Source organism: Bacillus sp. DB-2, assembly GCF_003315125.1.
GTDB classification, from domain to species: domain Bacteria; phylum Bacillota; class Bacilli; order Bacillales; family Bacillaceae_G; genus Bacillus_A; species Bacillus_A mycoides.
The window spans coordinates 1-54223 of sequence record NZ_QNRN01000001.1 but is presented as its reverse complement, the minus strand read 5'-3'; the positions used below and the strand labels follow the sequence as shown (position 1 = coordinate 54223).

75 protein-coding genes (1 of these 75 cut by a window edge) are annotated in these 54223 nt (G+C 35.8%); 54 read left to right on the top strand and 21 right to left on the bottom strand.

What is annotated here, in order from left to right; translation table 11 throughout:
* From comGD to DET63_RS00345, 7 genes are all read left to right on the top strand, one after another.
* Positions 1-206, top strand: partial view of a competence type IV pilus minor pilin ComGD gene (gene comGD / locus DET63_RS00375; protein ID WP_002165074.1) — the 3' end only. It extends 250 nt beyond the left edge of the window; only the last 206 of its 456 coding nucleotides appear in the window; its start codon lies off the left edge, out of view; its stop codon occupies positions 204-206.
* On the top strand, positions 199-495 hold the full coding sequence (locus DET63_RS00370; protein ID WP_113935580.1) for a type II secretion system protein: 297 nt from the start codon (positions 199-201) through the stop codon (positions 493-495). Before comGD ends, DET63_RS00370 begins: the two co-directional genes overlap by 8 nt.
* On the top strand, positions 479-940 hold the full coding sequence (gene comGF / locus DET63_RS00365; RefSeq protein ID WP_002190666.1) for a competence type IV pilus minor pilin ComGF: 462 nt from the start codon (positions 479-481) through the stop codon (positions 938-940). Before DET63_RS00370 ends, comGF begins: the two co-directional genes overlap by 17 nt.
* On the top strand, positions 937-1308 hold the full coding sequence (gene comGG / locus DET63_RS00360; RefSeq protein WP_113935579.1) for a competence type IV pilus minor pilin ComGG: 372 nt from the start codon (positions 937-939) through the stop codon (positions 1306-1308). Before comGF ends, comGG begins: the two co-directional genes overlap by 4 nt.
* A gap of 173 nt (positions 1309-1481) precedes the next feature.
* A complete protein-coding gene (locus DET63_RS00355; protein WP_113935578.1) occupies positions 1482-2132 on the top strand; it encodes a 2OG-Fe(II) oxygenase in 651 nt (216 codons plus the stop codon).
* 121 nt (positions 2133-2253) lie between these two features.
* Positions 2254-2751, top strand: coding sequence for a shikimate kinase (locus DET63_RS00350; protein WP_113935577.1), 498 nt, complete (start codon positions 2254-2256; stop codon positions 2749-2751).
* Between the two features lie 38 nt (positions 2752-2789).
* Positions 2790-2990 (top strand): YqzE family protein, encoded by a 201-nt coding sequence (locus DET63_RS00345; RefSeq protein ID WP_002015009.1) that lies wholly within the window; start codon positions 2790-2792, stop codon positions 2988-2990.
* A 66-nt stretch (positions 2991-3056) separates the two neighbouring features.
* Here the strand turns inward: DET63_RS00345 and DET63_RS00340 are convergent, their stop codons facing one another.
* Both DET63_RS00340 and DET63_RS00335 read right to left on the bottom strand, forming a co-directional pair.
* Entirely contained in the window at positions 3057-3689 is a 633-nt protein-coding gene (locus tag DET63_RS00340) for a VC0807 family protein (RefSeq protein ID WP_113935576.1), read from the bottom strand.
* 126 nt (positions 3690-3815) lie between these two features.
* Positions 3816-3932: a GTP pyrophosphokinase gene (locus DET63_RS00335; protein WP_113935786.1), complete on the bottom strand. Its 117-nt coding sequence runs from the start codon at positions 3930-3932 to the stop codon at positions 3816-3818.
* Positions 3933-4004: 72 nt separating this feature from the next.
* Between DET63_RS00335 and DET63_RS00330 the strand changes: the two genes are divergently transcribed.
* A complete protein-coding gene (locus DET63_RS00330) occupies positions 4005-4232 on the top strand; it encodes a hypothetical protein (RefSeq protein WP_000032698.1) in 228 nt (75 codons plus the stop codon).
* Between the two features lie 98 nt (positions 4233-4330).
* Complete coding sequence (locus DET63_RS30475) at positions 4331-4462, top strand: hypothetical protein (protein ID WP_002088613.1); 132 nt, start codon at positions 4331-4333, stop codon at positions 4460-4462.
* A 49-nt stretch (positions 4463-4511) separates the two neighbouring features.
* On the opposite strand, the gene DET63_RS00325 is transcribed toward DET63_RS30475, so the two are convergent.
* A complete protein-coding gene (locus DET63_RS00325; RefSeq protein ID WP_113935575.1) occupies positions 4512-5306 on the bottom strand; it encodes a YqhG family protein in 795 nt (264 codons plus the stop codon).
* Positions 5293-6975, bottom strand: a complete 1683-nt coding sequence (locus tag DET63_RS00320; RefSeq protein ID WP_002015016.1) for a DEAD/DEAH box helicase — start codon at positions 6973-6975, stop codon at positions 5293-5295. Before DET63_RS00320 ends, DET63_RS00325 begins: the two co-directional genes overlap by 14 nt.
* Before the next feature lie 390 nt (positions 6976-7365).
* Here DET63_RS00320 and gcvT point away from each other — a divergent pair, with 390 nt between their 5' ends.
* From gcvT to DET63_RS00260, 12 genes are all read left to right on the top strand, one after another.
* On the top strand, positions 7366-8466 hold the full coding sequence (gene gcvT, locus DET63_RS00315) for a glycine cleavage system aminomethyltransferase GcvT (RefSeq protein ID WP_113935574.1): 1101 nt from the start codon (positions 7366-7368) through the stop codon (positions 8464-8466).
* Between the two features lie 20 nt (positions 8467-8486).
* Positions 8487-9830, top strand: coding sequence for an aminomethyl-transferring glycine dehydrogenase subunit 1 (gene gcvPA, locus DET63_RS00310; RefSeq protein ID WP_113935573.1), 1344 nt, complete (start codon positions 8487-8489; stop codon positions 9828-9830).
* Complete coding sequence (gcvPB, locus tag DET63_RS00305) at positions 9827-11302, top strand: aminomethyl-transferring glycine dehydrogenase subunit 2 (protein WP_002122485.1); 1476 nt, start codon at positions 9827-9829, stop codon at positions 11300-11302. The genes gcvPA and gcvPB overlap by 4 nt, the downstream gene beginning before the upstream one ends.
* Before the next feature lie 284 nt (positions 11303-11586).
* Positions 11587-11790 carry a DUF3929 family protein gene (locus DET63_RS00300; RefSeq protein WP_000262495.1) on the top strand — a complete coding sequence of 68 codons (204 nt, stop codon included), beginning with the start codon at positions 11587-11589 and terminating at the stop codon, positions 11788-11790.
* Positions 11791-11860: 70 nt separating this feature from the next.
* Positions 11861-12052 (top strand): hypothetical protein, encoded by a 192-nt coding sequence (locus DET63_RS00295; protein WP_002088608.1) that lies wholly within the window; start codon positions 11861-11863, stop codon positions 12050-12052.
* Positions 12053-12170: 118 nt separating this feature from the next.
* A complete protein-coding gene (locus DET63_RS00290; protein ID WP_002190660.1) occupies positions 12171-12545 on the top strand; it encodes a GntR family transcriptional regulator in 375 nt (124 codons plus the stop codon).
* Positions 12546-12548: 3 nt separating this feature from the next.
* The gene (locus tag DET63_RS00285) at positions 12549-13421 is read left to right on the top strand and encodes an ABC transporter ATP-binding protein (RefSeq protein ID WP_113935572.1); all 873 of its coding nucleotides are present in this window, start codon (positions 12549-12551) and stop codon (positions 13419-13421) included.
* Entirely contained in the window at positions 13402-14070 is a 669-nt protein-coding gene (locus DET63_RS00280) for an ABC-2 transporter permease (RefSeq protein ID WP_113935571.1), read from the top strand. Before DET63_RS00285 ends, DET63_RS00280 begins: the two co-directional genes overlap by 20 nt.
* A gap of 14 nt (positions 14071-14084) precedes the next feature.
* Positions 14085-14717: an ABC-2 transporter permease gene (locus DET63_RS00275; protein WP_113935570.1), complete on the top strand. Its 633-nt coding sequence runs from the start codon at positions 14085-14087 to the stop codon at positions 14715-14717.
* A gap of 33 nt (positions 14718-14750) precedes the next feature.
* Positions 14751-15374, top strand: a complete 624-nt coding sequence (locus DET63_RS00270) for an ABC-2 transporter permease (RefSeq protein WP_113935569.1) — start codon at positions 14751-14753, stop codon at positions 15372-15374.
* Positions 15375-15388: 14 nt separating this feature from the next.
* Positions 15389-15985: an ABC-2 transporter permease gene (locus DET63_RS00265; protein ID WP_113935568.1), complete on the top strand. Its 597-nt coding sequence runs from the start codon at positions 15389-15391 to the stop codon at positions 15983-15985.
* A gap of 244 nt (positions 15986-16229) precedes the next feature.
* Positions 16230-16418, top strand: coding sequence for a hypothetical protein (locus DET63_RS00260; protein WP_113935567.1), 189 nt, complete (start codon positions 16230-16232; stop codon positions 16416-16418).
* 170 nt (positions 16419-16588) lie between these two features.
* Here the strand turns inward: DET63_RS00260 and DET63_RS00255 are convergent, their stop codons facing one another.
* The 5 genes from DET63_RS00255 to DET63_RS00235 all read right to left on the bottom strand — a co-directional run bounded on the left by DET63_RS00255 (position 16589) and on the right by DET63_RS00235 (position 19239).
* A complete protein-coding gene (locus tag DET63_RS00255; protein ID WP_002034004.1) occupies positions 16589-16846 on the bottom strand; it encodes a DUF3975 family protein in 258 nt (85 codons plus the stop codon).
* A gap of 15 nt (positions 16847-16861) precedes the next feature.
* The gene (locus tag DET63_RS00250) at positions 16862-17176 is read right to left on the bottom strand and encodes a DMT family transporter (RefSeq protein WP_002015033.1); all 315 of its coding nucleotides are present in this window, start codon (positions 17174-17176) and stop codon (positions 16862-16864) included.
* Between the two features lies 1 nt (position 17177).
* Positions 17178-17510 (bottom strand): DMT family transporter, encoded by a 333-nt coding sequence (locus tag DET63_RS00245; RefSeq protein WP_000312339.1) that lies wholly within the window; start codon positions 17508-17510, stop codon positions 17178-17180.
* A 71-nt stretch (positions 17511-17581) separates the two neighbouring features.
* A complete protein-coding gene (locus DET63_RS00240; RefSeq protein WP_002034003.1) occupies positions 17582-18163 on the bottom strand; it encodes a TetR/AcrR family transcriptional regulator in 582 nt (193 codons plus the stop codon).
* Between the two features lie 98 nt (positions 18164-18261).
* On the bottom strand, positions 18262-19239 hold the full coding sequence (locus tag DET63_RS00235) for a LacI family DNA-binding transcriptional regulator (protein WP_113935566.1): 978 nt from the start codon (positions 19237-19239) through the stop codon (positions 18262-18264).
* A 317-nt stretch (positions 19240-19556) separates the two neighbouring features.
* Between DET63_RS00235 and DET63_RS00230 the strand changes: the two genes are divergently transcribed.
* Positions 19557-20093, top strand: a complete 537-nt coding sequence (locus tag DET63_RS00230; RefSeq protein ID WP_002129065.1) for a hypothetical protein — start codon at positions 19557-19559, stop codon at positions 20091-20093.
* Positions 20094-20130: 37 nt separating this feature from the next.
* On the opposite strand, the gene DET63_RS00225 is transcribed toward DET63_RS00230, so the two are convergent.
* Entirely contained in the window at positions 20131-20514 is a 384-nt protein-coding gene (locus DET63_RS00225; RefSeq protein WP_002015038.1) for a rhodanese-like domain-containing protein, read from the bottom strand.
* Between the two features lie 170 nt (positions 20515-20684).
* Between DET63_RS00225 and DET63_RS00220 the strand changes: the two genes are divergently transcribed.
* A complete protein-coding gene (locus DET63_RS00220) occupies positions 20685-21521 on the top strand; it encodes a lipoate--protein ligase family protein (protein ID WP_113935565.1) in 837 nt (278 codons plus the stop codon).
* Positions 21522-21550: 29 nt separating this feature from the next.
* On the opposite strand, the gene DET63_RS00215 is transcribed toward DET63_RS00220, so the two are convergent.
* The 4 genes from DET63_RS00215 to DET63_RS00200 form a co-directional block, all read right to left on the bottom strand.
* A complete protein-coding gene (locus tag DET63_RS00215; protein ID WP_113935564.1) occupies positions 21551-22390 on the bottom strand; it encodes a hypothetical protein in 840 nt (279 codons plus the stop codon).
* 200 nt (positions 22391-22590) lie between these two features.
* Positions 22591-23259 carry a DUF1048 domain-containing protein gene (locus tag DET63_RS00210; RefSeq protein WP_113935563.1) on the bottom strand — a complete coding sequence of 223 codons (669 nt, stop codon included), beginning with the start codon at positions 23257-23259 and terminating at the stop codon, positions 22591-22593.
* Positions 23260-23266: 7 nt separating this feature from the next.
* The gene (locus tag DET63_RS00205) at positions 23267-23953 is read right to left on the bottom strand and encodes a DUF1129 domain-containing protein (RefSeq protein WP_113935562.1); all 687 of its coding nucleotides are present in this window, start codon (positions 23951-23953) and stop codon (positions 23267-23269) included.
* A gap of 5 nt (positions 23954-23958) precedes the next feature.
* Complete coding sequence (locus DET63_RS00200; protein ID WP_000556081.1) at positions 23959-24276, bottom strand: PadR family transcriptional regulator; 318 nt, start codon at positions 24274-24276, stop codon at positions 23959-23961.
* A 156-nt stretch (positions 24277-24432) separates the two neighbouring features.
* On the opposite strand from DET63_RS00200, the gene splB reads away from it, so the two are divergent.
* The 3 genes from splB to DET63_RS00185 all read left to right on the top strand — a co-directional run bounded on the left by splB (position 24433) and on the right by DET63_RS00185 (position 26721).
* Positions 24433-25458: a spore photoproduct lyase gene (splB, locus tag DET63_RS00195; protein ID WP_002015042.1), complete on the top strand. Its 1026-nt coding sequence runs from the start codon at positions 24433-24435 to the stop codon at positions 25456-25458.
* Between the two features lie 133 nt (positions 25459-25591).
* The gene (gene mntR, locus DET63_RS00190; protein ID WP_002143106.1) at positions 25592-26020 is read left to right on the top strand and encodes a transcriptional regulator MntR; all 429 of its coding nucleotides are present in this window, start codon (positions 25592-25594) and stop codon (positions 26018-26020) included.
* A 53-nt stretch (positions 26021-26073) separates the two neighbouring features.
* A complete protein-coding gene (locus DET63_RS00185) occupies positions 26074-26721 on the top strand; it encodes an HAD family hydrolase (RefSeq protein WP_113935561.1) in 648 nt (215 codons plus the stop codon).
* A gap of 80 nt (positions 26722-26801) precedes the next feature.
* Here DET63_RS00185 and DET63_RS00180 read toward each other — a convergent pair whose 3' ends face one another.
* Complete coding sequence (locus DET63_RS00180) at positions 26802-27203, bottom strand: SA1362 family protein (RefSeq protein ID WP_113935560.1); 402 nt, start codon at positions 27201-27203, stop codon at positions 26802-26804.
* 79 nt (positions 27204-27282) lie between these two features.
* The gene (locus DET63_RS00175) at positions 27283-28203 is read right to left on the bottom strand and encodes a DUF1385 domain-containing protein (RefSeq protein ID WP_002015047.1); all 921 of its coding nucleotides are present in this window, start codon (positions 28201-28203) and stop codon (positions 27283-27285) included.
* A 244-nt stretch (positions 28204-28447) separates the two neighbouring features.
* On the opposite strand from DET63_RS00175, the gene DET63_RS00170 reads away from it, so the two are divergent.
* Genes DET63_RS00170 through efp form a run of 4 tightly spaced genes read left to right on the top strand, consistent with a single transcriptional unit; the run spans position 28448 to position 31074 of the window.
* The gene (locus tag DET63_RS00170) at positions 28448-28933 is read left to right on the top strand and encodes a YqhR family membrane protein (protein ID WP_113935559.1); all 486 of its coding nucleotides are present in this window, start codon (positions 28448-28450) and stop codon (positions 28931-28933) included.
* A gap of 55 nt (positions 28934-28988) precedes the next feature.
* On the top strand, positions 28989-29429 hold the full coding sequence (gene aroQ, locus DET63_RS00165; protein WP_070144825.1) for a type II 3-dehydroquinate dehydratase: 441 nt from the start codon (positions 28989-28991) through the stop codon (positions 29427-29429).
* A 4-nt stretch (positions 29430-29433) separates the two neighbouring features.
* Entirely contained in the window at positions 29434-30495 is a 1062-nt protein-coding gene (gene pepQ / locus DET63_RS00160; RefSeq protein ID WP_002033991.1) for a Xaa-Pro dipeptidase, read from the top strand.
* A gap of 21 nt (positions 30496-30516) precedes the next feature.
* Positions 30517-31074, top strand: coding sequence for an elongation factor P (efp, locus tag DET63_RS00155; RefSeq protein WP_002033989.1), 558 nt, complete (start codon positions 30517-30519; stop codon positions 31072-31074).
* A gap of 35 nt (positions 31075-31109) precedes the next feature.
* Here the strand turns inward: efp and DET63_RS00150 are convergent, their stop codons facing one another.
* Both DET63_RS00150 and DET63_RS00145 read right to left on the bottom strand, forming a co-directional pair.
* Positions 31110-31430: a hypothetical protein gene (locus DET63_RS00150; protein ID WP_002138295.1), complete on the bottom strand. Its 321-nt coding sequence runs from the start codon at positions 31428-31430 to the stop codon at positions 31110-31112.
* Complete coding sequence (locus tag DET63_RS00145; protein WP_113935558.1) at positions 31411-31992, bottom strand: GNAT family N-acetyltransferase; 582 nt, start codon at positions 31990-31992, stop codon at positions 31411-31413. The genes DET63_RS00150 and DET63_RS00145 overlap by 20 nt, the downstream gene beginning before the upstream one ends.
* 178 nt (positions 31993-32170) lie before the next feature.
* On the opposite strand from DET63_RS00145, the gene DET63_RS00140 reads away from it, so the two are divergent.
* From DET63_RS00140 to DET63_RS00100, 9 genes are read left to right on the top strand one after another with little or no spacing between them, the layout of a single operon-like run.
* Positions 32171-32452, top strand: a complete 282-nt coding sequence (locus DET63_RS00140) for a YqhV family protein (RefSeq protein WP_113935785.1) — start codon at positions 32171-32173, stop codon at positions 32450-32452.
* Positions 32453-32479: 27 nt separating this feature from the next.
* Complete coding sequence (gene spoIIIAA / locus DET63_RS00135; protein ID WP_113935557.1) at positions 32480-33406, top strand: stage III sporulation protein AA; 927 nt, start codon at positions 32480-32482, stop codon at positions 33404-33406.
* The gene (spoIIIAB, locus tag DET63_RS00130; RefSeq protein ID WP_002088574.1) at positions 33400-33915 is read left to right on the top strand and encodes a stage III sporulation protein SpoIIIAB; all 516 of its coding nucleotides are present in this window, start codon (positions 33400-33402) and stop codon (positions 33913-33915) included. The genes spoIIIAA and spoIIIAB overlap by 7 nt, the downstream gene beginning before the upstream one ends.
* Before the next feature lie 14 nt (positions 33916-33929).
* Positions 33930-34133 (top strand): stage III sporulation protein AC, encoded by a 204-nt coding sequence (gene spoIIIAC, locus DET63_RS00125; protein ID WP_000020914.1) that lies wholly within the window; start codon positions 33930-33932, stop codon positions 34131-34133.
* A gap of 23 nt (positions 34134-34156) precedes the next feature.
* Entirely contained in the window at positions 34157-34540 is a 384-nt protein-coding gene (gene spoIIIAD / locus DET63_RS00120) for a stage III sporulation protein AD (RefSeq protein WP_113935556.1), read from the top strand.
* Between the two features lie 10 nt (positions 34541-34550).
* On the top strand, positions 34551-35723 hold the full coding sequence (gene spoIIIAE, locus DET63_RS00115; protein WP_002067101.1) for a stage III sporulation protein AE: 1173 nt from the start codon (positions 34551-34553) through the stop codon (positions 35721-35723).
* A 12-nt stretch (positions 35724-35735) separates the two neighbouring features.
* Positions 35736-36368 carry a stage III sporulation protein AF gene (spoIIIAF, locus tag DET63_RS00110; protein WP_113935555.1) on the top strand — a complete coding sequence of 211 codons (633 nt, stop codon included), beginning with the start codon at positions 35736-35738 and terminating at the stop codon, positions 36366-36368.
* Entirely contained in the window at positions 36358-37020 is a 663-nt protein-coding gene (spoIIIAG, locus tag DET63_RS00105; protein WP_113935554.1) for a stage III sporulation protein AG, read from the top strand. The genes spoIIIAF and spoIIIAG overlap by 11 nt, the downstream gene beginning before the upstream one ends.
* A gap of 15 nt (positions 37021-37035) precedes the next feature.
* Positions 37036-37692 carry a SpoIIIAH-like family protein gene (locus DET63_RS00100; RefSeq protein ID WP_002067104.1) on the top strand — a complete coding sequence of 219 codons (657 nt, stop codon included), beginning with the start codon at positions 37036-37038 and terminating at the stop codon, positions 37690-37692.
* Between the two features lie 52 nt (positions 37693-37744).
* On the opposite strand, the gene DET63_RS00095 is transcribed toward DET63_RS00100, so the two are convergent.
* Entirely contained in the window at positions 37745-37942 is a 198-nt protein-coding gene (locus tag DET63_RS00095; RefSeq protein ID WP_012261697.1) for a hypothetical protein, read from the bottom strand.
* A 471-nt stretch (positions 37943-38413) separates the two neighbouring features.
* On the opposite strand from DET63_RS00095, the gene accB reads away from it, so the two are divergent.
* The 14 genes from accB to spo0A all read left to right on the top strand — a co-directional run bounded on the left by accB (position 38414) and on the right by spo0A (position 52948).
* Positions 38414-38902, top strand: coding sequence for an acetyl-CoA carboxylase biotin carboxyl carrier protein (gene accB / locus DET63_RS00090; RefSeq protein WP_002067078.1), 489 nt, complete (start codon positions 38414-38416; stop codon positions 38900-38902).
* A gap of 16 nt (positions 38903-38918) precedes the next feature.
* Complete coding sequence (gene accC, locus DET63_RS00085) at positions 38919-40271, top strand: acetyl-CoA carboxylase biotin carboxylase subunit (RefSeq protein WP_002015065.1); 1353 nt, start codon at positions 38919-38921, stop codon at positions 40269-40271.
* Positions 40272-40293: 22 nt separating this feature from the next.
* Positions 40294-40686: an Asp23/Gls24 family envelope stress response protein gene (locus DET63_RS00080; RefSeq protein WP_000807630.1), complete on the top strand. Its 393-nt coding sequence runs from the start codon at positions 40294-40296 to the stop codon at positions 40684-40686.
* Between the two features lie 348 nt (positions 40687-41034).
* Positions 41035-41427: a N utilization substance protein NusB gene (nusB, locus tag DET63_RS00075; RefSeq protein WP_113935553.1), complete on the top strand. Its 393-nt coding sequence runs from the start codon at positions 41035-41037 to the stop codon at positions 41425-41427.
* Between the two features lie 23 nt (positions 41428-41450).
* Positions 41451-42311, top strand: coding sequence for a bifunctional methylenetetrahydrofolate dehydrogenase/methenyltetrahydrofolate cyclohydrolase FolD (gene folD / locus DET63_RS00070; protein ID WP_113935552.1), 861 nt, complete (start codon positions 41451-41453; stop codon positions 42309-42311).
* Positions 42312-42337: 26 nt separating this feature from the next.
* On the top strand, positions 42338-43696 hold the full coding sequence (gene xseA, locus DET63_RS00065; RefSeq protein ID WP_002192510.1) for an exodeoxyribonuclease VII large subunit: 1359 nt from the start codon (positions 42338-42340) through the stop codon (positions 43694-43696).
* Positions 43686-43916, top strand: coding sequence for an exodeoxyribonuclease VII small subunit (xseB, locus tag DET63_RS00060; RefSeq protein WP_000428422.1), 231 nt, complete (start codon positions 43686-43688; stop codon positions 43914-43916). Before xseA ends, xseB begins: the two co-directional genes overlap by 11 nt.
* The gene (gene ispA / locus DET63_RS00055; RefSeq protein ID WP_002015072.1) at positions 43916-44809 is read left to right on the top strand and encodes a (2E,6E)-farnesyl diphosphate synthase; all 894 of its coding nucleotides are present in this window, start codon (positions 43916-43918) and stop codon (positions 44807-44809) included. The genes xseB and ispA overlap by 1 nt, the downstream gene beginning before the upstream one ends.
* A gap of 308 nt (positions 44810-45117) precedes the next feature.
* Positions 45118-47010, top strand: a complete 1893-nt coding sequence (gene dxs, locus DET63_RS00050; RefSeq protein ID WP_002067083.1) for a 1-deoxy-D-xylulose-5-phosphate synthase — start codon at positions 45118-45120, stop codon at positions 47008-47010.
* A gap of 3 nt (positions 47011-47013) precedes the next feature.
* Positions 47014-47853: a TlyA family RNA methyltransferase gene (locus DET63_RS00045; RefSeq protein WP_002015074.1), complete on the top strand. Its 840-nt coding sequence runs from the start codon at positions 47014-47016 to the stop codon at positions 47851-47853.
* Between the two features lie 142 nt (positions 47854-47995).
* Positions 47996-48445, top strand: coding sequence for an arginine repressor ArgR (gene argR, locus DET63_RS00040; RefSeq protein WP_002015076.1), 450 nt, complete (start codon positions 47996-47998; stop codon positions 48443-48445).
* A gap of 270 nt (positions 48446-48715) precedes the next feature.
* Positions 48716-50455: a DNA repair protein RecN gene (recN, locus tag DET63_RS00035; protein WP_002088564.1), complete on the top strand. Its 1740-nt coding sequence runs from the start codon at positions 48716-48718 to the stop codon at positions 50453-50455.
* 119 nt (positions 50456-50574) lie between these two features.
* A complete protein-coding gene (gene spoIVB, locus DET63_RS00030) occupies positions 50575-51867 on the top strand; it encodes a SpoIVB peptidase (RefSeq protein WP_002015079.1) in 1293 nt (430 codons plus the stop codon).
* A 286-nt stretch (positions 51868-52153) separates the two neighbouring features.
* Entirely contained in the window at positions 52154-52948 is a 795-nt protein-coding gene (spo0A, locus tag DET63_RS00020; protein WP_002015081.1) for a sporulation transcription factor Spo0A, read from the top strand.
* A gap of 155 nt (positions 52949-53103) precedes the next feature.
* Here the strand turns inward: spo0A and DET63_RS00015 are convergent, their stop codons facing one another.
* Positions 53104-53250 (bottom strand): YycC family protein, encoded by a 147-nt coding sequence (locus tag DET63_RS00015; RefSeq protein WP_001247671.1) that lies wholly within the window; start codon positions 53248-53250, stop codon positions 53104-53106.
* Positions 53251-53300: 50 nt separating this feature from the next.
* Between DET63_RS00015 and DET63_RS00010 the strand changes: the two genes are divergently transcribed.
* A complete protein-coding gene (locus DET63_RS00010; protein ID WP_113935551.1) occupies positions 53301-54029 on the top strand; it encodes a glycerophosphodiester phosphodiesterase in 729 nt (242 codons plus the stop codon).
* A 96-nt stretch (positions 54030-54125) separates the two neighbouring features.
* Here DET63_RS00010 and DET63_RS30990 read toward each other — a convergent pair whose 3' ends face one another.
* Positions 54126-54221 carry an IS3 family transposase gene (locus DET63_RS30990; protein ID WP_142675669.1) on the bottom strand — a complete coding sequence of 32 codons (96 nt, stop codon included), beginning with the start codon at positions 54219-54221 and terminating at the stop codon, positions 54126-54128.
* Positions 54222-54223: the final 2 nt, after the last annotated feature.

Sequence of the window (54223 nt, the reverse complement as noted above, 5' to 3'; positions counted from 1 at the left end):
TAATTGCTAAGGGAGAATATGATAAAGATGTCCAAATTGATCTGCATACCTTTCCAAATCCAATGACATATAATCCGAGCGGGAATATTAATAGGGGTGGTACGATTTTACTTTCCTATCGAGGGTATAAATATGAGATTGTATTTCAGCTTGGAAGAGGGAGATTTACGTATCGTGAAGTGTCAAAAAGGATCAGTAATGGTTGAAATGGTTGTAGCGTTAAGTTTAATAATGATGGCGGTATCGTTATTGCTCCCGCAAACATTATTAATTATGCAAGAAAGAAAAAATATAAAAATGAGCTATAAAGCATTAATATTATTAAAAAAAGAAGCGGCCTTATTTAAGTATGAGAATGAGGAAAAGCGAGTAAAAGAGCAAGTCATAAAAGGAATTGTATATTACACATATTGGAGAGGAGATGAAGTTTGTACGATGTGGAAAGATATGAGAGGAAACGCGATGGAGCAATGCCTTTATGCAAAGGAAAAATAAAAAAGAAGCGGGATTTACATTAATAGAAATGATTGCATGTTTGTTGCTTTTATCAATGTTCTTTTTACTTTTACCGCGTCTTCATATTATGGGGATAGAAAATACACATTCAAAAGGATTAAATGACTGGGAGTGGGATGTGTTTTTAGGACAAATGCAATTAGAGTTTCGTGAAGTATCAAGTGGGAGGAAGATAGCACTAGAAAACGGTGGGAATATTTTACGCTTCCAACTTCGTAATGGTGATCAGGTGACGTATGAAAAGTTGAATAGTAATTTAATAAGAAAAGTAAATATGCGCGGAAGGGAATTTATATTACAAAGGATTGAAGCGATTTCGTATAAATTAACACCTCATTTGTTATATATATATGTGAAAGATATAAGTGGTGAAATATATGAAGGCGTGGCTGTGCGCTATAGTGAAATTGAGATAGAAACATGAGAAAACAAGATGGATTTGCAATGCCAGGAACAATTATTTTTCTTATTTTATTCATTTCTTTTTTGATGTACGAAACGAATATGTTACTTTCGGATAAAAAATTTTATTCTGAAATAGAACAAAGTTTTTTCATGGAGGAACTTGTTGATCGAGCTATTTCAGATATAAAAAGAGAGTTACAGCAAAAAGAAAAAGAGGATGTTTTTTTATTTCAGTATGAAAGAGGAGAAGTGAGTGGAAAGTACGTCTTTGAAAATGATGCTATTATCATTTCGTTGCAATGTGTTACAAAACAGAGAGTTTTCTATACAGTGAGCTTTCACTATAGGAAAAAGGATAATAAAATATTTGATTGGGTAGAAGGATAGTGTGTAAAATACGTGGGAGAGAACCACTAATTCCTATTGTGGAGTGAGTTAATTTCTGTGAGGGAAGGGATAAAACGATGGTCAAAAGTTTAAATTTTCTCAAAAAAGAGAAAGGTAGAAAGAATATGATATATTCATGCTATCCAATCATTTTTTTCTAGGGAGATAAGGAAATGACAAACAACAATCAAATAGGTGAAAATAAGGAACAAACTATTTTTGATCATAAAGGAAATACGATTATGACAGAGGATAGGGAAATACAAATTATTTCAAAATTCGAAGAACCTCTTATTGTCGTATTAGCAAATGTATTAAGTGATGAAGAGTGCGACAAATTAATTGAATTGTCTAAAAGTAAGATGGAACGTTCTAAAGTTGGTTCATCACGTGATGTAAATGATATTCGAACGAGTAGCGGTGCATTTTTGGAAGAGAATGAACTAACTTCGAAGATTGAAAAACGAATTTCATCTATCACGAATGTTCCTGTAGCGCATGGAGAAGGATTGCACATTTTAAATTATGAAGTAGATCAAGAATATAAAGCGCACTATGATTATTTTGCGGAACATAGTAGATCAGCTGCTAATAATCGTATAAGTACTCTTGTGATGTACTTAAATGATGTAGAAGAAGGCGGAGAAACATTCTTTCCGAAATTAAATCTTTCTGTACACCCTAGAAAGGGAATGGCAGTATACTTTGAGTACTTTTATCAAGATCAATCACTAAATGAGCTTACGTTACATGGAGGAGCACCTGTAACGAAAGGTGAGAAATGGATTGCAACGCAGTGGGTGAGAAGAGGTACTTATAAGTAAAAGCGAGTATGTTACGTTTTGTTCTTCATTTTACAAGAAGAACAAAACGTTTTTTTTATTAAATAAAGTAACATCTTTCGTTATAATAACAAATAATAACGGATGATTGAGAGGAACGAAAATGAAATCTATATACATAACCGGCTATATGGGAGCTGGGAAAACAACAATTGGAAAAGCTTTAAGTAAAGAACTCCATATGGAAGTTGTAGATACAGATCAAAAAATCGAAGAGCAGAAAGAGAAAGCGATTCGGTATATTTTTGCAGAAGAAGGCGAAATGGCTTTTCGCGAATATGAAAGTGAAATGTTACGTTCACTACCGGTTCAGAATGTAATTATTACAACTGGTGGAGGGATTATTGAACGAGCGGAAAATCGAAAGTGGATGAAGGAAAATGGAACTGTCGTGTATTTATATTGTGATCCACATGTAATTGCAGAAAGGCTTCGTGAAGATACGACACGTCCACTATTTCAGAAGAAAGATATAGATGCATTTGTGATGAAATTTGAATCGCGCCGAGCTCATTATGAAGAGGCTCATATTCATATCGATACGACGAATAAATCGGTAAAACAAATTATGAATGAATTAAAGCAAAAGATTAATGAATAAAAAAGTGGACATACTAATCAAGTAGAGGTGATGATAATATGTCTACTAATGATTATGTACGCTTTGTGACACAGCAATTTGTGTCATATATGGATGCTCCAAAAGAGGATCGAAAACAACAGAAACAACAACGTCGTGCGGAGAAAGAGCCATTCTTAAATAAATGGTTTGGTGTTATGCCACTGAGCGCTGCTTTGTTTTATCGAAATGTAAAAAATAAAAGAAAAAAATCAAGCTAACTTTTTCGTAATATGTTTAGCAAAACAAAAATCCCCTAGTATAACAAGATGCTAGGGGATTTTTGTTTATTGCACAGACTCTTTTTCCTCAGTAACCGCATGTATTTTATTGTTTACCCATACAAATCCAATTCCGATACAAATAGAAATCCCCCAGCCAACAGCGGTCATAATAGCTCTCATTTCACCATATCCATCTACACCGAAAACAGAGATGAAATAGATTTTCAAGAAGCTTTTTAATATAAATTGAAGGCCGAAAAATAGTGTTAAATATTGCAGTGCTGGATATATACGACTATCACGATAAAGCTCACGGCTTTTATCACGATCATGACCTTGCAGTGCTGCGATATCAGCTGCGAAATATAACATGAGTGGTTTTTTTATAAAGATTGTACATATAACGATGCAGCCAAGTACGATATGATAATATGCATCATTCCATAGCATTCGTTCAGCCGACCCAGATATTAAGTCTACCGCTGTATTAGAAATAAGTGTAATTAAAATAAAGAACCCTGTAACGTTAAGCTGTTTTTCTTTTTTAAAGGTATACAGTGTATAAATAATCCCCGGAACAGAGGAAATTAACATTGCGTAATAAGGATCGATATAAGATTTTGCAAATTTCCAAATGAGGAATGGGAATACGAGATAAAAGACAAGATCTAATATAGCTTTTTTATTTTGATTCATACATGGCCTCCTTAAGTCATACATATATTTTATAATATAATTTCTGAAAATTGTATAAGGTTAATGAAAAAAAGAAAAGTAGATGATTAGTAGATTAAAAAATTGCCCCTAGCGTAGTAAGTTTTTTTAGTATATAATAAAGGAAGCGCTTTCATTTTTGGTTTGTTCACAAAATGGACGGAAAATCACATATTTACTATTGATATGTTGCTTTATAATGAAACCAATTAAATATACATGCATACAATATTGTGAAATAAATAACATAAATAATCTATATAAATGTAAACGTTATCAAAGAGAGAGGTGGAGACAATGAGTAAATTTTTCTTCAATCATAATCCAGCAACATTAGAGGATGGAAGACTTGTTAAGTATGCTGAAATTATTTATGGAGAAGGTGGCCGTTCTGTATTAGAAAATTTAATGGTGAAGGCATCTATCAGATTGCGTGATCGTTATCCGAATAAATCTGACGAACAGATCTCGAACCTCGTAAATCAAGGCATCCATGATATGTTTCAAAAATACGTGAATGAGTAAGAGCAGCTACTGGCTGCTCTTATTTTTTTGTATAAGGATTGTGCCTCTAGCTGAAAATAAAGATGCATTTTGAAACATGCAAAAAGGAGGCGAAAAAGATGAGTAATGGAATTGGTCGTTCAAAAGAGAATCTGCCAACTGATGCAAACCATGTAAGTGCAAAGGATCGTGCATATCAGAAACGTATGACAGAGAAAAAACAGCAAGAGCGTAATGAAGATAGAGAATAGGCTGGGAACATATCTTAAAAGAAGCTCCTTCAATCTGAAGGAGCTTTCTTTAAGATAGAAAATGATGTGCGGTAACATAAAAGAGACCACCGTTTATAATTTGTATTGTAATGCGTGGTTCGTATTGTTCTTGTAATGCTTGCTTTTCAATTTCATAGCTTTCTGGAAGTTCATCGCTATCTTCGTAAAATCGATTTAAAAGGTCTAAATCGTGATTCCAACGCACTCTCGCTTCTTTTGCCCACGTATGGTCATCTTCTGCGATTATATTTTTTAAAGCATCCTCTATACGTTGTAAGCCACTTTGTGGCTTAATGATAGGCGAAAGAGTAAAACAAAAATCAGGTATTTTCGGTGTGAGTTTGATCTCTGCTAAAGTGTCATGAAAGTTTGCAATCATTGTCCCAGAAATAAGATGAATACCGATGGAATGAAGTATGTCTTTTTTTCGGTCGCATTGATAAGATACTTTTATATTTACACCAAGCCAAGGATGAAGGGGGGTATGAGTTGCCCCGCTATGTTTCACTTCCTCATATAAACGTATGTATGAACCTAGTTCTTTTGTTGTTTCAAATATTTGATGCAAACGTGGTGAACCGTAATGAATAAGTTCACCGTCATTTTCTTCGTTTTCCGGATTTGTAATAAGAGTAAGGCGCATCGGGTTCGGAACGCCTCCTGTTTTTTCAAGATAGTGCCAATAGAAAGGGCGGTTCATTAATAATTTATCCATTTCAATTGTTAACTGCACGTCTAATAGGTGAGGGGAACGTTCTAAAATTTCGCAGTTATTCGCCTCAAAAAAGTTATATAAGTAATTATGAATTTCATTTTGCTGCATAGTCTTGCACCTCTGCTTCATTGCGCTTCGCAAAATCGATAATAGATGTCAAATTTTCCATCTTGATTCGAATTTCACCTTCGCTTTTTGACTGAGCGAAAATTTCTTGAATATGCGCATCAATATTTTTCATGTTGATTCTCGTTAAAATTTCATCGAGTTCACCGATTACACGTTCAAATAAATTAATTTTTTCATATAGTAGTTTTAAAATGTGCTCTTCAACAGTATGCTTTGTTGCTAAGTTATAAATATGAACATCATTTTTTTGTCCAAGACGGTGAATACGTCCAATCCTTTGCTCGAGTCGCATTGGATTCCACGGTAAGTCGTAATTAATCATATGGCTACAAAATTGTAAGTTAATTCCTTCACCACCGGCTTCGGTCGCAATTAATACTTGGGCATGATTTTGGAAAAGCTCCTTCATCCAATCTTTCTTCCCGCGCTTAAATCCACCGCGAAATGGAACAGAGGAAATGCCATGTTGTTGTAAGAACCATTGTAAATACATTTGTGAAGCTCTATATTCAGTGAAGATAATGACTTTATCGTCAACTTCTTTTATAAGCTCTAGTGCTTTATTTGCTTTGGAGTTGAACGGAATATGATTAATTTTGTCCATCAGCACATCAATATGTGGGTCCTTTATGTAGTGCTCATTTTCTTTCTGTCTTTTTTCTACATGTTTTTTTAATGAATAGTAAACAGCTTCACGACTACTACATGCTTCCCGTTTTAAAGTTAAGGATGAGAAAGCAGATGTGACGGCATCTTGTCCACGCCAATTTTCAATTTCATTATACAAAGCTTGTTCTTCTTCATTGAATTCAACGAAGATTGTTCGTACATGCCTCTTCGGCCAATCAATGCCAGTGTTATTGCGTCTATTTCGAACCATTACTTTATTGATAAGAGCTTTTAAATCTTCATCGGATTCAGTGGAACGATTTTTAGAAGCGTAATATTCTTCAAAATTAGATTGATTGCCTAAATGACCTGGTTTTAATAAAGAAACGAGGTTGAAGATTTCATCGATTTTATTTTGAACAGGAGTTGCAGTTAGTAATAAACAAAACTTCTTTTTTAATCGCTGTGCAAATTCATAGTTTTTTGTTTTATTATTTTTTAGTTTATGTGCTTCATCGATAATAATAAGGTCATACTCTAGGTTTAAAACGATATCGCGATGCGGTGAACGTTTCGCAGTATCGATTGATGAAACGATGACATCAGCTTGTTCCCAAGAATAACTTTTCTTTTGAGCGACCGCAGGAATAAAAAATTTTGTGTTTAGTTCATACGCCCATTGAGATACGAGAGAAGCTGGAACGAGAATGAGTACCTTTTTTACAAGTCCTCGAACCATATATTCTTTTAAAATAAGTCCAGCTTCAATCGTTTTTCCAAGTCCGACTTCGTCTGCTAGAATCGCTTTACCATTCATTTGTTCAATGACATTTTGAGCGACCTCTAATTGATGTGGAAGCGGCGTGAAATGTGATAAATGTTTCGGTGCTTGCAATCCATCAAAAGTAGGGACGAGTAACGATTTCTCTGTTTTATAAGCTAAATGATATAAATCCCAATTTGTCCAAGGGCCATCTTCATCAATTCTTTTTAAAAAATTATTTTGCCACGTTCGATCTACGGAAATATCGACATTCATTAAGACTCTCCCACCTTTTATAAACTAAAGTGATTATTAAAAAAATCTTTATTATAAGCCTTGTAATAAGGCGCTATCACAATTACTAAAAGTTAAAGAATAGACAACGATAAAGGTCTAAATCTTAAAAGTTGTATTTAATAGGATTAAGAATAAAAAATTCTAAATTATTTTTTATGCTAGAATATTGATGAAATATAGCGAATGATGTTAGGATAATGGTGTGAAATGTGTGGAATCTTTCGTATTTTATCCAAGAAAGCACTTTTTTATTTACGCTTTCATAAAAAAATATAGTGAGATTCCGTATATCCTATCTTTTCAGAATGAAAATGTTTAGATATGGGAAGCAACTTTTATTGATTTGTCAGAGCATAAGGGGGAAAGAGCATGATTACATTACAACGTACACCGTTATTTGATGTATACGCGAAGTATGGTGGGAAAACAGTCGACTTCGGTGGTTGGGAATTACCAGTTCAATTTTCAAGCATTAAAGAGGAACATGAAGCTGTACGTACAGGAGCAGGTTTGTTCGATGTATCTCATATGGGAGAAGTAGAGGTAAAAGGTGTAGATAGTTTAGCATTTTTACAACGTGTTGTTACAAATGACGTATCTACCTTAAAGGTAGGGGGCGCACAATATACAGCTATGTGCTATGAAAATGGTGGCACAGTAGATGATTTATTAATCTACAAACGTGGTGAAGAAGACTATTTATTAGTAATCAATGCGTCAAATATCGAGAAAGATTACGAATGGTTAGCTAGCCATGTAATTGGCGATGCGAAAGTAGTCAATGTTTCTAGTGAAGTTGCGCAGCTTGCAATTCAAGGACCAAAAGCAGAAGGCATTTTACAAAAAGTTGTGTCAGAAGATTTGAAAGAAATTAAGTTCTTTAAATTTAAAAATAATATTCTTGTAGATGGAATTCCTGCACTTGTATCTCGTACAGGTTACACAGGTGAAGATGGATTCGAAATTTACTGTAAGAGTGAAGAGGCAGCAAAACTTTGGGAGAAACTTCTTGAAGTGGGAGCAGAAGAGGGCTTAAAACCATGTGGCTTAGGTGCTCGTGATACACTTCGCTTCGAAGCAACACTTCCGTTATACGGACAAGAGTTATCAAAAGATATTACACCGATTGAAGCGGGAATTGGCTTTGCGGTAAAACCAAATAAAGAAGCAGATTTCTTTGGAAAAGAAACGTTAAAAGAGCAAAAAGAAAACGGTGCATCTCGTAAATTAGTCGGCATCGAAGTAATCGAACGCGGTATTCCTCGTACGCATTACCCTGTATTTATAGGAGAAGAAAAAATCGGGGAAGTAACGAGTGGTACACAATCTCCAACGTTAAAGAAAAGCATTGGTTTAGCACTAATTGATGTAAAATACGCAGCAGTTGATACAGAAGTAGAAATTGAAATTCGTAATAAACGCGTCAAAGCAGTAGTTGTTCCAACACCATTTTATAAACGTTCAAAGTAACGGGGAGAGGGGTAGATTTCATGTTGCATCGTTATCTTCCAATGACAGAAGAAGACAAAAAAGAAATGTTACAAACGATCGGCGTTCAAACGATCGACGAATTATTCTCTGATATTCCAGAGAGTGTTCGTTTTAAAGGGGATTTAAAAATTAAAGAAGCAAAATCAGAGCCAGAGCTTTTAAAAGAGTTATCTCAAATGGCTAGTAAAAATGCTAATTTAAAAGAATATGCTTCTTTCTTAGGAGCAGGTGTATACGATCATTACGCTCCAGTAATTGTTGATCATGTTATTTCTCGTTCAGAGTTTTATACAGCTTACACACCATACCAACCAGAAATTTCACAAGGGGAATTACAAGCAATTTTTGAATTCCAAACAATGATTTGTGAATTAACAGGAATGGATGTAGCAAACTCTTCTATGTATGACGGAGGTACAGCTTTAGCTGAAGCGGCAATGCTAGCAGCTGGTCATACTCGCAAAAAGAAAATTCTTGTATCTAAGGCAGTTCATCCAGAATCAAGAGCGGTACTTGAAACATATGCAAAAGGTCAAAATCTTGAAGTTGTTGAAATTGATCATAAAAACGGTGTAACAGATTTAGAAGTATTACAAAGTGAAGTAGATGATACAGTTGCTTGTGTAATCGTTCAATATCCAAACTTCTTCGGACAAGTGGAAAAGTTAGCTGATATCGAAAAAATCGTTCATCAACAAAAATCATTATTTATCGTTTCTTCAAATCCATTATCATTAGGTGCATTAACACCGCCAGGAAAATTCGGTGCTGATGTTGTAATCGGTGATGCACAACCATTCGGTATCCCAACGCAGTTTGGTGGACCGCACTGTGGTTACTTTGCAACAACGAAAGCATTTATGCGTAAAATTCCAGGACGTCTTGTCGGACAAACTGTAGATTCAGATGGTAAACGTGGATTTGTATTAACGTTACAAGCACGTGAACAGCATATTCGCCGTGATAAAGCGACGTCTAACATTTGTTCAAACCAAGCGTTAAATGCATTAGCAGCTTCTGTTGCAATGACGGCACTTGGCAAACAAGGTGTAAAAGAAATGGCACGTCAAAACATTTCTAAAGCACAATATGCAAAACGTCAATTCGAAGCGAAAGGCTTCACTGTAACGTTCGCTGGACCATTCTTTAATGAATTTGTTGTAGATTGCAAACGTCCAGTTAAAGAAATAAATGATGTATTAATACAAAAGAATATTATCGGTGGTTACGACCTAGGCCGTGATTATAAAGAGCATGAAAATCATATGCTTGTAGCAGTAACAGAGCTTCGTACAAAAGAGGAAATTGACACACTTGTAAACGAAATGGGGGCTATCCAATGAAGAACCAAGACCAAGCACTTATTTTTGAAGTGACTAAAGAAGGACGCGTAGGATATAGCTTACCCAAATTAGATGTAGAAGAAGTAAAATTAGAAGATGTGTTTGAGAGTGATTATATTCGAGTAGAAGATGCAGAGCTTCCAGAAGTATCTGAACTTGATATTATGCGCCATTACACAGCGCTTTCAAACCGTAACCACGGTGTGGATTCAGGATTCTATCCACTTGGGTCTTGTACGATGAAGTATAATCCTAAAATTAATGAAAACGTAGCTCGTTTCGCAGGATTTGCAAATATTCATCCACTTCAAGATGAAAAGACAGTGCAAGGTGCAATGGAATTAATGTATGACTTACAAGAACATTTAATTGAAATTACAGGTATGGATACTGTTACGTTACAACCAGCAGCTGGTGCACACGGAGAATGGACAGGATTAATGTTGATTCGTGCATATCATGAAGCGAACGGTGACTTTAACCGTACGAAAGTAATTGTTCCTGACTCTGCTCACGGAACAAACCCGGCGTCTGCAACAGTAGCTGGTTTTGAAACAATTACGGTGAAATCAAATGAACATGGTCTTGTTGACTTAGATGATTTAAAACGTGTTGTAAACGAAGAAACAGCAGCACTTATGTTAACAAATCCAAATACATTAGGCCTATTCGAAGAAAATATTTTAGAAATGGCAGAAATCGTCCATAACGCAGGCGGTAAATTATACTATGATGGTGCAAACTTAAATGCGGTATTAAGCCAAGCACGCCCAGGAGATATGGGATTTGACGTTGTTCATTTAAACCTTCATAAAACATTTACAGGTCCGCATGGCGGCGGTGGTCCAGGTTCTGGTCCAGTAGGTGTGAAAGCTGATTTAATTCCGTACTTACCAAAACCGATTTTGGAGAAAACAGAAAATGGCTATCACTTTAACTATGATCGTCCAGAAGCAATTGGGCGTGTGAAACCATTCTATGGTAACTTCGGAATTAACGTTCGTGCATACACATATATTCGTTCTATGGGCCCAGATGGCTTGCGTGCAGTAACTGAGTATGCTGTATTAAATGCGAACTATATGATGAGAAGATTAGCACCATTCTATGATCTTCCGTTCGATAGACATTGCAAGCATGAATTTGTATTATCTGGTCGTCGTCAAAAGAAACTTGGTGTACGTACATTAGATATTGCAAAACGTCTGCTTGATTTCGGTTACCATCCACCAACAATTTACTTCCCATTAAATGTGGAAGAATGTATTATGATTGAGCCAACAGAAACAGAATCAAAAGAAACATTAGATGGTTTCATTGATAAGATGATTCAAATTGCTAAAGAGGTAGAAGAAAATCCAGAAGTTGTACAAGAAGCACCACATACAACAGTAATAAAACGTTTAGATGAAACATTGGCTGCTCGTAAACCAGTTTTACGTTATGAAAAGCTAGCACCTGTACAAGTGTGATTGCAAAAAAAAGAACTCGCTACATGCGGGTTCTTTTTTTTGCAAAATTGGTGTGGCTAGAATGAAAAAAATGTTAAAAATTTATATTTTTTGTTTCATATTGCTGTAAAGATGCGGTTTTATAGGTGATTTTGTTGAAAAAGTCGGTTTGATAAAAGTATTTATTTTTGTTAGAATTTTATTGAAATTAAGAAGATGTGATGAGGTAGAAATTACTCATTTTTATGTATATGTGAAAAAACGAGCAAGACGGGGGTGGAAGTGTGGGATATCGATGTTATAGAATGGTATACCATTTAGAAAATGGAGAAACAATTAAAGATGTAAAAGAATTTTGTTACCGAGACCAAGGGAAAGTGTTAGAAAGAGTAGCGCACCGTGTAATGGATAATAGAGAAGTGACAGCGATTGATAAACAAGGAACAATCATTTCAATAGCGTGTGAGGACATTGTAAAGGTAGAACTTGATTACATAACAGAAAGTTAACCTTGAGTCATATCGAATTATTCGATACAATATACTGTTGAATGGTGAAGAGAGAAGAGAGGAGTTTATCATGGGTAATACACGACACTTTTATATGTTTATTTTAGCGTTTGTTCTTGTTGTGGCGTTAACGATTTATTTAATTGTTGATAGCAGCTGGTACAATACAGTTCATCCAGCATTCCTTCTTTTTATGTATGTAGGAATTGCGGTTGTTAGTTTCGGAATGAGAGACGAAATGTTAGATCGCTTTGAAAAGTGATACATATACGAAAGACCAACAGGAAAATGTTGGTCTTTTTTTCTTGCCAAAAATAGGATGTTGTGTATATACTGTGTATACAAGGTATATACAGTATATACACACACTGGAGGAAAACATGAATATTATTATTTCGAATTCTTCCCAAGACCCTATTTATGTGCAAATAAGAAAACAATTAAGCCAGCTTATTTTAAATGGTGGTTTAAAGGGTGGAGACCAATTACCGTCTATTCGTAGCTTAGCGAAGGAATTACAAATTAGTGTAATTACAACGAAGCGTGCATACGAGGAGCTTGAAAAAGAAGGATATATAGAAACTGTTGCTGGGAAGGGGACTTATGTTTCACGTAAAAATAATGAACTATTAAAAGAACAGCGGCTACGTCTATTGGAAAGTAAAGTGGAAGAGATTGTGAATGAAAGTAAAGTGTTGCAGCTTTCACTGGAAGAGTTGCAACAGATGATTGCGTGTTTATACAAGGGGGAATAAGAGATGTTAGAGCTAAAAAACGTTTGTAAAACTTATCAAGATTTCTCAGTGAAAAATGTAAGTTTTACATTGCCACGTGGATATATTATGGGATTTATCGGACCGAATGGAGCTGGAAAAAGTACGACGATCAAAATGATTATGAATTTAATCAGAAAAGAGAGCGGTGATATAAAAATTTTTGGTAAGGACAATAAGAAAGCCGAAAAGGAAATAAAACAAAATATCGGTTTTGTGTATGATGAAAATCATTATTACGAAGATTTAACGTGTGAGCAAATGAAACGGATTATTGCACCGTTATATAAAAAGTGGGACGAAAAGCAGTATCAATCGTATATGCAGAGATTACAAGTTCCAACGTATAAAAAGATTAAAGAGTTATCCAAAGGGATGAAAATGAAATTTGCGATTGCAATCGCACTTTCACACCATGCGGAATTCATTATTATGGATGAACCAACAGCAGGATTGGATCCAGTTGTTCGAAGTGAATTACTTGATATGCTGCAAGAGATTGTAATGGAGGATGAAGTATCCGTATTATTCTCAACGCACATTACAACAGACTTAGAGCGCATCGCAGATTATATTACGTTCATTAACGATGGAGAAATTATATTTACTGGTGAGAAAGATGAACTAATGGGGAACTACGTAATCGTAAAGGGAAGTAATGATTTATTAGATCAAGAAGGAAAGGAGCTATTTGCTGGATTACGAAAAAATAAGTTTGGTTTCGAAGGTTTAGCGAAGGATAAACAAGCAATTGTCGATTGGTTTGGAAATGAGGTTGTACTAGAAAAGCCTACATTAGATGATATTATCGTTTACACCGCGAAAGGGAGAGGTACCTATGCATCAGCTCGTATATAAAGATTTGTTCTTTTTTCGAGGGATATGGCCAGTGTATCTTACTATACCCTTTATATTCTTTTTATTTGAAAACGGTGATGGAATGCTGTTTCCTATGAGTTGTTTATTTGTAACGCTTTCATCAATTACGATGTTAATCGTAATTGATGAACGGAATACCAGTGACATTATTATTAATAGTTTACCGTTAAGTAGAAAAGATATCATAATTGCTAGATATATTTCCAGTGCAATATTTATTGTAGGGGGTATGTTCTCTACTATGTTGTTTATTTTCCTTATAAGAGGTATTGCTGTTTTTGGCGATATCGGTGCATATCATCCTAATCTATACATTGAAATTCCGTGGTATGGAGTAGTAAATGGGGTTGTTTACGCCGTATTTTTAGTTGTCACCTTTTTCCCTAGTTATTATGCTATAAAATCGAATGTAGTAAGAAGTCTAGTATCAGCAGCATCAATAGGAGTGGGTGGGATACTTTGGATATTTATTAGTGATGGGCTGAATGAAACAACACCTTCATTCCTAGAGTGGATTATGAATCCTATGCATATTGGTGTATTTATAGTTGGATTCATTACATTAGTCAGTATTTATATCGCTTCTATGTTTCTTACGATCAAAATTTATGAAGCGCGTGATGTATAGAGAGGAGAATTCAGATGCAACAGTTGATTTTGAAGGAGTTTTTCTTACAGAAGAAGATGTTTCCTTTCTATTTTTTAATACCTATTTTATCTATTTCTAAGAATTCCGTCGACCCGATGGGGATTGCAATAGGATTATTTATAACATGTAGTACGATTATATATATTTCTTTTTATTATGATGAGAAAAGTAAAGCAGAAAAAGTATTAGTGAGCTTGCCTATAATGAGAAAAGAGATAGTTATAGCTAAATATATTTCAAGCACATTATTTATTATAGTCGGTTTGAGTATAACTTCTATAGTCGTAATATTAGGAAATATTTTGTTGGACAGAGATATAGTTATTCCTGGATATGCAATATTTTCAGCAATAGTAGCAACTTTGATTTATTGTGTAGTAACGATACCTACTAATTACATTGGAGGATATAAAGCTATTACTGTCTTGAATGTGATTATGATTTTTCCTTTAATGGGTATGATTGGCCTTATGTGCAATATTTTTGGTGATGAAATAATCATGCTAAAAGTACTTCACTCTCAAGATGCTACATTATCAATGAGTGTTCTTGGTATCGGAGTGTTAGTAAGTATAGTCATATCAATGTTGCTCTCAATGAAAATGTTTCAGGAGGCAGAGTTATAGAAGAGGCTCTTTTCATACTAGGAGGTGTAAAACATGATCAAGCAATTAGTCTTAAAAGATATAGTGTTGCAAAGAAAGTTAGGGTTTGCGTATCTTATATGTTTGTTTTTCCTTGCTATTGTTGATTTTCGTAGTGATAGCTTCCTTATGACGATTAGCTTATCTATACCTTTTCTTGGCATGGTACTGTCAATGAGTTATGAGGGGAAAAATAAAAGTGAAATGCTAGTAAATAGTTTACCGTTACAACGTAAAGAAATTGTCATAGCAAAATACATATTTGTAAGTATTTTAGTTGCTTTAGGTGGGATTTTCTCACTTGTAGTTGGTTTAATCCAGTTACAAAATGAACATATAACTGTATTTATGCTATGGGGAGAGATTCTTGGCGGAATAACGGGAGGATTGGTTTATAGCATGATTGTACTCCCAATCGAATTTTCAGTAGGATATAGCAGTGCAAAACAAATTGCTCCTTTCATCGGAATTGCATTTGGGTATTTAAGTGGACTGATTGTAAGTAACGTATGGTTAGATGTAGAGAATGCTTGGAGCACGAGTTTAGTCGTAAATATTTGTTTTATAGCAGGGCTGCTTCTTTTATATATCATGTCTATGTTATTCTCAATTAATTTGTATAGTGAGCGTGATTTGTAAGAGAGAGGAGAATAGTGTTGAAACAACTAATTTTAAAAGATTTCATCATTCAATGGAAATTTTTAATTTGGTACATATTGTATCCTGTTTTCTTTTATATGGCTTTAACAGATACGGAAAATCTGTTCATAATTATGGCAGTAATTATTACAATTGGGGCAACAGTAAAAACATTTGAAGCAGATAGTAAAAATGAGAGTGAAGTTATAGTAAATAGTTTGCCAATATTGAGAAAACAAATTGTGTATGCGAAATATATAGTAGCAATTATTATTCTTTTTATAAGCGTAACGGTCGGTTGTTTCACAATGGGAATGAAGAGTGGGGTTAACCTATTTGAATTTATCGAAACGACAATGGTTGCTAGTATTAGCTTTATTTTAGTGTATTTAAGCTTTGTTTTACCGATATCGTTTTGGCTAGGGTATAAAAAAACTATTTTTATTACGATAGTAATATTCATGGCGCCGATTGTTATTTTAGAAACTTTGTTTCAAATCAACCTGGAACAAATTCAACTATACAACAGCGTGTTATTCGTTAGTTCAATTTGCATGTTCATAGTATCTATCTTCGTTTCAGTGAAATTGTATGAGAAGAGAGAATTTTAAAAGGTGCCTCATAAAAGGCACCTTTTTCAATAACGGCAATACGAGAGCAAAAGTTTATAAACAGAAAGGCTATTAGGCACATCTTTCGGAGTATGTAATATAAAGCTGAAAACGATAACGAAAATGAGAAAGAGGAAAAATAAAAACAGGATTTGCTTATGTATAGAATTCTGCATACTATCCACTCCTTTTTTAGGTAGTATGTCCAAAGGAAAGAAGGGTATGAAAAATTTTAGGAGGGAGAATGGTGAACAAAAGAAAATGGTTATATAGAATAGGGGTACTTTTATTTTCAAGTGGTCTCATATTAGCAAATTTTTACTCAGATATACCATCGCCATTTCCTAATTTGCATAAAGGGATTGGTATAAGTATTGTCATAGCTGGTCTGCTTTGTCTGATCGCATCAAATTTCTATAGAAAATCTGAATGAATATAAAGTGAAACTTTAATCAGTGGGGGTTTTGTCCATCCCCACTGATTATTAGCCCACACCAATCGGGCGTTTACGGGCAGCCCGACTCCCACCTAACTCCCTCGCATTCGCCGAATTTTGAGGTGGGGGTCTTACTGCCCGCGAATAGCGGGATAAAAAAAGGACAGTTACTTCTTTTCAGAAGAACTGTCCTTTTTAAATAACTTGTTCCATAGCTTGGCGATACTCCATATAATCACGATTGTAATGGAGGCAATAATTGACCAAGCGATAGATGCAATTTCAAGTGCCATGTTAGGAAGGAATGTAAGAATGGATAATACTTTATGAAACAACCATTCTATTATATGAAAACTTATTTGTAATAGAATGACGATCCCGAGTGTAATCCATGCTAACATTTGTTTTCCTTTTTCTTTCCACATGACATTCACCTCACGTTAGCCTAATAATTTTAAGCCAACAGCGCCGCATAGAATGCAGCTTAAGAAGGCAAGGCGACGCCAATCCGCTGACTCGCGGAAAATAAGAATACCGAGAAGTGCACTTCCGGCAGTTCCGATTCCAGTCCAAATTGCGTAAGCAGTTCCCATCGGTAATGTGTTCATTGCAAGAGATAAGAAGAAGAAGCTTACGCCAAAGTTAGCGATTAAAATAACTTTTGGTGCCCAGCCTTTCTTTTCAGTGGCTACTTTCATAAAGAGTACACCAACAATTTCACAAATACCAGCTAGAATTAAAAATACCCAAGCCATTTTATGCGGCCTCCTTCGCTTCTTTTTCTTCTGTTACTCGTTTTAAACCAATTACTCCGAAGAAGATTAAACCAATTAATAAAACTTTTACGATAGAGAAAGGTTCTCCGAAGATGAAAATCTCTGTAAGAACGATTCCACCAGCTCCAATTCCTGTAAAGACTGCGTATACAGTGCCGACAGGTAAATCTTTATATGCTCTAAATAATAAGACGAAACTAATTGTAATTAATAGAGCAACACCAGCCCACTCAAGTGGTGCCTCCGCTTTTTTAAGTCCAATAACCCAAAAGATTTCAATAATACCAGCTATGATTACATAAATCCATGCCATATGTCATTTCTCCTTCCTACCAGTCGTTAGGTAAAGGGCTTAAAAACGACGCATTGCAAAGGAGCAATCCGTCAGTTTGAAAGGCCGCGCCAAAATACTTTCCAAGAAGCTTCTAAACGTGTCTCAAAACGATTTAAACCTGCGTATAGTAGTTCAACCATAAGACCGTCAAGTAAGCATAAAAAAGCCTCCAAAGCGTCTTTTACTTCAATGTTATGCAGTTCATCTTGTTCGCTTGCTCTTTTAAACACAGGGAATAAAAGTTTTCCGACATTTTCAATGTGTACATTCGCTTTATCAATAATTTGTTCGCGAAATGCATCCGGCGGAAAATAAGAAGTTCGTAACCAAAACATTGATTCTTCACTTTCACCAAATCGTTTTGCATAACCTTTTAACAGATTTACTAGCAATTCTTCAGTAGACGATTTTGAAAAATTTTCGATATCGTCAGTGAAGCTTTGTAAATCTTTTTGAAGAGCGGATTCTAAGCATGTAAAATATAGCTCTTCTTTTCCTTTAAAGTGTGCGTAAATCGATGGTTTTTTAATCCCAACTTCTTGAGCAATATTTGCTAATGAAGTTCCTTCGTAGCCGTAGCGCGCGAAATGAGAAAGTGCTACAGCTTTAATGCGGTTTGCTGTCATTTTCATCCCCTACCTACCGTTCGTTAGGTTCATTATATGAGATAAAAAATATAAAGTCAATAGGTGAAGAACTGAAAAAAGAGTGCTATGGTTGGCACTCTTTTCTAGACTGTTTTTCGCTCAATTAAATGGAATGAAAGTTCTTCTGAGTTTCCAATAATGTGTTCGTTTTGTATCTGTTTATGAAATAAAGAAAAAGCACGTGATCCCATTGTGAGCCCGGGATGCTCAATAGTTGTAATTTCTAATGCTTTTGAAATTTCATGGTTATCAAATCCCAGGATAGCGAGGTCTTCAGGTATGCGAATGCCATATTTTTTTGCCTCTGTTAATAAACCAGCAGCTACTTGATCGTTCGCTGTGAAAATAGCGGTTGGACGATTTTTCATGTTTAAAATAAGATGAAGTATTTTTGCCCCGTCCTGCATCGTATAACATTGATGGAAAATCCAATCAGGGTGTACTGTTTTTCCTTCGTGACGGAGAGTGTCGGCGAAAGCTTTTTCACGCTCGATTGAATTAACACTTGTTTTTCTTGCTAAACAAATGCCGATTTTTTCATGACCTTTACTGAGTAAATAGGAAGTACCAAGGCGGAATCCTTCGTAATGATCTACATAGACAGATGAAATGAGGGGATGGTTCATTTTTTCACATGAAATAATAGGCGCAAATTTTGCGAACGGTTCAATTTGTTCCCATGAACTCGTGCGAGAGCAAATAATCATCCCGTCAAATTGTTTCATTTTCATCATTTCAAGAACGCGAATTTCTTCAATACTATCGTAATTCGTTTGGCATAAATTAATATGATATCCAGCTGCTAACGCTTCGTTTCCGATTCCTTCAATGATCGTGCTGAAGTACGGAAGATTAATAAAAGGTAGCATAACCCCGATTGTATACGTTTTTCCCTTTATTAAATGGATAGCATTTATATTTTTTGCATAGTTCAATTCTTCAACTGCATCTAAAACACGCTTACGCTTTTCTTCTTTTACGTAAGGATGATTATTAAGAACACGAGAAACAGTTGATATAGATACACCAGCAGTTTTTGCAATTTGTTTTATATTGGCCATATGTATCACCTCTTTACTTAATTATAAGGGGAAAATAATAAGAATGAAAAAAATCTTGACCTGAAAAGCTTTTCACAATCTATGTTATAAGCATGACTTCTGTTATTCGCGTAACCTTTTTATTTGGGCGTAAGAATAGCGAGGTCTTTTTTGTATGTCTGCAAAGAATTTTTGTCAAAATGTGTGAGAATAACGTGGAAAGTTTTCGGAGGAGGCGTTTGATAACGAAGCGAATAGAAGAGAGTATAAACGCTTCGCTCGTTAAGAGAGCGGTATGAAAGGGCGGAAACAAATTGAAAAAAGGAATCATTTGTTTCGTGTTTTCTAGTGTAATACTTAGCTCATGTTCATTTCAGCAAACGATGCAAGAAGAAAAAACATTTGTAGGAACAACAGGAGGGGCTAAGGACCGTGTTACTGATCCGATTCCCCTAAAGGAACTTCCAAAATATTTTCCGGCAAAGTTTAAAGTTCCAACGTTTTTACCTTATGACATTACGAGTGATGTGAAGGGAGAGGTAAGAACGATGGGAAAGAAGAATGCTGTCTTAACGATTAAATATAAGCAACAAGAGAAAGGAAGGCACGATTATATAGAATTAACAGTGGCCAATTTTTCTTACAGTTTTCCATACCTCGTAGAAGAGAATCGATTTCAAGAACAAATGAAATTGAATAATGGAGCACCTGCTTATTTTAAAAATAAGGATGATTACGAGCGAGGGGACGAATTTGCTACGCTTATATGGAAAGAGAAGGGGATTGAATATCAGCTATTATATCGTAATGTAGATGAGAAAGCTGAAGATGTGATTAAACAAAATCTGCTGTACATTGCGAACAATATGGAATGAAAAAACTAGCTGTATCGTGCAGCTAGTTTTTTGTATATTATTTCTTTTTAATTTTTCCTGACCAAGATTTAAATCCACCTTTTAATTGGTAGAAATCTGTGTAGCCTTGTTTTTTTAAGTATTGAGCTGCACGACCTGTACGGAATCCGCTTTGGCAATATAAATAAACCGGTTGATCTTGGCGGAGTTCTTTGTGGCGAAGGCGAATTTGTGATAATGGAATGTTACGCGCACCTAAAATATGTCCCGCGTTAAATTCATCCGCTTCGCGAATATCGATAAGCTGTGCTTTACGGTAGCCAGCGCGAAATTCATCTTCTGAAAGTGTTTTAATTAATTTTTTCTGATAGAAATACATCCATACAGTGTAGCCGATGAATGCTGCAATTGCGGCTAGTATAATAATCAAGTTTGTTGACACGATTCTATCGCTCCCTTTTTTCTTATCCTACTTTCAATATTATAATGCCCATATGTATTTATGCAACAGATTCATTTGTATATAAGAAGAAATTTCGTATTCTTTCACAAATTTTGTCGAATTTGGTAGACTAGAGAATGTGAAAAATAATTGGTTATATGAGGTGCAGGATGGGAAAAGAAAAATGGTGTTATATTAACTCTGGTCAATGTTCACCAGCATTTAATATGGCGTTAGATGAATGTTTATTAAATTGGCAAAGTGAAAAGAAAATGTCACCAACAATTCGTTTTTATGAATGGGAAGTACCAACATTAACAGTCGGGTATTTCCAGCGTGTTGAAAAAGATATAAATATGGATGTAGTTAACGAAAAGAAATATGGATTCGTTCGTCGTCAAACAGGCGGCAGGGGTGTACTACATGACAAAGAATTAACGTACAGTGTTATTGTGTCTGAAGATCATCCGAATATGCCAAAAACAGTTACAGAAGCATACCGAATTATTTCGCAAGGCTTATTGGACGGTTTTAAGGCATTAGGATTAGAAGCGTATTATGCAGTTCCGAAAACAGAAGCGGATCGTGAGAATTTAAAAAATCCGCGTTCAGGAGTATGTTTTGATGCACCATCTTGGTATGAGATTGTAGTTGAAGGAAGAAAAATCGCGGGTAGTGCTCAAACACGTCAAAAAGGTGTTATATTACAACACGGTTCTATTCCGTTAGAAATAGATTTAGATGAGTTATACGACCTATTTTTATTCCCAAATGAGCGAGTAAAAGAGCGTATGAAAAATATGTTTTCTTCTAAAGCGGTAGCGATTAATGAATTAACAGACCGCACATTTACGATTGAACAGTTAATTAAAGCGTTTGAAACTGGATTTGAAAAAGGTTTAGATATAGAGCTTGTGCCATATGAACTAACAGAAGAACAGCTTCATGAAGTTCAAACTTTAGCAAAAGAGAAGTATGAAAGTAATGAATGGAATTATAAAAAATAAGGAGATGGCGACCGCCATCTCCTTATTTTTTATAGTAAATTAAGTACTTTTTCTACTTTGATTCCTTTATCTTGTAAAGAACGAAGGCGACTTACAACGTCCATAATTTCTTTGTCGAATGTAACGCTAATACCTTGGCTTTGTAGTTCTTTTTTTAATCCTTCAATAGAATCATCTATGTCGATGCCAAGCTCGTAATCTTGACAAACTTCAATTGTCTTTTTCACAAGTTTAACATAATTTTCTTGTAGTTTTGTATTTGTTTCAGTCAAAGCAGGTTGCTTCGGTTTTGTAGGAGTAACCGGTGCTGTCTCTTGCTTTGTAACTGGAGTAGGTACTGCTTTTTTCACAGGTGCTGGAGTAGATAGTTCTATAGCTGCTTCAACACTTACTGACTTCGGCGTTGGTACCGGAGTAGGTTTAGGTGCAGCAGGTGTTTCTACTCGCGTAATAGGCTTTGGAGCAGGTGTAACTGCTTTTGGAGCTTCTACAACTACTTCTTTTTTCGGGGTAGCTTCTACAACTGTTTCTTCTTGCTCAGCAGCTTCTTTATTTTCTTTGCTCCACATAACGCGTTCAACTTCTAGAGAAACATTATTTTTGTTCATCGCTGTTAATGTAACTTTACCAACCTCAGCGTTCCCAGTGAAATCAACAATTTTATAAATAACACTCTTGTTCCAATCCACGTTTCCGCTCAAAAATAATTCTTCGTTACATTTTGGCGTTAAGCCCTCGATTTTAATTTCTGCGTTTACACCGTTTTCACTATATACCATAATTAGCGAAGCATTTACATCTTCGTCTGCTAACATTAGTTCACGTACCATTTTGCCGGTGCGTACTTGCGTTTTCTTCTTAACTGACATCAAATTTCTCCTCTCAAAAATTCAATAATAATAAAAAAATCGTATAACGAAAAATAATTGCTCACGAAGATTTATGATACCGATAATAAAAGCATCACGTCAACAATTAACTTTAATTATTTTGCATTTTTCTTATTTTCTTTATGAAATTTTTCAATTTGTAAAATTAGACAGAAGAAAAACAGCCGTTTGAAAGGCTGTTAAAATTTAGATGTTTTATATAAAAATTTGTACAGAATATAAAAAGAAAGTGTAACAAGAGCACCTTGCCAAATAGACAAATTATAAAATAAGTATGGTTGTGTTTTAAAAAATACGTTTGAAAAAACTGATAAGATAAAAGGTATAAACACTGATAATAAGAGGAGTGCTTTTTGTTTCCAGGAAACCAGTATTGTAAAAGAAAAACGTCTAAATAACGAAAAAGTTATGAAAGCACCGATTGTTAAAACGATAGCAGATAATATTGTTCCGGGAATACTAAATGGAATTCCTAAGTGATTTGTATCTGTAAATAGTTTTTGCATAAGAGTAGTAAATGTATCGTATCCAATTTGAATAGCTAACAATAAACTAACTGCAAACCCAATAACGGCGGCTTGTTGGAAAAGATTTTGATGTTCTGAAGAATTAATTAATTCATCACAGTAAGCTTTTAAATCTTCTCCGAAAATATCATGAGCATTTTTATCATCTTCTTGTGCTTCTAAAAGATGATCTAATATTTCTAATAGCAGTTCTTCCATTTGCTTTTGCGGAACGCTAGTAAAGCGTAAATAAATAAGCATATCACCATAAGCAGCTTCGTTTTCAGGTGTTAATAATTTTCTTTTTTCATTGTTTAACTTAACCATTTCTTTTTCGGTCATAACCTCGTTACTCCTTTTTAAATTCTAAGTATTCTTTTTTGAAGAAAAGTTTATATAGTGCATAGCAAGAGATGGCAAGTAAAGCGCCAATCCAAGGTGAAATTTGCAAAGTAGTATAGGGCTTTTTTATAAATAAAAAGGAAATACCGATTAATAGTATCCATAGGCTATGGCGTATTAAAAAACTTCCTATATGCCTCCAAATAGTTGTTGTGTTTTTAAATAAATCAGTGTTAATAAAATCGAAAATAAAACGTATCATAAGATGTACCGACAAGATAAATGCGAGCAGATAAATGAAATCAATGTGTACAAATTTAAAACGTGCTTCATTTGAAAATAAGGGAAATACCAATGCAATTACGGAAGAAATAGCAAAGTATATTGCTAACAGGTAACTAGTTATAAATAAAGGAATCGATAATTGTTCCCATAAACTTTGCTTCGGTAGAGCAGCAATTAGCTCGTCACAGTACGCCTGTAAGTCGTCGCCAAAAATATCATAAGTACTTTTTTCTTCTTGCTGGGCTTCAATAAGGTGATCTAGAATTTCAATTAGCAGTTCTTCTGCTTGGTACTCTGGCACTTTAGCTAGGCGGATGTATATTAACATGTCACTATAGGTGGTTTCATTTTCTGCATTTAATAATTTACGCTTTTGATTATTTAATTCGATTAAATCTTTCGCCTTCATCCCTATCACTCCCCTTGTAATAAGTTGTTTACCGTCGTTGAAACCATTCCCCAACTTTTTTTAAATTCTTCAAGTTGTTCTAATCCCTTATCAGTTACGTGATAATATTTTCGCTTCGGTCCAAGAGAGGAAGCCTTTAATGTACCTTCAATAAGTTTCTCTTTTTGCATGCGTAACAATAAAGGATAGATGCTTCCTTCACTTACGAATGTAAAGCCGTGTTTATTTAATTTTGTACTTAGTTCATATCCGTACACTTCTTCTTGTGAAATGATATATAGAATGCAACCTTCTAGTACACCTTTTAACATTTGGCTGTGCATGATTTCACCACCTTTTATCCAGGTAACTTGCCTTGCAAGGTAGCTGTTATCCAAATTATAACAGTCAGTAACTTGCAAAGCAAGTTACTGAAGTGGAAAACTTTAATCTGTGTTAATTTTCATGTGCTTCCCATACTAACGAGAGGAGGGAAGCACATGAAACCATTTATGCCAAAACTCGTTTACTTTGAACCGAGGGCACTCGAATATCCGCTTGGAAAAGAGCTTTATGAGAAGTTTACGAAGATGGGATTAGAAATTCGTGAAACGACATCACACAATCAAATTAGAAATTTTCCAGGGGAAAATGAATTGCAAAAGTATCGTAATGCAAAAGCAACACTTGTCGTTGGGGTGAGGAAGACGTTAAAGTTCGATACATCAAAACCTTCAGCTGAATATGCAATTCCGCTTGCAACAGGGTGTATGGGACATTGTCATTATTGTTATTTGCAAACGACACTTGGGAGTAAACCTTACGTAAGGGTGTATGTGAATTTAGATGAAATCTTTGAGAAGGCAAAGCAATATATGGATGAAAGGGCCCCTGAAATAACAAGATTTGAAGCGGCGTGTACATCAGACATCGTTGGAATTGATCATTTGACACATGCATTAAAGCGGGCGATAGAGTTTATCGGAGAAAGTGAACATGGACGTTTACGTTTCGTTACGAAATATTCGCATGTTGATCATTTATTAGATGCAAAGCATAATGGGAAAACGCGTTTTCGATTTAGTATTAATTCACGTTATGTTATTAAAAACTTTGAACCAGGGACATCGCCATTTGAAGAGCGAATTGAGGCTGCTCGTAAAGTAGCGGGGGCTAATTATCCTCTTGGCTTTATTGTTGCGCCAATTTATATGCATGAAGGGTGGGAAGAAGGGTACCGTGAATTGTTTGAACGATTGTACAATGCGTTAAAAGACATGACGATACCAAATTTAACGTTCGAATTAATTCAACATCGTTTTACGAAACCAGCCAAAAAAGTCATTCAAGAACGTTATCCGAATACGAAACTTGAAATGGATGAAGAGAAGCGGAAATATAAATGGGGACGATACGGTATTGGGAAATATGTATATCAAAAGGATGATGTGGAAGTATTAGAAGAAACAATACGAGGTTATATATATGAGTATTTTCCAGATGCAGAAATTCAATATTTTACATAAGGGGAATCTAGATTCTTTTTTTGTTTTATATATTTAGGCTCGTTTCCACCTTGTCACGTTATTCTTTCTGGTGTATCATTTTATTGATTGCTTCGTACGGAATAAGCAAAATGAAATTGGATGGAGGAAACCGATGCCTACCCCTAGTATGGAAGATTATATTGAACAAATTTATTTGTTGATTGATGAAAAGGGTTATGCCCGTGTATCTGATATTGCTGAAGCGCTTAGTGTACATCCATCCTCTGTAACAAAAATGGTACAAAAATTAGACAAAGACGAATATCTAATTTATGAAAAATATAGAGGGCTTGTATTAACATCAAAAGGTAAAAAAATCGGTGAACGTCTCGTATATCGTCATGAATTGTTAGAACAGTTTATGCGCATTATCGGTGTGGATGAAAGCAAAATTTATAATGATGTAGAAGGAATTGAACATCATTTAAGTTGGGAATCAATTGACCGTATCGGTGATTTAGTACAATACTTTGAACAAGATGAAGTTCGAGTAAAAACACTTCGTGGTGTTCAAAAAGCAAATGAAGAGAAAAGTAATTAAGGGGAACGTGTGGCGTTTCCTTTTTTATTTCAATCGAAAAGGACGGGAGAATAATGAAAGCAATTATTTTTGATTTTGATGGATTAATTGTGGACACAGAAACAATATGGTTTCACTCTTTCAGAGATGCTGTTCGTGAATACGGCGGCGAGTTACCTTTAGAGGAATTTGCAAAATGTATTGGAACGACAGATGAAGTGCTTTATGCATATTTAAAAGAGCAATTAAAAGAAAAATTTAACGAGCATGCATTAAAGGGAAAAGTAACAACTTTACATAAAGAGAAAATGAAAATACCAAAAGCGCGTGGCGGGGTAAAAGAATATTTAGAAGAAGCGAAAGAACTTGGATTGAAAATCGCATTAGCCTCTAGTTCATCTAGGGAGTGGGTCGTTCGTTTTTTAGAAGAGCTACAAATTAGAGATTATTTTGAAGTGATTAAAACGCGAGAAGATGTAGAGAAGGTAAAACCAGATCCAGCTCTTTATAAAGTTACGATAGAAGAATTAGGAATTGAACCATCAGAAGCTGTTGTGTTTGAAGATTCATTAAATGGATTGAAAGCAGCGGTGGCAGCAGGATTAAAGTGTGTCGTCGTACCTAATGATGTGACAAGAAATTTGCAATTTGAAAACCATCACCTTCGTATCGAAAGTATGGAAGAGAAAAGTTTGAAAGAAGTGCTTCAACATATAAAGTGAAACTTTAATCAGTAGGGTTTTTCACATCTTCCACTGATTATTAGCCCCGCACCAACCGGGATAAAAAAAGACCGTATTTCCTAAAAGGAAGCACGGTCTTTCTTTTTGTTTTTTTTACCTTCAATGACAGTTAAATGAGATTGTTTTCTTTTTCTTTTCAACGATGGAGAATTACCCTTTTTCCCCTTGTCATCAGAAGCATTTCGTTTCAAGAAAGAATTACTTAGGGGTGCTACATTTTGTTTCCCGTGTTTGCGGTTCGATTGTTTCGCTGCACGCTTATATGAGCTTTGCGAATTTGCAGAACCACTAGAGTTTGTAAACATTTTGTAGAGTAAGTAAAAGATACCGACGACAGCTAACATGATACCAATGTTTTTCAATACTTCCATTGGATTTGTAATAACAGATGAAACAAGGCCGAATATTGCCAATCCGATAATAAGCGCAAATATAGCGAATGTAAACGAACGACCGTTCATAAGGGACACCTCCTAAAAACATATATTAAAATTAGTATATTAACGATGAGGAAAGGAGTTGAACACCATTTTTAAATAATTATTGTTTGTTTTCTAAACGTAATAATTCTTCAAACGATGCGATTGCAACTTCCGCTTGATCATCTGTTGGTTCTTTCGTTGTTAATAGTTGCAGCCATAATCCTGGATATCCAAGTACTCGTAAAACAGGGACATCTCGTAATCGATTGGTAAATTGTAATACTTCAAAAGAAATACCGAGAACAACTGGAATTAATAAAATTCGGTTTACTACCCTTGCCCAAAGCGGATCTGTAGGGACGAGGAAATAGACAAACATTCCAATAATGACTGTAAATATAATAAAGCTACTGCCACAGCGATAATGGAGGCGAGTTTGCTTTTGAACATTTTCTACAGTCAGTGGAAGATTATTCTCATAAGCATTGATTACTTTATGTTCCGCACCGTGGTACTGAAATACCCGCTTAATAAGTGGGGTTAAAGAAATGAAGTATATATAGCTCAATAATAGCATGAGCTTAATGACACTTTCGACAATGATTTGCCCTGTATGAGATGGGAAAATCGGTCTCGTTAATTCAGCTAAAAGTGCAGGAACTGCTGTGAAAATTACTTTACCGAATATGAACGATAAAACGCCAACTGCTGCAACTCCTAATACCATCGTTAATTTTGATTGTTCTTCTTTTTTATTTGCAAGTTGTTCATCTTCTTCTGGGTGGACATCAAATCGTTCTGAAGCAAAGTTTAAATGTTTCGCTCCATTCGCACTTGCATCCACAATAGCGGCAATACCTCGTAAAAATGGAATTTTCTTTAGTAGAGACAATGCTTTATTACGAACGCGTGGTAAACGATAAAATTCAATCGATTTATCTTTACGACGAACCGCTGTAACAGTATATTCTCTACCGCCAAACATAACTCCTTCTATGACTGCCTGCCCGCCATATATTTGTTTTGACTCTTCTGCCATGTTAACACCAACCTGTATTTGTTTCTCTCTTATGTAGAAAAAGAGGCAATTGTCATACTTGGTTTTGTCATCTTGAAATAAGACAATCACCGAGTTTCCTTTATTTTATCGACAAATACAGGCAGATGACAAGGGAAAATGTTACGAGAGTCGGACATTTCTTATTCTTTTTATAGACAAATTTTGCAGGATTTAAACATGCCTCAAAATAGTTTCGGGCATACTAGTGAGCGGAGGTGTCAATGTGAATCAAGAACAATCAACAATAAGAAACTTTGTACAAATTGGTTTATTTGGTGGCTTATTTTGGGGAGGTATATGGTATTTCCTTCATATATTCTCATTTACAGAAGCTGGACCTAACTATTTACTTTTACCGTTTGCATTTGGAGATTGGAAAGAAGGGGTTTGGGGAAATGTAGTAGGTATCGTTTGTATGGGACTTCTTTCAATTTTAGTGGCATTTCTCTATAAAGCCCTTTTTAAAAAGTTTGAAGGAGTATTCCCTGGCGTACTATACGGTTTGTTTTGGTGGGCATTATTATTTTTGGGGATGGGGCTAATGGCACCTGTTATTAAAAGTGCACTCCATTTACCGAAAGAAACAATTGTAACGACAGTATGTATCTTTATATTATATGGTGTTTTTATTTCGTATTCTGTAGCATTCGAATCGAATAATACAAATAGAGGAGAAGGGAGCGAGAAGACAAACTATTCAAATAAGTGATTCCTATGTTAAAATGTCGTATAGACATTCTTTAATATTAAGGAGTTTTAAGAAAATGAAAAAGTTACTCCTCGTAAACGGTCCGAACCTAAATCGCCTTGGCGTTAGGGAAGTAAATGTATACGGAAAAGGAACGTTAGCGACGCTTGAAACAGATATGAAACAAGAAGCAGAGAAAATGGGAGTGGAGTTAGAATGTTTCCAATCGAATCATGAAGGTGCTATTATCGATCGTCTTCATGAGGCTGAAGATATATATGAAGGGATCATTTTAAATCCTGGAGCATTTACGCATTATAGCTATGCGATTCGAGATGCAATTGCGAGCATTTCGATTCCTGTTATTGAAGTACATATTTCTAACATTCACCAGCGTGAATCGTTCCGTCACGAATCTGTGACGGCGGCTGTTTGTGCGGGACAAATTGTTGGATTTGGTTTTTATGGCTATAAGTTAGCGTTATTTGCATTAATGGAGAAATTGAGGGAGGCATAAAGTAATGGAAAAGATCGAGAGATTAAGAAGTGCGTTTGATGAGGCTGGTATTGACGGTATCGTATTAACGAATGAACATAGCCGTAGATATATGGCGAATTTCACGGGAACAGCTGGTGTTGTACTAATTTCAAAAGAGCGTGCTCTATTTATTACAGATTTCCGTTATGTAGAGCAAGCTAGTAAGCAAGCGGTTGGATACGAAATAGTGCAGCATCCAGGATTAATTCTTGATGAAGTTGCGAAACAAGTTAAAGAACTTGGAATTCAAAAGCTAGGCTTTGAGCAAGATACTCTTACATATAGCTCTTACGTAACGCATAATGAAGCGATCGAAGCTGAATTCATCCCAACTTCTGGGCTTGTAGAAAAGTTACGCTTGATAAAGACTGATTCAGAGATTAAGATATTAAAGGAAGCTGCACAGATTGCAGATGCTGCCTTTGAGCATATTCTATCATTCATTCGCCCGGGAGTATCTGAAATTGAAGTGTCAAATGAACTTGAATTTTTCATGAGAAAACAAGGAGCAACATCTTCTTCGTTTGATATTATCGTTGCTTCAGGTCTTCGTTCGGCATTACCGCACGGCGTGGCATCTGAAAAAGTGATAGAAAAAGGAGATTTCGTTACATTAGACTTCGGCGCTTATTACAAAGGATATTGCTCTGATATTACTCGTACGATTGCAGTCGGTGAACCATCTGATAAATTAAAAGAAATTTATAATATCGTTTTAGAAGCACAACTACGTGGTGTGAACGGTATTAAAGCTGGTTTAACGGGTCGTGAGGCTGATGCATTAACGCGTGATTACATAACGGAAAAAGGATATGGTGAATACTTCGGACACTCTACTGGTCATGGAATCGGTCTTGAAATCCATGAAGCACCAGGTTTAGCGTTCCGTTCTGATACAGTACTTGAACCAGGTATGGCTGTAACAGTAGAACCAGGTATTTATATTCCAGGTGTTGGCGGGGTACGTATTGAAGATGATATCATTGTAACAAGTGAAGGTAATGAAGTAATAACGAAATCACCAAAAGAACTTATTATTTTGTAATACACAGGAGGATTTTTTTACATGATTTCAGTAAACGATTTTCGTACAGGTTTAACAATTTCAGTGGACAATGCCCTTTGGCAAGTAATGGATTTCCAACACGTAAAGCCAGGTAAAGGTGCTGCATTCGTTCGCTCTAAACTACGTAACCTTCGCACAGGATCTGTTCAAGAGAAAACATTCCGTGCAGGTGAAAAAGTAGAAAAAGCACACATCGAAAACCGTCGTATGCAATACTTATACGCGAGCGGTGAGTCTCACGTATTTATGGATAACGAAACTTATGAGCAAATCGAACTTGGTGAAAACCAAATCGAGCGCGAATTGAAATTCTTAAAAGAAAACATGGGAGTATCTATTATGACATACCAAGATGAAGTACTTGGTGTTGAACTTCCGAACACAGTTGAATTAACAGTGTCAGAAACAGAGCCTGGTATTAAAGGTGACACAGCTTCTAACGTAACAAAACCAGCTAAATTAGAAACTGGTCTTGTTGTACAAGTACCAATCTTCATTAACGAAGGCGAAATGCTTATCATCAACACTGGTGAAGGTAAATACGTTTCTCGTGCATAGTAGAAAAGCACTCGTGATTATCACGAGTGCTTTTTTTATAGGAAGTAGGGAAGATAGTAAATTGCGGTTATAACAAAACTAACTGTGACGAGTGAAAGGGTACCCATAATATATGGAGTCAAAACAATTTGAAACGGGCGTATTTCACCAGTTTCAATACCGGTAAAAGTTTTATTCGTTGCATGATCCATATTGTTATTTCTAAAGGTACTCATAATAATTAACCAAGTAATTGCAAATATTGCTAGACTGCCAAGGAAAAAGCTCTCCAAAAATGACCAGCCGACCATTTTTGAAAAAAGATAAATAATAGCTAATTCTACTACAATTGTTAAACTAATTTTCAATCCCTTCATATTTTCCCCCCTCATTTCGTACTTCCAACCAATTTGAAAATTTTTCGCATGATACAACATGCAGTACGCAAGGTGATTTTACTTCTTTCTCCAAAGCAGCGTGTATGTCTGGAAATTGTTTTTCCACATGTAATGAAATGTAAGGTAGTTTCTCTTGTGCTTTTAAAGAGCGAATGTTATTCGTTTTAGCACCGGCAAATACGTATGTAAGTTGCAAGTCTAAAAAAGCGATTTTAAAGATCTCTTTTTTAGCAGATTCGTTATATCCTCTTCCCCAATATTGATAGCCGAGCCAACTTCCAATATGTGAGTGCTTTTGTTCGTAATTAATATGTTTAAGTGTCGTGAGGCCAATTATTTCATTTTCCTCACTTACAATCACTCTTGATAAGGAGTGCTTTTTTCGTTCCTCTTCAATTGCAAAAAGAATGAATGTTTTTGTATCTTCTACTGATTCTACTTTTAGCCCTAATGCATTTTTTACATGTGGATTGCTTGATAGCTCAAAAAGCACATTTGCATATCGTAAATCGAGTGGTAATAAAGTAACTTGCTTCATCATCTATGCTCCTTTTCTATTAAATATATCATAAATTGATGAGAATATTCAGATTTTAATAAAGTCGATAGAGAAAAATTATGTTTTTACTTCTGAAATAGACAACCTCTGCATATGGTTGTACAAATATATTCTTTTTCAGAATAAGGAAGTAGTAACTGTTATGGGAGAAGGTGGGAGAATGAAACAGTGGCTAGCGGCAATGGAAACATCCGTGCTTGTTATGGGGTTACTTCGGTTGTTTTCAGGAAGCGCGGAAATATTCGCCGCTTTGCTTATGCTTTACGTGAATGATGCGAAGAAAGCATTGTTTATAAATGGTATGTTGGCGTTTGTTGGACCGACCGTATTAATTTTAACAATGACAATTGGCATAGCGAGTGTAGCAAGTGAGATTTCTTTCTTGAAATTCTTTTTTCTAGCACTTGGAATTGGCTGCATTTTTATCGCGTTGTTGAAATAGTAAGTCGAGTATAGTGGGGAGAAGCTTATGAAAGAAGTATTAGAAGTTTTACCGAAAACGATGAGACAGTTAGTTGAAGGCTGTAAACAATACGATACTCTAGAGGAAATTCGTGTTCGAATTGGAAGGCCACTAGAGTGTATCGCACATGGAGAAGTGTTTTTCTATGACTATATCGCTACAGCGGAAGATGCAATCCATTTATTGAATAAATTAAGTCAATTCTCAATTTATACGATGGAAGAGGAATTGAAACGTGGATATGTGACACTACGAGGAGGACATAGAATTGGCCTAGCTGGAAAAGTCATTACAGAAAAAAGTGCAGTGAAAATGATTCGGGATGTCTCTTCTTTTAATATTCGTATTGCCCGTCAAAAAATAGGGATTGCTGAGCCGCTTCTGCCATATCTTTATGAATCACGATGGTTAAACACGATGGTAATAGGTCCACCGCAAACGGGGAAAACAACACTTTTAAGAGATGTAGCACGCTGTATGAGTCAGGGTGTAAGTGCTTCGAAAATTCCTTCATGTAAAGTGGGAATTGTTGATGAACGATCAGAAATTGCGGGCTGTGTGAAAGGAATCCCGCAATATGACTTTGGCGTGCGAGTAGATGTATTAGACGCTTGTCCAAAAGCTGAAGGAATGATGATGATGATTCGTTCTATGAGCCCAGACATATTAATCGTAGATGAAATTGGACGTAAAGAAGATAGTGAAGCGATTATGGAGGCGGTACATGCAGGTGTTCAGCTTTTTATAAGTGCACATGGATTTTCTTATGATGATGTTGTGAAACGTCCATCGTTACAGGCGGTGCTGGAACTTGGTGTATTTGATAGGTTTGTGGAATTATCAAAAGCGAGAGGGCCAGGAACGGTTATGCAAGTGAAAGATAGAGATGGAAAACCAGTATTACCTCATAGAAAGGCTCAAGGCGTATGGTGAAAATATTTGGTGCGGTATTAATAGTTGCTGTTAGCACTTTTTTCGGATTTTCATACGCTAAAAGGTACAGTGAGAGACCGCGGCAACTTAGGTTATTGAAGGCAGCATTGCAATCATTAGAAGCTGAAATTATGTATGGACACACGCCGTTATCTGAGGCTGCAGAGCGTTTAGTCAAACAAATGCCGAAGCCGTTAAATTGGATATTTCAAAGCTTTTCGAAACGGCTAGAGGACGGGGAGCAAACAGTTAGAGAAGCTTGGATTGATAGTTTGAAGGAGAACTGGACGTTAACGGCGTTTAAACAAACCGAGTATGAAATCTTACAACAATTTGGTGAAACACTTGGACAACATGATCGTGAATCACAGCAAAAACATATTCGCTTATGTATTACACATTTGGAGAGAGAAGAAGGAGAAGCGAAAGCATTACAACTACAATATGAAAAAATGATAAAGAGTTTAGGGGTACTAGCAGGGCTACTTATCGTAATTTTACTGCTATAGGGGGGAGAAAGGCGATGTCCATTGATGTTGGATTAATATTTCAAATCGCCGGAATCGGCATTGTTTTAGCTTTCATTCATACTGTACTAAAAGAATTAAAGCGAGAGGATATTGCGAATTGGGTTATCCTTGTCGGTTTTGTCGTTATTTTGTTTCATGTTGCATTTTTAATTAATACTCTATTCGACAAGATTAAAAGTGTCTTTCTCTTCCAGTAAAGGAGGCGGTTCGAATCGAAATTATACAAATTGTCGGATTAGGCCTCGTTGCTACATTTTTAGCTGCTGTTTTAAATCAGCATAAATCTAGTATGACATCGTTATTTATTGTGTTCATTGGTAGCATGATGTTTCTTCTCTTAATCGATCAAATTCATTCTATTTTACAAATGATTGAGAGAGTGGCGAGTGAAGCGAAGGTTAGCAACGTATATGTAGAAACGTTATTGAAAATTATAGGTATTGCTTATATCGCTGAGTTTGGTGCGCAAATTACAAAGGATGCTGGTCAAGGTGCAATCGCTTCGAAAATTGAATTAGCTGGAAAAATCTTAATTCTCGTCATGGCAATTCCTATTTTGACGGTTGTAATTGAAACAATTCTCGGTTTTTTACCTACGGGATAAGGGGGAGTGAATGTTGAGGAAGTTTGGAGCTAAGCTATTATTTGCTTGCTTCCTTTTCTTTTCTTTACCGATTGTTGTACAAGCTTCTCCTATAGAAACAAACGTCGTTGATCAACAATTGGATAAGCTCGGAATTGAAGATGTGAAGCAATTTTGGGACGGGCTTGTTACAAAGTATGGAGGCTATTTACCAGAGAGTCAAAAAGGAAGCTTTATGGAGTTTGTAAAGGGAGAAAAAGAGTTCTCCATAAAAGAGTGGATGATAGGTCTACTAAAATATTTATTTCACGAGCTTGTTGCAAATGGAAAGTTACTTGGAACGCTCATTATGCTCACGATTTTCAGTGCATTGTTGCAATCGTTGCAATCTGCTTTTTCAAAGAGTAGCGTGAGTAAAATCGCTGATGCAGTCGTATACATGGTACTTATTATTTTCGCTTTAAATAGTTTTTATGTCGTCATGACATATGCAAGAGAGACGATACAAACAATGGTAGATTTTATACTAGCGTTATTACCAATTTTACTTGCACTCGTAGCAACAGGCGGCGGTGTTGTTTCTGTATCATTTTTTCATCCAATCATCATTTTCTTAATGAATACGAGTGGGCTTCTTATGAACTATATTGTTCTACCACTTTTATTACTTGCAACTATATTAAGTATTGTAAGCACGATGAGTGATCAATATAAAGTTACGAAATTGTCCAAGCTTTTGCAAAACGTTAGTGTTGGGATTATTGGTATCTTTTTGACGGTTTTTTTAGGCGTATTATCTGTACAGGGAACAGCGTCAGCCGTTGCTGATGGTATAGCTGTGAAAACGGCTAAATTTGTAACAGGAAACTTCATTCCTGTAGTAGGAAGGATGTTTACTGAGGCGGCGGATACTGTTATTAGTGCATCTGGATTATTAAAAAACACAGTAGGAATTATCGGGCTCGTTATTTTATGCTTAATTGTCGCTTTCCCAGCGATTCAAATTTTTTGTATCGCGTTTATTTATAAATTCGCAGCAGCAGTATTGCAACCAGTAGGCGGAGGAGCAATTATTCAATGTTTAGATATCATTGGACGAAGTATCATTTACGTATTTGCTTGCTTAGCTATCGTATCATTTATGTTCTTTTTAAGTATCACAATTATTATTGCTGCCGGGAACATTACTCTCATGATGCGGTAGGAGGTGAAGAGTATGCAATTTGTTACAGAGTGGATTAGAAATATTATCGTTTTTTTACTCTTAGCGACAATGCTTCATCTTATTCTTCCAAATTCAAATTTGCAAAAGTACGTTAAATTCGTTGTAAGTCTATTGTTAGTCGTATTAATTTTAACGCCTCTATTTAAGTTGTTACAAACAGATGTAAATGAAGTTATCGCAAATTTCAATGAAGAAAAGTACGTAGCAGATGGATCTGTAAAAAATTCGATAGATTCGAAGAAAAAAGAAATACAAGCTCTAACACGTGCATATAGTTTAGAAGAGATGGCTACCAAAATGAAAAAAGACGTAGGAAAAGAGTTTGAGAAAAAGTATGGTATGACAGTCTCTGGAATACAAATAGTCGCAGTGGAGCATGCAGGAGAAGTAAAGTCAGCGAAAGATATTCAATCTGTTGTTGTGACGTTGAAAGAAAAAGAACGTAGTAATAATGATGCAATCGAAACAGTAAAGCCCATTGAAATTAATATGAAAGAACCTCCAAAAAAAATAGAAGAAACGAATGTAGAAATGAAAGATTTCTTTTCAAGCAGGTGGCAACTAGAGGATAAACAAATCCAAGTTCAGATGGAAGGGAGGACAGGTAGCGTAAATGGACAATAAAGATAAAAATTCGAGGTTCTCATTTTTTCGAAACTTATTAAATGGGGATGGAAAAGAAAGTAATGAGAAGGGGAAAAAGGTAACACCTAAGTTTTTGCTTGTCCTACTCATACTTGGGATTGCGCTTATGTTTTCTAGTAATTTCTTAGCACCTAAAAAAGAAGAAGTGCCTGTGTTTAAAGAAAAGACAAGTCAAAGCCAAGATAAAGATGTACCAACTTTCGGTCAAAAAAACAATGATAATATGTCAAATGTAGAAAAATACGAAAAAGCGTATGAACAAGAATTGAAAGCTTCTTTAGAAGAGATAGCCGGAGTAAAAGATGTAACTATTAAAGTGAACTTAGATTCATCTGAAGAAAAAATACTCGAGAAAAATACAGTAAAACGTTCACAAACGACAGGTGAAACTGATAAAGCAGGCGGGAAAAGGGAAGTAGAAGACGAGTCTCTTGATGAAAAGACAGTCATTATACGTGAAGGTGATAAAGAAACTCCAATTGTTTTGCGAACAGAGAAACCGAAAGTACGAGGTGTTCTGGTCGTAGCAAAGGGAGTGGATAATATACAAATAAAAGCAATGGTAAAAGAAGCTGTGACGCGATTATTAGATGTACCAGCTCATCGCGTTTCAGTATCACCGAAAAATTGATAGGGAGGAAATAAAGTGTTAAAAAAACAAACGGTTTGGCTATTAACGATGTTAAGTTTAGTGGTTGTACTATCTGTTTATTACGTAACAACTCCTGATAAAATGAATACAGCAGCACCGGCAACGGGTGAAAAGATGGGACAAGAAAAGCAAGGTGTTGATAAAGCAGTTACAAAAGAAACAACGAAAGAAACTACAAATAAAGAGACAACAAAAGAAAATACAAGCAAGGAAACTACAAATAAAGAAACAGACAAAAAAGAGAATGACAAAAAAGAAACAAGTAAAAAAGAGGCTAGTGTAACAGTTCAATCAAGCGATGAGAATTTTACAGCGCTACGTATGCAAATGGAAGATCAGCGTAGTGTAGAGAAAGAAAAGTTACAAAATGTAATGAAGTCATCAAAATCTTCAGCAGAAGAAAAGAGTAAAGCGAAAGATAATCTTGATGCCATCACTACGATGGAAACGAAGCAACAATTACTTGAGACAGTGATTAAATCTCAAGGTGGATATAAAGATGCTCTTGTAAGAGCTGATGGAACGGACATTAAAGTAACAGTTAAATCGGCAAAGCATTCACAAAAAGAAGCGAATAAAATTATTCAGCTTGTAAGAAGTGAAGGTGGTCCAAAAGATGTAGGTGTGAAATTTGATCCATCAGTAAAATAAATTATAATAGGTGTTGCTGCTTCAAATTAGATAAAAGAATAATAGAAAAAAGCTATCGTTTTCGATAGCTTTTTTCTATTTCATCTTTGCAGTTGTATTTAGTATTTTCAATTGGAAACGGGGAAATACGCTGTGAGTAAAAGATTAATGGTTCGTGATGATGGTGATTAGTTTTTCCAGATTTGACGTGAATGAAGAGGACCAATGTCCAAATCACTACGGCAGGCAAGAACAGGATGAGCCATATCATATGTCCGCACCTCACTACAATAAATTTGCTACACTTTGAACATACTATTCTTTTATGAAGGAAGAATGAACGGCGCGTAAACAAAAAAATAATATTTGGTAAAAATATGTTTTTTTACCGTAGATAAAATGAAGAATTCTGAGGGAATTACGTTTTTACACTTTGCAGTTTTGAAAAAGTAAAGAATGTTTTTTAGGAAGTGGTCTTGCCAATTTTGTGTGAAACTTGGTATTATTACTAGGTAATAATTTTTTGATGGAATAATATTTTTACAGGAGTTTCGATTTATAATAAAGAAATATAAATTGGAATGTTTAAAAAATTTAGCGTAAGATGGGAATAGTAAATATTTCTATTAGTAAATGTCATAGGAATAAATTTTCTAATAGAATACATCGTATTTTTACAGTAAATCAGTTTGATGCCAATCTGTAAAAACGGGACAAACAAGAGTATGGGAGTGGATTTTACATGTTTAAAATTCAAGAAGTTCGTGAATTAATTAAATTAATTGATAGCTCTAATATTGATGAATTTGAATACAAAAAAGACGGTACAGCAATCAAAATGAAAAAACGTGGTAATGAAGTTGTTGCTGTGCAAGCACCGGTAACGAAACAAGTAGTACAACCAGCAGCATCTGTTGAAGTAGAAACAACAGTAGCGGCAGCGCAAGTAGAAGTGCAAAAACAAGAAGAGAAGAAAGTTGTTCAAGATGAAAACCTACATAAAATCACATCACCGATGGTAGGGACATTTTATTCCTCTTCTTCGCCTGATACACCTCAATATGTAAGTGTTGGGGACAGAGTATCGAAAGATTCTATCGTATGTATTGTTGAAGCTATGAAATTATTTAACGAAATTGACGCAGATGTAGAGGGCGAAATTGTTGAAATTCTTGTTAATAACGGACAGCTTGTTGAGTATGGACAACCGCTATTTCTTGTAAAAGCGTAATAAGGGAGTCTTTGTGATGATAAAAAAAGTATTAATAGCCAATCGTGGGGAAATTGCTGTACGAATTATTCGTGCTTGTAAAGAAATGGATATTGAAACAGTTGCAATTTATTCAGAAGCAGACAAAGAGTCACTTCATGTGCAAATTGCAGATGAAGCGTATTGTGTTGGACCAACGATTTCAAAAGAAAGCTATTTAAATTTGACGAACATTATTAGTGTTGCGAAATTAACAGGTTGTGATGCAATTCATCCGGGATATGGATTTTTAGCAGAGAATGCAGATTTTGCAGAATTATGCCGTGAGTGTAACTTGATTTTTATCGGTCCAAGCCCAGAAGCCATTTCAAAGATGGGCACAAAAGACGTTGCACGTGATACAATGAAAGAAGCAGGGGTTCCAATTGTACCAGGTTCACAAGGGATTATTAAAAATACCGAAGAAGCGATCGAGCTTGCTAATCAACTTGGATATCCAGTTATCATTAAAGCGACTGCAGGTGGCGGCGGAAAAGGTATTCGTGTTGCGCGCCATGAAGAAGAGCTTGTAAAAGGAATTCAAATTACACAGCAAGAAGCCAGTACCGCTTTTGGGAACCCTGGTGTATACTTGGAGAAGTACGTTGAAGATTTCCGCCATGTTGAGATTCAAATAATGGCAGATACACATGGAAATGCCATTCATTTAGGAGAGCGTGATTGTACAATTCAGCGCCGTCTGCAAAAACTATTAGAAGAAAGTCCATCACCTGCACTTGATGAGAATATTCGCAAGCAAATGGGTGAAGCAGCAGTTAAAGCGGCGGTAGCGGTTGATTATACAGGTGCTGGTACGGTTGAGTTTATTTATGAATATAAAACGAAAAGCTTTTATTTCATGGAGATGAATACGAGAATCCAAGTTGAACATCCAGTTACTGAAATGGTAACAGGGATGGATTTAATTAAAGAACAAATTCTTGTTGCTTCTGGAGAAAAGTTATCGTTACAGCAAGAAGAAGTACAATTTAATGGTTGGGCAATGGAATGTCGAATTAATGCGGAAAACCCTGCCAAAAAATTTATGCCATCTCCAGGTAAAGTAGAAATGTACTTACCACCAGGCGGATTTGGTATTCGCGTCGATTCAGCTGTATATCCGGGATATTCAATACCACCTTTCTATGATTCGATGGTTGCTAAATTAATTGTTCACGGAAAAACACGTGAAGAGGCAATTGCAAAAATGAAGCGAGCGCTCAGTGAGTTTGTCATTGAAGGCGTACATACAACAATCCCGTTCCATTTGCAATTGCTAGAGCATCCTGATTTTGTAAAAGGTGAGTTTAACACGAAATTTTTGGAAGAGCATGAACTTGTGACGCAGTGATACATTAAAGGAGGTTTTTTTCATGGCTGAACATATGTTAGATATGGGTCAAGATACAACTCTTGGAAAAGTAGAAATTGCACCAGAAGTAATCGAAGTAATTGCAGGTATTGCAGCTGCTGAAGTAGAAGGTGTAGCGGCAATGCGTGGTAATTTTGCTACAGATGTTGTTGAGAAGTTAGGTAAGAAAAATCATGGTAAAGGTGTAAAGGTTGAATTAGCAAACGAAGATATTATTGTTGACCTTTATGTTGTGATGTATTTTGGTGTAGCAATTCCGGTTGTTGCACAAAAAATTCAAGACAATATTCGCCAAGCACTCTTTACAATGACAGGACTTGAGCCAAAAGAAGTGAACGTTCACATCGTTGGCGTAACATTCGAAACACAAAAAACAGAAATCGAACCAGTGTAAGAGTGGAAAAAGGTGCCTAGTAAAATAGGCATCTTTTTTATCGTTTCATTTCTTCACAAATTAAAATCCTCTAATTATTATACTATTTCAAAAAAAAAGAAAAATAAAACGGTATGTTTCATTTTTCCAAAAAACGTACATTGTGATAAGATATGGAACTTGAAGTTAATCTTTTTATTATTTTTCAGCCTTGTACCCCGTGTGTGAAACGATAAATTGTGTTATTATCATTGTATTATAAGGTTGGAAAATCAATGAAAACTGCAAGAGTAAGTGAATTGACGGCTTATAAATTATAATAATATAACAAAACATAAGGAAAGACTTGAAGTATAAAGGAGAGTTACAATGAAACGTAGGACGGCTAGAGAAAGAGCAATGCAAGCATTATACCAAATGGATATTACAGGTGAATTAGAACCGAAAGTAGCGGTGGAAAATACGCTAGATGAAGGCGAAGAAACAAATGAGTTTCTAGAATCACTTGTTGTAGGATTTGTAGACAACAAAGAAGAGATTGACGCAGCAATTCGTCAAAATTTAAAAAAGTGGAAGCTTGAGCGTATTAGTATTGTTGATCGCAGTATTTTACGTGTAGCTGTGTGTGAGATGAGATACATGGAAGAAATTCCGCACAATGTAACAATTAACGAAGCAATTGAAATCGCAAAAACATTTGGGGATGAGGAATCTCGTCGTTTTATTAACGGCGTTTTATCTAATATAAAAGATACACTGTAATTTCTTTAAGGGGGAAACTTAAAATGGTAGCAGTAATCATCAAAGGAAATGAAGTTGCGGAGAAAAAACGAGCACAATTAAAAGAAAAAGTTGTGAAGTTAAAAGAGCAAGGGATTGTACCAGGATTAGCAGTTATTTTAGTTGGAGAAGATCCAGCATCGCGTTCTTATGTAAAAGGAAAAGAAAAAGGTTGTGAGCACGTAGGAATCTATTCAGAGCTAATTGAACTTCCTGAAACGATTACTGAGGAGCGTTTGCTTGCTGAAATCGATCGCTTAAATGGAGACGACCGCATTAATGGCATATTGGTACAATTACCTTTACCAAAACACATTGAAGAAAAAGCTATCATTGAAAGAATTTCACCGGAAAAGGATGTAGATGGATTTCACCCAATCAGCGTAGGACGTATGATGACGGGACAAGACACATTCCTTCCATGTACACCGCATGGCATTTTAGAATTAGTAAAAGAAACGAATCTTGATATTTCTGGAAAGCATGTTGTTGTAATTGGAAGAAGTAATATTGTTGGTAAACCAGTGGGGCAACTGTTTTTAAATGAAAATGCAACTGTCACATATTGTCATTCTAAGACGCAAAATATAAAAGAATTATCGAAGTTAGCTGATATTTTAATCGTAGCCGTTGGACGACCGAAAATGGTAACAGCTGACTATATTAAAGAGGGTGCGGTTGTAATTGATGTTGGTGTTAACCGTTTAGAAACAGGCAAACTTTGTGGTGATGTTGATTTTGACAATGTATTAGACGTTGCAGGTTACATTACGCCTGTGCCAAAAGGAGTCGGCCCAATGACTATTACAATGCTTCTTCACAACACTGTGGAGTCTGCAAAGCGTGCAGGTGTTGTTTGTCAATAATTTGAATCGGCTATGAGGAGAGAGAAATGGAGAAACAATATTTAACCGTTACAGCGTTAACACGCTATATTAAAACAAAAATAGAGTATGATCCGCATTTACAGTCTGTTTGGTTAAAAGGAGAAATTTCCAACTTTAAATATCATAGTCGTGGTCATATGTATTTTACATTGAAAGATGAAAATGCAAGAATTGCAGCGGTTATGTTTGCGGGTCATAATCGTAACATTAAATTCAGACCGGAAAATGGAATGAAAGTACTTGTAAAAGGAAAGATTTCTGTTTATGAGGCGAGTGGTTCTTATCAAATTTATATTCAAGACATGCAGCCTGACGGAATTGGAAACTTGCATTTAGCTTATGAGCAATTAAAAGTTCGTTTAGAGGAAGAGGGCTTGTTTTCTCAAGTTTATAAAAAAATAATTCCTCCGTATGCTAAAACAATAGGTGTAATCACGTCGCCAACAGGAGCAGCAATTCGCGATATTATAACAACAATTAAACGTCGTTATCCGATTGGAAATGTTATTGTGTTTCCTGTACTTGTACAAGGGGAGTCAGCAGCTCCCTCGATTGTACAAGCAATTCGTACAGCGAATGAAATGGGAGATATTGATGTTTTAATTGTTGGACGTGGTGGAGGCTCTATTGAAGAATTATGGGCCTTTAATGAGGAAATAGTTGCAAGAGAAATTTTCACAAGTGAGATTCCGATTATTTCGGCTGTAGGCCATGAAACAGATTTTACAATCGCAGATTTTGTCGCGGATTTACGTGCACCAACACCGACTGCAGCAGCTGAGCTGGCGGTACCTAATACTATAGAGTTACAAGAAAAGGTATTACAAAGAACTCTGAGATTGCAAAGAGCAATGAGAGAAAGAGTACATAAAAAAGAAGAAAAGCTGCAAGTGTTACAAAAATCTTATGCGTTCCGTTATCCAAGGCAAGTGTACGAGCAAAAAGAAGAGCAGTTAGACAGGGCTCTTGAACAACTTGTTTTAGCGAAAGAGCGTTATATAGATAAAAAAGTAAATCAATTAAAGCAACTTTCATTTTATTTAGAAAAGCACCACCCATCTCAAAAAATTATACAAACGAAAACGGCAATTGAAACGTTGCAAAAGCAGTTGCAACGTGAAATGCAAACATTACTTCAAACGAAGGAGTTCGTATTTGTGAGAGCGGCTCAAAAGCTTGAGGTATTAAGCCCGCTTAAAGTAATGATGAGAGGGTATGGGCTTGTATACGATGAAGAGAAACAAGTATTAAAAAGCGTGAAAGATGTTAGCCTTGGAGATGCTGTTTCGGTTCAATTACAAGATGGAATACTAGATTGTAGCGTATCAAGCATAGAGGAGCGTGAATTGAATAATGGAAAATAAGTTAAGCTTTGAAGAAGCAATTTCGCAGCTTGAGCATCTCGTTTCTAAGCTTGAACAAGGTGATGTACCTTTAGAAGAAGCAATTTCTTATTTTAAGGAAGGCATGGAATTATCTAAGCTTTGTGATGAGAAATTGAAAGATGTACAAGAACAAATGGCAGTTATCCTTGGGGAAGATGGAGAGCTTAAACCGTTTACTGCTTTAGGAGATGAAGCATAGTGACACATATAGCTTTTGATGCTTTTTTGAAAGAGAGTAAAACTTTCGTAGAAGAAAAGCTTGTAAGCTATGCAAATGAATTACAATGTCCAAATGTGCTTCGTGAAGCGATGGCATATTCTTTGGAAGCGGGTGGGAAACGTCTCCGCCCGTTACTTTTATTTGCAACGTTACAAGCGTTTGGGAAAGAAAGAAATCTTGGAGTGGGTGCAGCTTGTGCCCTTGAAATGATTCATACATATTCGTTAATTCATGATGATTTACCTTGTATGGATGATGATGATCTAAGACGAGGAAAGCCTACAAATCATAAAGTATTTGGTGAAGCAATGGCAGTTTTAGCGGGAGATGGTTTGTTGACATATGCTTTTCAAGTTATTATGGCATATGAGCAAAAAGAAATCTCTGCTGAAAAAAAAGTAAGACTTGTACTTGAGCTTGCGAAAGCAGCAGGACCTGAAGGAATGGTTGCTGGACAAGTGGCAGATATGGAAGCTGAAGGAAAACGACTTACAATTAATGAATTAGAGTACATCCATAATCATAAGACAGGTAAACTGCTTGAGTTTGCTGTACTTGCAGGAGCGATACTTTCTGATGCTACAGAAGAGCAAGAAGAGAAGTTACTTGCATTTGCGAAATATATCGGTCTAGCTTTCCAAATTAGAGATGATATTTTGGATGTAGAAGGAACAGAAGAAGAGATTGGAAAACCGATTGGTAGTGATGCTTCCAACGAGAAGAGCACATATACGACGTTATTTACTGTAGATAGAGCAAAATCTATTTTAGAGGAGAAAATTGCAAAAGCAAAAGATTCTATTAGCTCCTTACAATTACAAGATGAATATTTACTATCTATTTGTGATTTAATCGCAAAACGTAATAACTAATATAACAGCGTTTCCATTTGTTGAGTCATTCATCATTTTATGATATAAATGTAGGAAAAGGTTTTTCTTTTCTTGTTATTGGCAAAAATATATGTAGATTACATTGCCGTTATCACTTCGTGTTAGCGGCTATTTTTTTCATCACGTAAAGAAATATGATGTATAATATGATAAGTGAAAAAATGGAAGTGTTTTCTGAAAGCAGGACAAGATAAAAAGAATAGAAAAGATAATTTCTTGTGTTGTGTAAATGTTTCTTATAATATTTGACATGTTGACAGATTATGAAATGAAAGTGAGTGATCCATGTGGATCTAACGCAAATTCAAAACCCTAGTTTTTTGAAAGATATGTCTATCAGTGAACTAGAGGGGTTGAGTGAGGATATTCGTAAGTTTTTAATTGAAGAGCTCTCTCAAACAGGTGGACATATTGCACCTAATTTAGGTGTAGTAGAACTCACAATTGCTCTGCATAAATTATTTGATAGTCCGAAAGATAAGTTTTTATGGGACGTAGGACATCAATCCTATGTACATAAAATTTTAACAGGGCGTGCGAAAGAATTCGGCACATTAAGGCAATACCAAGGTCTATGTGGTTTTCCAAAACGCTGTGAGAGTGAGCATGATGTTTGGGAAACTGGTCATAGTTCAACGTCGTTATCTGCTGCAATGGGAATGGCTCTAGCACGTGATTTAAAGAAAACGGAAGAATACGTTATACCAATCATTGGCGATGGTGCATTAACAGGCGGAATGGCTTTAGAGGCATTGAACCACATTGGGCATGAAAAAACGGACATGATTGTTATTTTGAATGACAATGAAATGTCAATTGCACCAAACGTCGGTGCACTTCATAATGTACTTGGTCGTTTACGTACCGCAGGGAAGTACCATTGGGTAAAAGATGAACTAGAGTATATATTGAAAAAAATCCCAGCAGTCGGCGGGAAAGTTGCTGCGACAGCAGAGAAAATAAAAGATAGTCTAAAATATTTACTAGTATCAGGCGTCTTTTTTGAAGAATTAGGCTTTACATATTTAGGTCCGGTCGATGGGCATGATTATGAAAAGTTATTCGAAACGTTGCAATATGCAAAGAAAACAAAAGGCCCAGTACTTGTTCATGTTATTACGAAAAAAGGAAAAGGTTATAAACCAGCTGAAAGTGACGTTATTGGAACTTGGCATGGAACAGGACCGTATAAAATTGAGTCAGGTGACTTCGTTAAACCGAAAGAAGTTGCACCAGCATGGAGTGCTGTTGTTAGTGAAACAGTGCTTAAGCTAGCGAGAACGGATGAACGTATCGTTGCAATTACGCCTGCAATGCCTGTTGGATCGAAACTTGAGAAATTCCAAAAAGAATTTCCGGATCGCATGATTGATGTAGGTATTGCAGAGCAGCATGCTACAACAATGGCAGCTGGTATGGCAACACAAGGGATGAAGCCGTTCTTAGCAATTTATTCAACATTTTTACAAAGAGCATATGACCAAGTTGTTCATGATATTTGTCGCCAAAATTTAAATGTTTTCATTGGAATAGATCGCTCTGGATTAGTAGGAGCAGACGGTGAAACGCATCAAGGTGTATTTGACATCGCGTTTTTACGTCACTTGCCGAATATGGTGCTTATGATGCCGAAAGATGAAAATGAAGGTCAACATTTAGTATATACAGCGATGCAATACGAAGATGGACCGATTGCTTTACGTTATGCACGCGGAAATGGACTTGGCGTTCAAATGGATGAAGAATTAAAGGCGATTCCAATCGGTACATGGGAAACGTTAAAAGAAGGCACACAAGCAGCAATTTTAACGTTTGGTACGACAATCCCGATGGCAATGGAAGCAGCTGAGCGTCTTGAACAAGCTGGAGTATCAGTGAAAGTAGTGAATGCTCGCTTTATTAAGCCGATGGACGAAGCATATTTACATGAGCTTTTAGGGAAAAATATACCGATTTTAACGATTGAAGAGGCTTGTTTAATCGGTGGCTTTGGAACGGGAGTAGTTGAATTTGCTTCTGAGAACGGATACCATAGTGCTTTAATTGAACGAATGGGTATTCCTGATCGCTTCATAGAGCATGGTAGTGTAACAAAACTGTTAGAAGAAATTGGTTTAACGACAGATGCTGTTGTAGACCGTATTCATACAATGATTCCATCAAAACAAAAAAGGGCGTAACAAATGAGCGTAAAAAAAGAAAGAGTAGATGTACTATTAGTAGAGCGAGGGCTTATAGAAACGCGTGAGAAGGCTAAACGTGCTGTTATGGCAGGTCTTGTATATGCGAATGAAATGAGACTCGATAAGCCAGGGGAGAAAATCTCGCAAGATACGGAGATTACGGTGAAAGGGCAAGTCATGCCGTATGTAAGCCGTGGTGGTTATAAGCTTGAAAAGGCATTAGAAACATTTCAACTTGATTTACAAGATAAGGTTATGATAGATATTGGTTCATCAACTGGTGGTTTTACAGACTGTGCGCTTCAAAATGGGGCGAAGTTATCCTACGCATTAGATGTAGGATATAATCAACTTGCGTGGAAATTGCGTCAAGATGAGCGTGTTGTTGTGATGGAACGAACGAACTTCCGTTACGTGACACCGGCAGATTTAGAGCGTGGTTTACCGCAGTTTGCAAGTATTGATGTTTCATTTATATCATTAAGGCTTATATTGCCGGTTTTAAAAACAATGCTTATGCCAAATGGTGATGTAGCTGCATTGATTAAACCTCAGTTTGAAGCTGGACGAGAACAAGTCGGGAAAAAAGGCATTGTTCGTGATAGAAAAGTACATGAAGCTGTCGTGGAAATGATTGTCGATTTTGCTCTTAAGGAAGGCTATAATATCGAAGGTTTAACATTCTCACCAATTACAGGCGGGGATGGAAATATTGAATTTTTAATTCATCTAAAGTGGCACGGTGAGCGTGAGAATGGCGAAAATCATTCTCCGGTTTCTATTGAGCAAGTTGTTACAGAAGCACATGATGTTCTAAAACAAAAAGGGAAAGGGGAATAACATATGTTGTTCCTCTTTTTGTTGTAATCGTATAATGATTGTAAAAACAATTGTGTACAAGTAATGGATTATACGGTAACATAAATAAATGAAGTATACCAATGTTTAAACTATGGTAAGAGATAGTGTGAGGTGCAAATGTATGAATAAAGGTCAGCGCCATATTAAAATCAGGGAAATTATTGCTAACAAAGAAATTGAAACACAAGATGAACTAGTTGATATTTTACGTAATGTGGGGTTTAATGTAACGCAAGCAACAGTATCGCGCGATATTAAAGAACTGCACTTAGTGAAGGTGCCATTACATGATGGCCGCTATAAATATAGCTTGCCAGCAGATCAACGATTTAATCCGTTGCAAAAATTAAAACGAAATCTAGTGGATTCATTTGTAAAATTAGACACGGCAGGACATATGCTTGTGCTAAAAACATTGCCTGGTAACGCTCATTCACTTGGGGCACTCATTGATCATTTAGAGTGGGATGAGATCGTCGGAACCATTTGTGGTGATGATACTTGCTTAATTATTTGCCGTACACCTGAAGATACAGGTGTTGTCTCTGATCGTTTCTTAAATATGCTTTAACAGAAAAATCTTGTTTACTTTCCTCTGTAAAGTGGAAAGTAAACAAGATATTTTTATTGGCGAAAAATACGGATTTTCAAATACAATACATTATTTTTTTTGAATGAAGTTAGAAAATAGGTGGATTGACCCGTAAAACGAATGTTTGGTACAATGGAGCGGGTTAGAAGAGTAATTTATACATACAAACATATAGTATAACTATTTGAATGAAGAATACTGAGAAAAGCCCTTAATAGGGGATTAGTTTATAACGAGGTGAATGGGGCATTGTTATCGGAATTATCGATCAGAAACTTTGCTATTATTGAGGCATTAAATATTTCTTTTCAAAAAGGTTTAACCGTTTTAAGTGGTGAAACAGGAGCTGGAAAATCCATTATTATTGATGCAATTAGTTTGCTTGTTGGTGGCCGTGGTTCAGCAGAATTTGTTCGATATGGAACAGAAAAGGCTGAGATAGAAGGCTTATTCTATGTAGAAGATGACAAACATCCATGTATCGCAAAGGCAGAAGAGTTAGATATAGAAATAGAAGATGGCATGATTATTTTGAAGCGTGACATCGCTGCGAACGGAAAAAGTGTCTGTCGTGTAAATGGGAAACTTGTTACACTCAGCATATTAAAAGAGATTGGAAAAACGCTAGTTGATATTCATGGACAGCATGAAACACAAGATTTAATGAATGAAGAGCGTCATATGTTTATGCTTGATCATTTTGATGGAAATCGCATTGTTAAACAATTGGGCATATATCAAAATGTATATACAGACTATGAGAAGTTAAAAAAACAGCTGAAATCTTTAAGTGAAAATGAACAACAAATGGCCCATCGTCTAGATTTAATTCAATTCCAACATGAAGAAATTCGTAAGGCGGATTTAAAAATGGATGAAGAATATGAATTGACTGAGGAACGATTAAAAATCTCCAATTTTGAAAAGATTTATAAAGCATTAGGAGATGCGTATCGTTCGTTAAGTGGAGACGGACAGGGATTGGATCACGTAAGAAATGCAATGGGACAAATGGAGAGTATTACGCACTTAGATGAAGCGTATCAAGAAAATCATGATTCTATTGCAAATAGTTATTACTTATTAGAAGAAGTTGCATACCAGCTTAGAGAAAAATTAGACATGATGGAATACGATCCGAAACGTCTAGATGAAATTGAAACACGTTTGAATGAAATCCGTATGTTAAAGAGAAAGTATGGAAATACTGTAGAAGAGATTTTAGCGTATGCTGATAAAATTGAACAAGAAATTTTTACGATTGAAAATAAAGACGTACATATTGAAACGACGAGAAAGCAGTTAACGAAATTAGAAGGTGTTATTGTAAAAGAAGCAACGTTGTTAAGTACTATGCGTCATGAGCTTGCAGATCATCTTACAAGCGCTATTCATCAAGAATTAAAAGAACTATATATGGAAAAAACGAAATTTGAAGTGAGAATTATGAAGAGGGTAGGAAATGTAGAAGAACCTCTCGTGGAAGGAACACCGGTAAAACTTACGGCTGATGGCTACGATCATGTGGAATTTTATATTTCAACGAATCCGGGTGAACCGTTAAAGCCACTTTCAAAGGTCGCTTCTGGCGGAGAGTTATCTCGTATTATTTTAGCTTTAAAAAGCATTTTTTCTAAGCATCAAGGTGTTGCATCTGTTATTTTTGATGAAGTGGATACGGGTGTGAGTGGTCGGGTTGCACAGGCTATTGCGGAAAAAATTTATCGTGTATCAGTAAACTCGCAAGTACTTTGTATTACGCACTTACCTCAAGTAGCTTCAATGGCGGACTCTCATTTATTTATTAGAAAACAAGTGGCGAATGATCGTACGATTACATCGGTTACTGTGTTAAGTACGGATGAAAAAGTAACAGAAATTGCTCGAATGATTTCTGGTGTTGAAATTACAGATTTAACGACAGAGCATGCGAAAGAGTTACTTACGCAAGCGCATCATTTCAAACAGACAGCAGAGGCTATCCAGTAATGGATAGCTTTTTTTTCTCAAATGACGATTTCTTAATTCTTCCGGTTATAAATAAAGCGCTGCAAGGAGAGATTAAAAAGTGAAGCCAAGAGGCTGAATGTGGGGTAGGAGCGAGGAGAGTGAACAAATTGAAATTAGAAAGATTTCGAAAAATAATAGGTCTTTGTCTCCTTGTTTCTCTAGTTTTTATTGGATGTTTTAAACCGCTTCGAACGTTTATTTCATCGCCGAAGCAACTTGTTGTTTTTGAAGGACAACAATCAGAAATAGCATCATTACCAGTTTTTAAGGCTGCATCTACAAATCGTAATGTGTTTACTGTAAGTTCAAATGAACAAGAACTTATGGTAAATTCTCACCAAAATGGTGAAGCTGATATGGTGTTTCAACTTGCTGGTTTTCCAGTGAAAAAAGTAAATGTGAAAGTATTAAAAGATTTTAAAGTTATTCCAGGTGGACAATCGATTGGTGTAAAATTGAACACAAAAGGTGTACTTGTTGTAGGCCATCATTTAATTCAAACTGAAAAGGGTAAAGTATCTCCTGGTGAAACAGCTGGTGTACAGATTGGAGATATGATTACTGAAATCAATGGTAAAACAATTGAAAGAATGAGTGATGTAGCACCATTTATTCATAATAGTGGAGAAACAGGTGAACCGCTTAATCTTGTTTTATTAAGAGATGGAAAATATATTCGTGCTAAGCTAACACCGCAAAAAGACAATGGTGAATCCTCTTACCGAATTGGACTGTATATTCGTGATTCAGCAGCTGGTATCGGAACGATGACATTTGTACATCCAGATTCTATGAAATATGGAGCGCTTGGTCATGTAATTTCCGATAATGATACAAAAAAACCAATTCAAGTAGAAGATGGACAAATTATGCGTTCGACAGTAACGTCTATTGAAAGAGGAAGTCACGGGAACCCGGGAGAAAAATTAGCAAGATTTTCACCGGATCGTGAAGTGATTGGTAATATTACAATAAATAGCCCGTATGGTATTTTTGGGAAATTAAATACAGATATGACAAACGGCATAATGGATAAAGCAATGCCTATCGCATTATCCCATCAAGTAAAAGAAGGGCCAGCGAAAATATTAACAGTTATTGATCAAGATAAGGTGGAAGCATTTGATATTGAAGTTGTTAGTACGGTACCACAAAAGTTCCCAGCTACAAAAGGTATGGTTATAAAAGTGACAGATAAACGTTTACTAGCAAAAACGGGTGGTATTGTACAAGGAATGAGTGGAAGTCCGATTGTACAAAATGGGAAAGTAATTGGTGCGGTTACACATGTATTTGTAAATGATCCAACGTCAGGATACGGTGTTCATATTGAATGGATGTTACATGAGGCTGGAATTAATATTTATGATCAAGAGAAAAAAGCGAGCTAATACATATTAGCTCGCTTTTCTTTTGAAAAATTCGTTGAAATTTTGTAAAAGCTCCGCAAGAGCTGTTTTTTGTTGTAAGATATAAGCAAAGGGTTGAACGTTTCGCTGTAATTCTATGATGGAATGTGTTGCGAAAGTAAAAAAATGAACGATAAACATATTTTTTTGTGATTTTATCGGAAAGTAAGAAACTTTAAAGGGAATTTTCACACAATTGTCGAACAATTCATGTAGCCTAGAAGCTTACACATGTCGGAAGAATCGATTCGGTAAGGGAGGAAAAACTGTGGAGAAAATTAAAGTATGTCTTGTGGATGATAATAAAGAATTGGTATCGATGCTAGAGAGTTATGTTGCTGCCCAAGATGATATGGAAGTTATCGGAATTGCTTACAATGGTCAAGAATGTTTAAACTTATTGAAAGAAAAGCAGCCTGATATACTCGTTTTAGACATTATTATGCCACATTTAGATGGTCTAGCTGTGCTAGAGAAAATGCGACATATTGAAAGATTAAGACAACCTAGCGTTATTATGTTGACAGCATTCGGACAAGAAGATGTGACGAAAAAAGCGGTTGATTTAGGAGCATCATATTTCATATTAAAACCATTTGATATGGAGAATTTAACAAGTCATATTCGTCAAGTTAGTGGTAAGGAAAGTGCTACTATTAAACGTCCATTACCATCTTTCCGATCAGCAACAACGATCGATGGAAAACCGAAAAACTTAGATGCGAGTATTACAAGTATCATTCATGAAATTGGTGTACCCGCTCATATTAAAGGGTACATGTACTTACGAGAAGCAATCTCTATGGTGTACAATGATATCGAATTACTAGGATCTATTACGAAAGTATTATATCCAGATATTGCAAAGAAATATAATACAACAGCAAGCCGTGTCGAGCGCGCAATCCGTCACGCAATTGAAGTAGCTTGGAGCCGTGGGAATATTGATTCTATTTCGTCCTTATTTGGTTATACAGTATCCATGTCAAAAGCAAAACCTACGAATTCCGAGTTCATCGCAATGGTTGCGGATAAGCTAAGACTTGAACATAAGGCTAGTTGAGATTAGTATATTCAAAATAAATATTTTTATAAAAGATCAATGAGTTTAAAACACTCGTTGATCTTTTATTTTGTTTCCCACATTCATAATTTTAGTGGGTAAGTTATCCGTGATATAATAGGTGATAATAAAAAGCCCTGCAAAACAGGACTATATTATTCTTCGTCTTTATTTTGTTTTTCTAATTCAACTAACTTTTGTATTAAAATATGCTGTGGCATATGCATAAGTTGTTCAAGTGGAACACCTAACGCTTTTGATAGGCGGACTGCAGTGTCTGGAGAAATTTGTAATGGTCTCATAGAAGTACCTCCTTTTTCGTATAGTATAGCATAAGATTGGGGGAGTGAGGATGACTCTTATATTTGCACATCGTGGTGCAGCGGGAACGTATCCGGAAAATACAATGATTTCATTTGAAGCGGCGGGGGCTTTCGGGGCAGATGGAATTGAACTCGATGTTCAATTCACGAAAGATGGAAAAGTTGTCGTTATTCATGATGAAACGGTGGATCGGACAACAAATGGAAAAGGTACGGTTCGAAATTATTTATATGAGGATTTATGTAAGTTGGATGCGAGTTATAAATTCGGTGACAAAGTAGGTTTTTGCAAAATACCTCTTCTAGAAGAGGTGTTAGAATGGCTCGCAAAAACGAAATTGCTACTCAATATTGAACTGAAAAATAATAAAATTCCATACAGAGGTTTAGAAGAAGAGGTTATAACGCTTGTACGTAAGTTTAGTCTAGAGGATCGTGTTATATTTTCTTCGTTTAATCACTACAGTATGAAAAAATGTCATTTGATGGCTCCTGATATTCAAACAGCTATTTTGTATCGTGAAGGTTTGCATAGCCCGTGGGCATATGCAAAAAAGATGGGTGCTACTGCAGTACATCCGAATTATCGTTATCTTCAAGATGCTATCGCTGAATTAACGATGGAAAGTGGTGTGGAGGTTCGTCCTTACACAATAAATGAAGAAACGCTTATGCGTAAATATTTTGATATGGATATATCAGCGATTATTACTGATCATCCTGAAACAGCAAGAACTTTATTACCGATAAAAAAATGAGACCTAATATATGGTCTTATCCCTGTCAAGTAGACAGTATTAAAAAGACTAAGCAGCCATCGAGATTCGATATTCTATCGGAGCTCGATGGTTGAGTCATTTTTGGAACCGTTTATAGTTATAAAAGTAAATATATTCTTCAATTGCTTGTATTAAATCTTCTTCTGTTTTAAAATGATTCAAATACAACATCT

Bases quoted from the DNA above. Each gene is read 5' to 3' on its own strand.
- DET63_RS00080 (WP_000807630.1), top strand. From the start codon at position 40,294: ATGGCTGAACATATGTTAGATATGGGTCAAGATACAACTCTTGGAAAA.
- spoIIIAG (WP_113935554.1), top strand. From the start codon at position 36,358: ATGGACAATAAAGATAAAAATTCGAGGTTCTCATTTTTTCGAAACTTA.
- DET63_RS00240 (WP_002034003.1), bottom strand. From the start codon at position 18,163: ATGAAAATGACAGCAAACCGCATTAAAGCTGTAGCACTTTCTCATTTC.
- DET63_RS00355 (WP_113935578.1), top strand. From the start codon at position 1,482: ATGACAAACAACAATCAAATAGGTGAAAATAAGGAACAAACTATTTTT.
- DET63_RS00295 (WP_002088608.1), top strand. From the start codon at position 11,861: ATGGGTAATACACGACACTTTTATATGTTTATTTTAGCGTTTGTTCTT.
- mntR (WP_002143106.1), top strand. From the start codon at position 25,592: ATGCCTACCCCTAGTATGGAAGATTATATTGAACAAATTTATTTGTTG.
- xseA (WP_002192510.1), top strand. From the start codon at position 42,338: ATGGAGAAACAATATTTAACCGTTACAGCGTTAACACGCTATATTAAA.
- nusB (WP_113935553.1), top strand. From the start codon at position 41,035: ATGAAACGTAGGACGGCTAGAGAAAGAGCAATGCAAGCATTATACCAA.
- accB (WP_002067078.1), top strand. From the start codon at position 38,414: ATGTTTAAAATTCAAGAAGTTCGTGAATTAATTAAATTAATTGATAGC.
- DET63_RS00045 (WP_002015074.1), top strand. From the start codon at position 47,014: ATGAGCGTAAAAAAAGAAAGAGTAGATGTACTATTAGTAGAGCGAGGG.
- DET63_RS00150 (WP_002138295.1), bottom strand. From the start codon at position 31,430: ATGAAGGGATTGAAAATTAGTTTAACAATTGTAGTAGAATTAGCTATT.
- DET63_RS00260 (WP_113935567.1), top strand. From the start codon at position 16,230: ATGGTGAACAAAAGAAAATGGTTATATAGAATAGGGGTACTTTTATTT.
- DET63_RS00175 (WP_002015047.1), bottom strand. From the start codon at position 28,203: ATGGCAGAAGAGTCAAAACAAATATATGGCGGGCAGGCAGTCATAGAA.
- DET63_RS00145 (WP_113935558.1), bottom strand. From the start codon at position 31,992: ATGATGAAGCAAGTTACTTTATTACCACTCGATTTACGATATGCAAAT.
- DET63_RS00270 (WP_113935569.1), top strand. From the start codon at position 14,751: ATGATCAAGCAATTAGTCTTAAAAGATATAGTGTTGCAAAGAAAGTTA.
- gcvPB (WP_002122485.1), top strand. From the start codon at position 9,827: ATGAAGAACCAAGACCAAGCACTTATTTTTGAAGTGACTAAAGAAGGA.
- DET63_RS00205 (WP_113935562.1), bottom strand. From the start codon at position 23,953: ATGAAGGCGAAAGATTTAATCGAATTAAATAATCAAAAGCGTAAATTA.
- gcvPA (WP_113935573.1), top strand. From the start codon at position 8,487: ATGTTGCATCGTTATCTTCCAATGACAGAAGAAGACAAAAAAGAAATG.
- spoIIIAF (WP_113935555.1), top strand. From the start codon at position 35,736: ATGCAATTTGTTACAGAGTGGATTAGAAATATTATCGTTTTTTTACTC.
- DET63_RS00350 (WP_113935577.1), top strand. From the start codon at position 2,254: ATGAAATCTATATACATAACCGGCTATATGGGAGCTGGGAAAACAACA.
- comGF (WP_002190666.1), top strand. From the start codon at position 479: ATGCAAAGGAAAAATAAAAAAGAAGCGGGATTTACATTAATAGAAATG.
- DET63_RS00285 (WP_113935572.1), top strand. From the start codon at position 12,549: ATGTTAGAGCTAAAAAACGTTTGTAAAACTTATCAAGATTTCTCAGTG.
- folD (WP_113935552.1), top strand. From the start codon at position 41,451: ATGGTAGCAGTAATCATCAAAGGAAATGAAGTTGCGGAGAAAAAACGA.
- DET63_RS00330 (WP_000032698.1), top strand. From the start codon at position 4,005: ATGAGTAAATTTTTCTTCAATCATAATCCAGCAACATTAGAGGATGGA.
- DET63_RS00280 (WP_113935571.1), top strand. From the start codon at position 13,402: ATGCATCAGCTCGTATATAAAGATTTGTTCTTTTTTCGAGGGATATGG.
- DET63_RS00255 (WP_002034004.1), bottom strand. From the start codon at position 16,846: ATGTGGAAAGAAAAAGGAAAACAAATGTTAGCATGGATTACACTCGGG.
- DET63_RS00300 (WP_000262495.1), top strand. From the start codon at position 11,587: ATGGTATACCATTTAGAAAATGGAGAAACAATTAAAGATGTAAAAGAA.
- DET63_RS00220 (WP_113935565.1), top strand. From the start codon at position 20,685: ATGGGAAAAGAAAAATGGTGTTATATTAACTCTGGTCAATGTTCACCA.
- DET63_RS00320 (WP_002015016.1), bottom strand. From the start codon at position 6,975: ATGAATGTCGATATTTCCGTAGATCGAACGTGGCAAAATAATTTTTTA.
- DET63_RS00340 (WP_113935576.1), bottom strand. From the start codon at position 3,689: ATGAATCAAAATAAAAAAGCTATATTAGATCTTGTCTTTTATCTCGTA.
- DET63_RS00210 (WP_113935563.1), bottom strand. From the start codon at position 23,259: ATGACCGAAAAAGAAATGGTTAAGTTAAACAATGAAAAAAGAAAATTA.
- DET63_RS30990 (WP_142675669.1), bottom strand. From the start codon at position 54,221: ATGTTGTATTTGAATCATTTTAAAACAGAAGAAGATTTAATACAAGCA.
- gcvT (WP_113935574.1), top strand. From the start codon at position 7,366: ATGATTACATTACAACGTACACCGTTATTTGATGTATACGCGAAGTAT.
- spoIIIAA (WP_113935557.1), top strand. From the start codon at position 32,480: ATGAAAGAAGTATTAGAAGTTTTACCGAAAACGATGAGACAGTTAGTT.
- DET63_RS00140 (WP_113935785.1), top strand. From the start codon at position 32,171: ATGAAACAGTGGCTAGCGGCAATGGAAACATCCGTGCTTGTTATGGGG.
- DET63_RS00015 (WP_001247671.1), bottom strand. From the start codon at position 53,250: ATGAGACCATTACAAATTTCTCCAGACACTGCAGTCCGCCTATCAAAA.
- DET63_RS00235 (WP_113935566.1), bottom strand. From the start codon at position 19,239: ATGGCCAATATAAAACAAATTGCAAAAACTGCTGGTGTATCTATATCA.
- DET63_RS00215 (WP_113935564.1), bottom strand. From the start codon at position 22,390: ATGTCAGTTAAGAAGAAAACGCAAGTACGCACCGGCAAAATGGTACGT.
- accC (WP_002015065.1), top strand. From the start codon at position 38,919: ATGATAAAAAAAGTATTAATAGCCAATCGTGGGGAAATTGCTGTACGA.
- spoIIIAE (WP_002067101.1), top strand. From the start codon at position 34,551: ATGTTGAGGAAGTTTGGAGCTAAGCTATTATTTGCTTGCTTCCTTTTC.
- DET63_RS00370 (WP_113935580.1), top strand. From the start codon at position 199: ATGGTTGAAATGGTTGTAGCGTTAAGTTTAATAATGATGGCGGTATCG.
- pepQ (WP_002033991.1), top strand. From the start codon at position 29,434: ATGGAAAAGATCGAGAGATTAAGAAGTGCGTTTGATGAGGCTGGTATT.
- xseB (WP_000428422.1), top strand. From the start codon at position 43,686: ATGGAAAATAAGTTAAGCTTTGAAGAAGCAATTTCGCAGCTTGAGCAT.
- DET63_RS00250 (WP_002015033.1), bottom strand. From the start codon at position 17,176: ATGGCTTGGGTATTTTTAATTCTAGCTGGTATTTGTGAAATTGTTGGT.
- DET63_RS00180 (WP_113935560.1), bottom strand. From the start codon at position 27,203: ATGAACGGTCGTTCGTTTACATTCGCTATATTTGCGCTTATTATCGGA.
- DET63_RS00290 (WP_002190660.1), top strand. From the start codon at position 12,171: ATGAATATTATTATTTCGAATTCTTCCCAAGACCCTATTTATGTGCAA.
- argR (WP_002015076.1), top strand. From the start codon at position 47,996: ATGAATAAAGGTCAGCGCCATATTAAAATCAGGGAAATTATTGCTAAC.
- DET63_RS00335 (WP_113935786.1), bottom strand. From the start codon at position 3,932: ATGCATGTATATTTAATTGGTTTCATTATAAAGCAACATATCAATAGT.
- DET63_RS00010 (WP_113935551.1), top strand. From the start codon at position 53,301: ATGACTCTTATATTTGCACATCGTGGTGCAGCGGGAACGTATCCGGAA.
- DET63_RS30475 (WP_002088613.1), top strand. From the start codon at position 4,331: ATGAGTAATGGAATTGGTCGTTCAAAAGAGAATCTGCCAACTGATGCA.
- DET63_RS00275 (WP_113935570.1), top strand. From the start codon at position 14,085: ATGCAACAGTTGATTTTGAAGGAGTTTTTCTTACAGAAGAAGATGTTT.
- spoIIIAB (WP_002088574.1), top strand. From the start codon at position 33,400: ATGGTGAAAATATTTGGTGCGGTATTAATAGTTGCTGTTAGCACTTTT.
- aroQ (WP_070144825.1), top strand. From the start codon at position 28,989: ATGAAAAAGTTACTCCTCGTAAACGGTCCGAACCTAAATCGCCTTGGC.
- DET63_RS00245 (WP_000312339.1), bottom strand. From the start codon at position 17,510: ATGGCATGGATTTATGTAATCATAGCTGGTATTATTGAAATCTTTTGG.
- DET63_RS00185 (WP_113935561.1), top strand. From the start codon at position 26,074: ATGAAAGCAATTATTTTTGATTTTGATGGATTAATTGTGGACACAGAA.
- comGG (WP_113935579.1), top strand. From the start codon at position 937: ATGAGAAAACAAGATGGATTTGCAATGCCAGGAACAATTATTTTTCTT.
- splB (WP_002015042.1), top strand. From the start codon at position 24,433: ATGAAACCATTTATGCCAAAACTCGTTTACTTTGAACCGAGGGCACTC.
- DET63_RS00095 (WP_012261697.1), bottom strand. From the start codon at position 37,942: ATGATATGGCTCATCCTGTTCTTGCCTGCCGTAGTGATTTGGACATTG.
- spoIIIAC (WP_000020914.1), top strand. From the start codon at position 33,930: ATGTCCATTGATGTTGGATTAATATTTCAAATCGCCGGAATCGGCATT.
- DET63_RS00200 (WP_000556081.1), bottom strand. From the start codon at position 24,276: ATGCACAGCCAAATGTTAAAAGGTGTACTAGAAGGTTGCATTCTATAT.
- DET63_RS00325 (WP_113935575.1), bottom strand. From the start codon at position 5,306: ATGCAGCAAAATGAAATTCATAATTACTTATATAACTTTTTTGAGGCG.
- efp (WP_002033989.1), top strand. From the start codon at position 30,517: ATGATTTCAGTAAACGATTTTCGTACAGGTTTAACAATTTCAGTGGAC.
- DET63_RS00345 (WP_002015009.1), top strand. From the start codon at position 2,790: ATGTCTACTAATGATTATGTACGCTTTGTGACACAGCAATTTGTGTCA.